62 protein-coding genes and 1 pseudogene (2 of these 63 only partly in view) are annotated in these 54300 nt (G+C 62.5%); 28 read left to right on the forward strand and 35 right to left on the reverse strand.

Translation table 11 applies throughout. The features are described from left to right. The 10 genes from AC07X9_RS18515 to AC07X9_RS18560 all read right to left on the reverse strand — a co-directional run. Positions 1 to 2736, reverse strand: the 5' portion of a protein-coding gene (locus AC07X9_RS18515; RefSeq protein WP_254908138.1) for a helicase-like domain-containing protein. The gene continues 2424 nt to the left of window position 1, outside the view; only the first 2736 of its 5160 coding nucleotides appear in the window; its start codon is at positions 2734 to 2736; its stop codon lies off the left edge, out of view. A 158-nt stretch (positions 2737 to 2894) separates the two neighbouring features. Then, complete coding sequence (locus AC07X9_RS18520; RefSeq protein ID WP_086486222.1) at positions 2895 to 3371, reverse strand: hypothetical protein; 477 nt, start codon at positions 3369 to 3371, stop codon at positions 2895 to 2897. 65 nt (positions 3372 to 3436) lie between these two features. Then, complete coding sequence (locus AC07X9_RS18525; RefSeq protein WP_086486221.1) at positions 3437 to 3718, reverse strand: hypothetical protein; 282 nt, start codon at positions 3716 to 3718, stop codon at positions 3437 to 3439. Further along, positions 3715 to 3933, reverse strand: coding sequence for a hypothetical protein (locus tag AC07X9_RS18530; protein ID WP_086486220.1), 219 nt, complete (start codon positions 3931 to 3933; stop codon positions 3715 to 3717). The genes AC07X9_RS18525 and AC07X9_RS18530 overlap by 4 nt, the downstream gene beginning before the upstream one ends. Further along, positions 3926 to 4285 carry a hypothetical protein gene (locus AC07X9_RS18535; RefSeq protein ID WP_086486219.1) on the reverse strand — a complete coding sequence of 120 codons (360 nt, stop codon included), beginning with the start codon at positions 4283 to 4285 and terminating at the stop codon, positions 3926 to 3928. Before AC07X9_RS18535 ends, AC07X9_RS18530 begins: the two co-directional genes overlap by 8 nt. Beyond that, on the reverse strand, positions 4285 to 4764 hold the full coding sequence (locus tag AC07X9_RS18540) for a hypothetical protein (RefSeq protein ID WP_086486218.1): 480 nt from the start codon (positions 4762 to 4764) through the stop codon (positions 4285 to 4287). The genes AC07X9_RS18535 and AC07X9_RS18540 overlap by 1 nt, the downstream gene beginning before the upstream one ends. Positions 4765 to 4849: 85 nt before the next feature. Further along, a complete protein-coding gene (locus tag AC07X9_RS18545; protein WP_086486217.1) occupies positions 4850 to 5095 on the reverse strand; it encodes a hypothetical protein in 246 nt (81 codons plus the stop codon). Between the two features lie 85 nt (positions 5096 to 5180). Then, a complete protein-coding gene (locus tag AC07X9_RS18550; protein ID WP_086486216.1) occupies positions 5181 to 6419 on the reverse strand; it encodes a hypothetical protein in 1239 nt (412 codons plus the stop codon). A 291-nt stretch (positions 6420 to 6710) separates the two neighbouring features. Continuing rightward, entirely contained in the window at positions 6711 to 7010 is a 300-nt protein-coding gene (locus AC07X9_RS18555; RefSeq protein ID WP_086486215.1) for a hypothetical protein, read from the reverse strand. Positions 7011 to 7116: 106 nt separating this feature from the next. Next, a complete protein-coding gene (locus AC07X9_RS18560; RefSeq protein ID WP_254908137.1) occupies positions 7117 to 8004 on the reverse strand; it encodes a Mom family adenine methylcarbamoylation protein in 888 nt (295 codons plus the stop codon). Between the two features lie 837 nt (positions 8005 to 8841). Between AC07X9_RS18560 and AC07X9_RS18565 the strand changes: the two genes are divergently transcribed. Then, positions 8842 to 9606, forward strand: a complete 765-nt coding sequence (locus AC07X9_RS18565) for an IS6 family transposase (protein WP_063142267.1) — start codon at positions 8842 to 8844, stop codon at positions 9604 to 9606. Positions 9607 to 9689: 83 nt separating this feature from the next. On the opposite strand, the gene AC07X9_RS18570 is transcribed toward AC07X9_RS18565, so the two are convergent. Continuing rightward, complete coding sequence (locus tag AC07X9_RS18570) at positions 9690 to 10046, reverse strand: hypothetical protein (protein WP_086486214.1); 357 nt, start codon at positions 10044 to 10046, stop codon at positions 9690 to 9692. Further along, positions 10043 to 11299 (reverse strand): aromatic ring-hydroxylating oxygenase subunit alpha, encoded by a 1257-nt coding sequence (locus AC07X9_RS18575; protein WP_086486213.1) that lies wholly within the window; start codon positions 11297 to 11299, stop codon positions 10043 to 10045. Before AC07X9_RS18575 ends, AC07X9_RS18570 begins: the two co-directional genes overlap by 4 nt. Positions 11300 to 11452: 153 nt before the next feature. Between AC07X9_RS18575 and istA the strand changes: the two genes are divergently transcribed. The 3 genes and pseudogenes from istA to AC07X9_RS18590 all read left to right on the forward strand — a co-directional run bounded on the left by istA (position 11453) and on the right by AC07X9_RS18590 (position 14176). Beyond that, positions 11453 to 12973: an IS21-like element ISRsp3 family transposase gene (gene istA, locus AC07X9_RS18580; protein ID WP_032490240.1), complete on the forward strand. Its 1521-nt coding sequence runs from the start codon at positions 11453 to 11455 to the stop codon at positions 12971 to 12973. Then, positions 12963 to 13346 (forward strand): annotated as a pseudogene (gene istB / locus AC07X9_RS18585) (IS21-like element ISRsp3 family helper ATPase IstB); the annotation flags it as partial. The gene istA and the pseudogene istB, both read left to right, overlap by 11 nt. A gap of 65 nt (positions 13347 to 13411) precedes the next feature. Beyond that, entirely contained in the window at positions 13412 to 14176 is a 765-nt protein-coding gene (locus AC07X9_RS18590) for an IS6 family transposase (protein ID WP_063142267.1), read from the forward strand. 122 nt (positions 14177 to 14298) lie between these two features. On the opposite strand, the gene AC07X9_RS18595 is transcribed toward AC07X9_RS18590, so the two are convergent. The 12 genes from AC07X9_RS18595 to AC07X9_RS18650 all read right to left on the reverse strand — a co-directional run bounded on the left by AC07X9_RS18595 (position 14299) and on the right by AC07X9_RS18650 (position 22145). Next, the gene (locus tag AC07X9_RS18595; RefSeq protein WP_086486212.1) at positions 14299 to 14706 is read right to left on the reverse strand and encodes a hypothetical protein; all 408 of its coding nucleotides are present in this window, start codon (positions 14704 to 14706) and stop codon (positions 14299 to 14301) included. 431 nt (positions 14707 to 15137) lie between these two features. After that, the gene (locus tag AC07X9_RS18600; protein ID WP_086486211.1) at positions 15138 to 15527 is read right to left on the reverse strand and encodes a type II toxin-antitoxin system VapC family toxin; all 390 of its coding nucleotides are present in this window, start codon (positions 15525 to 15527) and stop codon (positions 15138 to 15140) included. Between the two features lie 14 nt (positions 15528 to 15541). After that, entirely contained in the window at positions 15542 to 15808 is a 267-nt protein-coding gene (locus AC07X9_RS18605; RefSeq protein ID WP_086486431.1) for an antitoxin, read from the reverse strand. 98 nt (positions 15809 to 15906) lie between these two features. Next, complete coding sequence (locus tag AC07X9_RS18610) at positions 15907 to 16665, reverse strand: PRTRC system ThiF family protein (RefSeq protein WP_086486210.1); 759 nt, start codon at positions 16663 to 16665, stop codon at positions 15907 to 15909. Then, positions 16655 to 17314, reverse strand: a complete 660-nt coding sequence (locus AC07X9_RS18615) for a PRTRC system protein A (protein WP_086486209.1) — start codon at positions 17312 to 17314, stop codon at positions 16655 to 16657. The genes AC07X9_RS18610 and AC07X9_RS18615 overlap by 11 nt, the downstream gene beginning before the upstream one ends. After that, positions 17311 to 18129 (reverse strand): PRTRC system protein B, encoded by an 819-nt coding sequence (locus AC07X9_RS18620; protein ID WP_086486208.1) that lies wholly within the window; start codon positions 18127 to 18129, stop codon positions 17311 to 17313. The genes AC07X9_RS18615 and AC07X9_RS18620 overlap by 4 nt, the downstream gene beginning before the upstream one ends. 7 nt (positions 18130 to 18136) lie before the next feature. Then, positions 18137 to 19132: a hypothetical protein gene (locus AC07X9_RS18625; RefSeq protein WP_254908136.1), complete on the reverse strand. Its 996-nt coding sequence runs from the start codon at positions 19130 to 19132 to the stop codon at positions 18137 to 18139. Then, the gene (locus AC07X9_RS18630; RefSeq protein WP_086486207.1) at positions 19074 to 19298 is read right to left on the reverse strand and encodes a hypothetical protein; all 225 of its coding nucleotides are present in this window, start codon (positions 19296 to 19298) and stop codon (positions 19074 to 19076) included. The genes AC07X9_RS18625 and AC07X9_RS18630 overlap by 59 nt, the downstream gene beginning before the upstream one ends. A 2-nt stretch (positions 19299 to 19300) precedes the next feature. Beyond that, positions 19301 to 19507 (reverse strand): PRTRC system protein C, encoded by a 207-nt coding sequence (locus tag AC07X9_RS18635; protein WP_086485683.1) that lies wholly within the window; start codon positions 19505 to 19507, stop codon positions 19301 to 19303. A gap of 42 nt (positions 19508 to 19549) precedes the next feature. Then, positions 19550 to 19978 carry a PRTRC system protein E gene (locus AC07X9_RS18640; RefSeq protein WP_086486429.1) on the reverse strand — a complete coding sequence of 143 codons (429 nt, stop codon included), beginning with the start codon at positions 19976 to 19978 and terminating at the stop codon, positions 19550 to 19552. A 37-nt stretch (positions 19979 to 20015) separates the two neighbouring features. After that, positions 20016 to 21650, reverse strand: a complete 1635-nt coding sequence (locus AC07X9_RS18645; RefSeq protein ID WP_086486206.1) for a PRTRC system ParB family protein — start codon at positions 21648 to 21650, stop codon at positions 20016 to 20018. A gap of 288 nt (positions 21651 to 21938) precedes the next feature. Continuing rightward, positions 21939 to 22145: a hypothetical protein gene (locus AC07X9_RS18650; RefSeq protein ID WP_086486205.1), complete on the reverse strand. Its 207-nt coding sequence runs from the start codon at positions 22143 to 22145 to the stop codon at positions 21939 to 21941. Positions 22146 to 22502: 357 nt separating this feature from the next. On the opposite strand from AC07X9_RS18650, the gene AC07X9_RS18655 reads away from it, so the two are divergent. Next, positions 22503 to 23264, forward strand: a complete 762-nt coding sequence (locus AC07X9_RS18655; RefSeq protein WP_086486204.1) for a Ros/MucR family transcriptional regulator — start codon at positions 22503 to 22505, stop codon at positions 23262 to 23264. Positions 23265 to 23403: 139 nt separating this feature from the next. Here AC07X9_RS18655 and AC07X9_RS18660 read toward each other — a convergent pair whose 3' ends face one another. Next, entirely contained in the window at positions 23404 to 24327 is a 924-nt protein-coding gene (locus AC07X9_RS18660) for a DUF7146 domain-containing protein (RefSeq protein ID WP_086486203.1), read from the reverse strand. A gap of 479 nt (positions 24328 to 24806) precedes the next feature. Here AC07X9_RS18660 and AC07X9_RS18665 point away from each other — a divergent pair, with 479 nt between their 5' ends. The 6 genes from AC07X9_RS18665 to AC07X9_RS18690 all read left to right on the forward strand — a co-directional run bounded on the left by AC07X9_RS18665 (position 24807) and on the right by AC07X9_RS18690 (position 32577). Then, positions 24807 to 25247, forward strand: coding sequence for a hypothetical protein (locus AC07X9_RS18665; protein ID WP_176342155.1), 441 nt, complete (start codon positions 24807 to 24809; stop codon positions 25245 to 25247). A gap of 345 nt (positions 25248 to 25592) precedes the next feature. Next, entirely contained in the window at positions 25593 to 25943 is a 351-nt protein-coding gene (locus AC07X9_RS18670; RefSeq protein ID WP_254908135.1) for a winged helix DNA-binding protein, read from the forward strand. 277 nt (positions 25944 to 26220) lie between these two features. Then, positions 26221 to 26769 carry an RNA polymerase sigma factor gene (locus AC07X9_RS18675; protein ID WP_086486201.1) on the forward strand — a complete coding sequence of 183 codons (549 nt, stop codon included), beginning with the start codon at positions 26221 to 26223 and terminating at the stop codon, positions 26767 to 26769. Next, the gene (locus tag AC07X9_RS18680; protein WP_086486200.1) at positions 26762 to 27826 is read left to right on the forward strand and encodes a FecR family protein; all 1065 of its coding nucleotides are present in this window, start codon (positions 26762 to 26764) and stop codon (positions 27824 to 27826) included. The genes AC07X9_RS18675 and AC07X9_RS18680 overlap by 8 nt, the downstream gene beginning before the upstream one ends. Positions 27827 to 27934: 108 nt before the next feature. Next, a complete protein-coding gene (locus AC07X9_RS18685; protein ID WP_176342154.1) occupies positions 27935 to 30523 on the forward strand; it encodes a TonB-dependent receptor in 2589 nt (862 codons plus the stop codon). Continuing rightward, complete coding sequence (locus tag AC07X9_RS18690; RefSeq protein ID WP_086486198.1) at positions 30523 to 32577, forward strand: Atxe2 family lasso peptide isopeptidase; 2055 nt, start codon at positions 30523 to 30525, stop codon at positions 32575 to 32577. Before AC07X9_RS18685 ends, AC07X9_RS18690 begins: the two co-directional genes overlap by 1 nt. A gap of 8 nt (positions 32578 to 32585) precedes the next feature. Here AC07X9_RS18690 and AC07X9_RS18695 read toward each other — a convergent pair whose 3' ends face one another. The 6 genes from AC07X9_RS18695 to AC07X9_RS18720 all read right to left on the reverse strand — a co-directional run bounded on the left by AC07X9_RS18695 (position 32586) and on the right by AC07X9_RS18720 (position 37028). After that, entirely contained in the window at positions 32586 to 34355 is a 1770-nt protein-coding gene (locus AC07X9_RS18695) for an asparagine synthase-related protein (protein ID WP_176342153.1), read from the reverse strand. Between the two features lie 20 nt (positions 34356 to 34375). Continuing rightward, a complete protein-coding gene (locus AC07X9_RS18700) occupies positions 34376 to 35047 on the reverse strand; it encodes a lasso peptide biosynthesis B2 protein (RefSeq protein WP_176342152.1) in 672 nt (223 codons plus the stop codon). Between the two features lie 52 nt (positions 35048 to 35099). Next, on the reverse strand, positions 35100 to 35240 hold the full coding sequence (locus AC07X9_RS18705; protein ID WP_140159631.1) for a benenodin family lasso peptide: 141 nt from the start codon (positions 35238 to 35240) through the stop codon (positions 35100 to 35102). A gap of 181 nt (positions 35241 to 35421) precedes the next feature. Continuing rightward, on the reverse strand, positions 35422 to 36048 hold the full coding sequence (locus tag AC07X9_RS18710; protein WP_086486195.1) for a GntR family transcriptional regulator: 627 nt from the start codon (positions 36046 to 36048) through the stop codon (positions 35422 to 35424). After that, entirely contained in the window at positions 36048 to 36467 is a 420-nt protein-coding gene (locus AC07X9_RS18715) for a helix-turn-helix domain-containing protein (RefSeq protein ID WP_176342151.1), read from the reverse strand. Before AC07X9_RS18715 ends, AC07X9_RS18710 begins: the two co-directional genes overlap by 1 nt. A 111-nt stretch (positions 36468 to 36578) precedes the next feature. Beyond that, complete coding sequence (locus tag AC07X9_RS18720) at positions 36579 to 37028, reverse strand: hypothetical protein (RefSeq protein WP_086486194.1); 450 nt, start codon at positions 37026 to 37028, stop codon at positions 36579 to 36581. Positions 37029 to 37669: 641 nt separating this feature from the next. On the opposite strand from AC07X9_RS18720, the gene AC07X9_RS18725 reads away from it, so the two are divergent. The 11 genes from AC07X9_RS18725 (at position 37670) to AC07X9_RS18775 (ending at position 46457) form a co-directional block, all read left to right on the forward strand. Further along, positions 37670 to 38434: a DsbC family protein gene (locus tag AC07X9_RS18725; RefSeq protein WP_086486192.1), complete on the forward strand. Its 765-nt coding sequence runs from the start codon at positions 37670 to 37672 to the stop codon at positions 38432 to 38434. Between the two features lie 207 nt (positions 38435 to 38641). Then, on the forward strand, positions 38642 to 38959 hold the full coding sequence (locus AC07X9_RS18730) for a hypothetical protein (RefSeq protein ID WP_086486191.1): 318 nt from the start codon (positions 38642 to 38644) through the stop codon (positions 38957 to 38959). Positions 38960 to 39066: 107 nt separating this feature from the next. Beyond that, positions 39067 to 39333 (forward strand): type IV conjugative transfer system protein TraL, encoded by a 267-nt coding sequence (locus AC07X9_RS18735; protein WP_086486190.1) that lies wholly within the window; start codon positions 39067 to 39069, stop codon positions 39331 to 39333. A 41-nt stretch (positions 39334 to 39374) separates the two neighbouring features. Then, positions 39375 to 39974 (forward strand): TraE/TraK family type IV conjugative transfer system protein, encoded by a 600-nt coding sequence (locus AC07X9_RS18740; RefSeq protein WP_210417585.1) that lies wholly within the window; start codon positions 39375 to 39377, stop codon positions 39972 to 39974. Beyond that, a complete protein-coding gene (locus AC07X9_RS18745) occupies positions 39964 to 40731 on the forward strand; it encodes a type-F conjugative transfer system secretin TraK (RefSeq protein WP_086486188.1) in 768 nt (255 codons plus the stop codon). Before AC07X9_RS18740 ends, AC07X9_RS18745 begins: the two co-directional genes overlap by 11 nt. Beyond that, the gene (locus tag AC07X9_RS18750) at positions 40728 to 42035 is read left to right on the forward strand and encodes a TraB/VirB10 family protein (RefSeq protein ID WP_086486187.1); all 1308 of its coding nucleotides are present in this window, start codon (positions 40728 to 40730) and stop codon (positions 42033 to 42035) included. The genes AC07X9_RS18745 and AC07X9_RS18750 overlap by 4 nt, the downstream gene beginning before the upstream one ends. 35 nt (positions 42036 to 42070) lie before the next feature. Continuing rightward, positions 42071 to 42709: a TraV family lipoprotein gene (locus tag AC07X9_RS18755; protein ID WP_086486186.1), complete on the forward strand. Its 639-nt coding sequence runs from the start codon at positions 42071 to 42073 to the stop codon at positions 42707 to 42709. Beyond that, positions 42706 to 45222 carry a TraC family protein gene (locus AC07X9_RS18760; protein WP_086486185.1) on the forward strand — a complete coding sequence of 839 codons (2517 nt, stop codon included), beginning with the start codon at positions 42706 to 42708 and terminating at the stop codon, positions 45220 to 45222. Before AC07X9_RS18755 ends, AC07X9_RS18760 begins: the two co-directional genes overlap by 4 nt. 5 nt (positions 45223 to 45227) lie before the next feature. Further along, positions 45228 to 45554 (forward strand): hypothetical protein, encoded by a 327-nt coding sequence (locus AC07X9_RS18765; RefSeq protein ID WP_086486427.1) that lies wholly within the window; start codon positions 45228 to 45230, stop codon positions 45552 to 45554. Next, positions 45551 to 45784, forward strand: coding sequence for a hypothetical protein (locus tag AC07X9_RS18770; RefSeq protein ID WP_086486184.1), 234 nt, complete (start codon positions 45551 to 45553; stop codon positions 45782 to 45784). The genes AC07X9_RS18765 and AC07X9_RS18770 overlap by 4 nt, the downstream gene beginning before the upstream one ends. After that, positions 45774 to 46457, forward strand: a complete 684-nt coding sequence (locus AC07X9_RS18775) for a conjugal transfer protein TraW (protein WP_086486183.1) — start codon at positions 45774 to 45776, stop codon at positions 46455 to 46457. The genes AC07X9_RS18770 and AC07X9_RS18775 overlap by 11 nt, the downstream gene beginning before the upstream one ends. A gap of 26 nt (positions 46458 to 46483) precedes the next feature. Here the strand turns inward: AC07X9_RS18775 and AC07X9_RS18780 are convergent, their stop codons facing one another. Then, a complete protein-coding gene (locus tag AC07X9_RS18780; protein ID WP_086486182.1) occupies positions 46484 to 47020 on the reverse strand; it encodes a GNAT family N-acetyltransferase in 537 nt (178 codons plus the stop codon). A 12-nt stretch (positions 47021 to 47032) separates the two neighbouring features. Beyond that, complete coding sequence (locus tag AC07X9_RS18785) at positions 47033 to 47359, reverse strand: type II toxin-antitoxin system TacA family antitoxin (protein WP_086486181.1); 327 nt, start codon at positions 47357 to 47359, stop codon at positions 47033 to 47035. A gap of 191 nt (positions 47360 to 47550) precedes the next feature. Here AC07X9_RS18785 and AC07X9_RS18790 point away from each other — a divergent pair, with 191 nt between their 5' ends. The 5 genes from AC07X9_RS18790 (at position 47551) to AC07X9_RS18810 (ending at position 53223) form a co-directional block, all read left to right on the forward strand. Then, on the forward strand, positions 47551 to 48567 hold the full coding sequence (locus AC07X9_RS18790; RefSeq protein ID WP_086486426.1) for a TraU family protein: 1017 nt from the start codon (positions 47551 to 47553) through the stop codon (positions 48565 to 48567). A gap of 251 nt (positions 48568 to 48818) precedes the next feature. Beyond that, the gene (locus AC07X9_RS18795; protein ID WP_086486180.1) at positions 48819 to 50672 is read left to right on the forward strand and encodes a hypothetical protein; all 1854 of its coding nucleotides are present in this window, start codon (positions 48819 to 48821) and stop codon (positions 50670 to 50672) included. After that, entirely contained in the window at positions 50669 to 51793 is a 1125-nt protein-coding gene (gene traN / locus AC07X9_RS18800; RefSeq protein WP_086486179.1) for a conjugal transfer protein TraN, read from the forward strand. The genes AC07X9_RS18795 and traN overlap by 4 nt, the downstream gene beginning before the upstream one ends. Next, positions 51765 to 52646: a type-F conjugative transfer system pilin assembly protein TrbC gene (locus AC07X9_RS18805; RefSeq protein ID WP_086486178.1), complete on the forward strand. Its 882-nt coding sequence runs from the start codon at positions 51765 to 51767 to the stop codon at positions 52644 to 52646. Before traN ends, AC07X9_RS18805 begins: the two co-directional genes overlap by 29 nt. Then, positions 52618 to 53223 (forward strand): S26 family signal peptidase, encoded by a 606-nt coding sequence (locus tag AC07X9_RS18810; RefSeq protein ID WP_086486177.1) that lies wholly within the window; start codon positions 52618 to 52620, stop codon positions 53221 to 53223. The genes AC07X9_RS18805 and AC07X9_RS18810 overlap by 29 nt, the downstream gene beginning before the upstream one ends. Positions 53224 to 53324: 101 nt before the next feature. Here AC07X9_RS18810 and AC07X9_RS18815 read toward each other — a convergent pair whose 3' ends face one another. Beyond that, a complete protein-coding gene (locus AC07X9_RS18815; RefSeq protein WP_086486176.1) occupies positions 53325 to 53840 on the reverse strand; it encodes a GNAT family N-acetyltransferase in 516 nt (171 codons plus the stop codon). A gap of 21 nt (positions 53841 to 53861) precedes the next feature. Continuing rightward, positions 53862 to 54164 (reverse strand): type II toxin-antitoxin system TacA family antitoxin, encoded by a 303-nt coding sequence (locus tag AC07X9_RS18820; protein ID WP_086486175.1) that lies wholly within the window; start codon positions 54162 to 54164, stop codon positions 53862 to 53864. Positions 54165 to 54212: 48 nt separating this feature from the next. Between AC07X9_RS18820 and AC07X9_RS18825 the strand changes: the two genes are divergently transcribed. Continuing rightward, positions 54213 to 54300: the 5' end (the start) of a conjugal transfer protein TraF gene (locus tag AC07X9_RS18825; protein ID WP_136957264.1), read on the forward strand. 818 nt of this gene lie beyond the right edge of the window; 88 of the gene's 906 nt are visible here — the first part of the coding sequence; it begins with the start codon at positions 54213 to 54215; its stop codon lies off the right edge, out of view.

Below are 54300 nucleotides of genomic sequence, written 5' to 3' on the forward strand. Positions count from 1 at the left end.
CTTGTTGGCAAGGCCGAGACGGCGCTGCTCCATGACGGCAGCGCAGAGGCTGAACGTCTTTCCGGCGCCGACGCTGTGAGCGACGTAGGTCGAGCCCGCGGCGACGATCCGCCAGACGACACGCTTCTGGTGATCGCGCATGCGGATCGTTGTCGATGCGCCCGGCAGCTTCAGATGCTTGCCGTTGAACGTCCGCGGCACGAGGTTGTTGAAGGCGTCGTTGTAGATCCGGACCAGTCGATCGGCGCGCTCGCTTTCCTGCCAGACCCACGTCTCGAAGGTCGACTTGATCGCCGCGAGCTTCTCTTTGGCCGCCTCGGTGTCGGTCGTGTTGAGTTCGCGGCGCTCGGAACCGTCCGCATCCCGGTGGACATCGTAGATCTTGGGGATGTGCGAGTTGAGGGCGTCTTCCAGCAGGTCGGCTGCGCCGCGGCGCGCTGTGCCCCAGATCGAGGTCGAGCTGACATGTCCGAGGAACGGCGCCTTGTCGACCGTCCAACTCGCGACAGCTACCGTGTGATGAATGCGGGTGGTGACCTCCATGGTCTCCGCGACGAACGTCTCGATGACGTCCACGGGGATCCAGGGAGCGCCAAGACGCGCGGTGATCTCGCTCGGCTTGAGGTCGACCGGCTGGACCGCCTCGAGCGCGGTTGCGGTGGCCGCGAACCTCGGATCGGTTTCGGCCTTCTCGCGCGCGAGGGCGAGCTTGGTGCGAACCGGGCCTGACAGCGCTTCATCGGCCGGCACCCAGTGGTCGAAATGCGGCGTGCTGCGGAGCGGATCGAGATAGACGTCGTCTGCAAGATCCGCGAGCGCTTCGGCCTCGGTGACGCCGAGCAATCCGGCGATCAGGGGTATATCGACGCGGCCGCGGTCGTGGAGGGAAACGGCAAGGGCGTCCTGCGCCGAATGGATATCCTGGACCACCGGTGGCTTGACGACGCGTTCGGTAAAGATCGCACCGGGCACGCCGGTATCGCTGGCCTCGTCGTAATTCTCGATCGAGGCCACCAGCCAGACGTCGGGGTCATCGAGGAACGGCTGGAGGTTCGGGCGACGCTGATATTCCTTTTCGGCGCCGGTCTCCGGATCGGTGCGGATGCTGGTGATCGTCCGGTTGATCGGCCCGTGCTTCTTGATGAAGCGCCGGTAGTGGTCGAGCAGCGTTTCTTGCAGGCCGGCATAGGGTCGGTCATTGAGCTGCGCGCGCAGGATCGCCCGGACGGCATCCCGGATGGGGATCAGGCCCCTGATGATGTTGGCATGCTTCTGGAACAGGCCGCTGTCGCCGCGCCCGGTCTTGACGCTGACTTGCGCGGGAACCCCGTCGACGATCTGGTGCAGGATGCCGCTCGAAACGAGATAGCTGCCTTCCTTGAAGTCAGCTTCGTCGGCCGCGGTGCCGACTGCAACGTCCACGGCGACATCGAGCTTGTCGCGCAGCGATGTCGCACGGTCGATCGCGCTGTGGGTGCCCTCATGTTTCGATGCGATCGCCAATAAGGTGGACGCGAGCGCGGTTCCCAGTTCGATGTCTGGCTCGGCCGCGCAGGAATATTCCATGCCGAACTGGCCGCTTCGCCATTGATGGCGCCCGAGGACGTGATCGGGATGGTCGAGGAAATAGCTGTTGATCCGTAGCGGCCCGAAGCCTTCGTCACTGTCGGGAATCTCGGCGAGGTCGATCCAGTTTCGCACGGCGAACGGCGCATTGGGCGCGCGCTTCTTGAAGAGCAGGATGTCGACGACGACGTCGGTGCCGGCTTCTTCCTTCATGGCCTTGCTCGGAAGGCGCACCGCTCCCAGGAAGTCGGCGAGGGACTCCATGTGGAGGCGGGCTTTCGGGTCGCTCTTATCGAGCGTGTATCGCGAGGTCACGAACAGCGCGATGCCGCCCGGACGAAGTTGCTCGAGCGCCTTCGCGATGAAGAAGTCGTGGAGCGACAGGCCGAGGCGACCGAGCTGGGTCTTGTTGTGGATGGTGAGGTTCGAGAAAGGCGGATTGCCTATCGCGAGGTCGAAGTCGCAAGGCAGCGACGCCTTGTCGAAGTCGATGCAGCGGATGACCTGGTTTGGATAGAGCGCGCTCGTGACGCGGGCAGTGATGGGATCGTTCTCGATGCCGACGAAGACCGTGTCGCTGGAGAGATCGTCGGGCCGAAGCCCCATGAACAGGCCGCTGCCGCATCCCGGTTCGAGGATTTGCCCGCCATTGAAACCAAGGATGCGGGCGGCCTCCCACATTGCCCGGACGATGTATTCGGGCGTGTAATGGGCATATTGCGTGGCGCGCTTGAGCGACTGGAGTTCGCGGTCGGTCGTTTCGGCGATCAGGCGCTGGCCGAGGTCTTCCCAGTCCTCGCGGAAGCGGCCCGAACGATCGGCGAAGATATTGTTCGCAAGTTCGGAGGCGCCGAAGCCGACGAACCGCGCGATCACCGCCTGCTCGTCCGGCGTAGGCGGCCTATGCTCCCGGTCCAGAAGGTTCAGGAGCCTGATCGCTTCGATATTGTCCTGCGCACGGCCCTTCCAGGAAGGCGCCAGGGTCCGCCCGACGTCGAAGGAGAAGTCGAACGACGGTACAGGCAGCGTGGCTGCGGCGAGACTGCTCGCGGCCGGGGCCAGGAACGTCGGCTGCCCACCGTCGCGGGCGATGGCCTCGCTGGCGGAGGCAACGATTTGGTCGAAGTCGAGGCTGAGCTGGAGAGCCAGCGCGGATGCACTGTTTCGCATGGGGGTGCTTCCTTTTCTGGAGGTTCCGCGGGCACGGCGCGGCAGCCCGGATCCTGAAGGGGTCGGACCGCGGCAGGGCCGAGAGAACCGGGAGACGGAGACGCGCGCCTTGATGGCGCAGCGGTTTGGGAGGTCTCGCCCGCGAGAAGGGCTTGGGGTCAGTGCCCCGAGAGGAGCAGGTCGAGGGCGCGCGTGAGGACGTCCTCGCCAGCGTCGTTGACGATGACGGCCTCGGGGTTGGTGGCCCGCACGGCGCGTGCGACGATCGCCAGCGGCCGCTTGCGCAAGGGATATTGCAGGATCTGGCCGTTCTCGATCGTGATCAGGTTGGTGCGGAGCAGGCGCATCAGTCTGCGGCCCTCGACCCAGCGGGCGAGCAGATCGCTCACCTCGAGTTCGAGATCATGATCGCAGGTGAAGTCGTCCAGTGAGCGCGGCGGCCGGTTAGCGGCCAGCCAGGCGTCGACCTCGGATTGGGTCCACCGGCCGACCCGATGATAGAAGTCCGCGCCACCCGTGCCCTGATTGCGTGCATGGAAGGCCAGTTCGCCGTCGATCCAGAGGTCGGCGGTATAAGCGGCAGTCTCCTGCGACAGGGCGGTGCTATAGTGGACGTTTCGCAGTTCGATGTGCATGGGGAAGGCTCCTGACCGCTCCACCAAGCGGAGCCCCTTCCCCTCTCCCCCTTCCCTCCATGCGATCAGTGCTGGCCGTCCTGCGTCTCCTCAGGGCGGTAATCCGGGCCGTAAGAGCAGCTATTCTCGAACTCGGGATCGTCCGCTTCGTCGACCAGATAAGCGGTGATTTCCTCAGCCGGCTGGGCGTCGAGCACGGCCGCAGAATGGGGCAACAGGCGAACGGGGAAGACGCCCCTGCCCACGATTGCCTCGGCTTGCCGCATTGCGTCCGTGTGGTCGTCGGCAGTCACGGCGACCTTGACCCTGATCGTCGTGTAGACGTGGACATGATGGAGCTTGCTCATCCGCCGACCTCCTCGACGCAGCTCTCGCCATCGACGCTGAACGGGCCAGTGTCGGTGTCGATGGGTTCGTGATCGTCGCTGTAATCGTCGATCTGCTCGATTGTGGGAGAGAGCCACTCGACAAAGTGATCGGCGCGTTGGCGCGCCTCGCCGGGTGCCTCCGCATCGACGATGACGGTGATGAAGGCCTTCACCTCGACCTGATATCTAGCCATCGTTCGTCTCCCGTCCCTTGCCCCAGCGATGGACCGTGTCGGTCGCGACCTGCTCGACCACGACGATGCGGCCCCGGTTCATCGCCGCGTCGACGGGCGCGCAGAGCACGAAGTCGACTTCGAAGGCGTTTTCGGGTTCATACCAAGGGCCAAAGCCGGGTTGGGATTGTCCGGGCAGAGGCTCCTGACTCCGCAGGGCTTTGCGTGCCTGGCGTTCGATAGCCGGGAGATCGGCCTCGACCTTGGAGTTCATGGCGTCGCCGATGACGTTCACCTTGGCGGTGACCTCGACCAGCTCGGTGTGAAGGTGGCTGGATCGCATAACGACCAGCACCTTGCGTTGGATTGTCATCAAAGTGTCCTTTCGGGGAACGGGACGTCGACGGGATCGCCCTCGACGACCAGGGCAGGCACGCGAAAATCTCCGGCGTCGAACCAGGCGATGATCGCTTCGTGCGAGCCGAGCCGCTTGGCGGTGCCCCGGTTCATCACGACATGACCGGCTTCATCGGCCGGATAGGAGGCAGGCCCGCCTTCGCCGGTGAAGACGACCCGCTCGGGGCTCCACTCACCGGGATAGCCGTCGCATGAGCGGACAAAGGGCAGCTTGAGCTCGACGCACCTGTCCTCGAGTTCCTCGAACCTTCCACCGATCACCTCGTGGGCGTAAAGGTCGAGTGGCTTGCCCGGGGTGCGATGGGAGGGATCGAAGAGTTCTCCATCCCATTCGATCGACAGGCGCGCGGCGAGGATGATTTCTCCCAATTCCTCATAGGCGGCCGGGAGAAGCAACCCTCCCAGTCGGATGGATGCGGAAACACGATTAGCCATGAAAGCCTCCGTAGGTTGCGCCCCCGCCCGACAAGCGGCGGGCTGGAACAGACTGGTGTGGATGCGTTTGGGGAAAGGCCGCGCGTCAGCTTTCGCGGCCGCGCGTGATGGCGAGGTCGAGATCGGCTTGCGCCTGGGCGAGTGACCGGCGCGCGCGTTCAATGGCCGCGTGCGCACGGTTGATCGCGACAGCGCCGGTGCGGGTCGCGGATCGGCCGAGCCAATCGCCGCGGAAGCGGGCAATGAAACATCGCTCGGCCAGACCGCAATATTCGGGTGCGACGGTGTAGCGCCGATCGCGAAGCGAGCGGACGGATCGCTGGCTAGGCATGGAAGATTCCCTATCGATAGAGAAAGACGTGATGACGTTTCGAGCGGCAGGGGTCTCTGGCCGGCAATCTCGCGTGGGCTTGCGATCAACCGAGGCGGAGCGACGCGGCATATTGGCGCAGCAAGGCGGCCATCGCGCTGCGGGCATGGCCCTTGTTCCCGATCACGATCTCCGGGTGGAGTTCCTGGCCAAACGCCGTGCGGTAGCCGAATGCCGGACTACCGCTTGCATCTTCGACCACGATGCGGTGTCCGCGTGGTTCCACCTTCCCTGCATAACGCGCGGTGAAGTCCCCGAGCCGTCCCGACAGCCCGGCGGCCATCTTGCTCCAGCGAATATGTCCGGCGGCGAACTGGTCGCCGGAAGCGCGGCCGCGTGCGAGCCAGTGGCGAAACTGCGCGCGTTGCTGGAGCACGGAATTGCGCGTGCGTTCCATGGTTCGAGCGAGCGGCAGGATATCGGCATCGGCGTCGATGCGGGCGAGTTCCGTGTCGTCGGCAACGACCAGAATATCGGCATAGTCGCCGCGGCGCAGCTGCTGGCGGAGCGCTACGCCATCGATGGCCGCCGGGCCGGTCGGTATCGATAGCGATTGGAGTCCGGACTCCCTGCCGATTGCGAGCAGCGTCGTGCTCTCGTGTCCGGGCCGCTCGCGCAGCATCGTGAGAATGCCGATCGTTCCTTCGGCGAGTTCGGAAGCTCCGAGGAGGAGCAGGCGCCTATGCCAGGAAACCGGCGGCGGGACGTCGGTCGGGCTCGGCCATTGGCTAGGAAGCGGCCGTGCGAGTTGCGGGCTGTCCGTCTGCACGGGCTCGGGCCGCGTGACGGCAAAGGATCGTCGGGCGACGTCGAAGATATCGTCGGGCTGGCCGCCGCCATCCTGAAAACCCTGCTCGTAGGCGAGGCAGCGCTCGTCCGGCTGGCCCGATAGGAGCGACGATGGCGGCCGTGACACCCATCCGGCACGGGCTGCATAATGGCCATCGGCATAGGCACAGGCAGCGTCCCAATCATGGCCGTGAACGTCGCGGGCATGGAGGATTGCGGCGTAGCGGCTGTCGGTGCTGCCTTGTGCGATCTGGCGCTCGACAAAGGCGAAGTTCGCGGCCCTGCGCTGCAGCTCGGTTTCCAGGCTGATGGCCTCATGGAGCGGTCGAAGCATCTGCACGCGCTCGCGGGTCCGCGCCATGCGGGCGTCCAGCGGAGCGTCGTTCGGGAGATCGGGGAAGCATCGCCACGCCTCGGCAATCGCGTGGGCGTGGTGAGCCGGACGGCCGCGCGCCATCCAGCATCCCGCAACGGCGGGGTCGAAGATGTCGGTCATGTCGAGAATCCTTTGCGCGGCTTCTCAAGCTGCGAGGTGAAGCAACGGGAGGGCGGTCAAATCGCCTTGCGCCGTGGCCCGATCGAGGACCGGATAGGGCAGGCTCGAACCTTTCGGGCCGCGATCCGGACTGTCTTCGTGAGAAGAATTTGAAACCTGAGATTAGGTTCGTTCCGGAATCCGTCTTGTTGTGGCCGTGACCGGGCGGGAGCGTGCTGGAAGCGCACCTGGCTGTTCCGACGACATTATCGTCATCAGCGTCCGGAAATCACCGATGAAAGGGACGGTGGATCACTCGCGCCGAAGAATCCGGCCTTCCTCCAACACGACATCGTCGAGATGAATGGAAATCGGTTTATCCATGTTCGGGTGCACATCGCCTTGGTCGGTCGTGATGAAGGCGTCATGCGCGACCGCATCCGTCGGAATTGGGCCATAGTATGCCAGAAGCGCGTGATTGAATGCGCTGGACGGCAGCTCAAGGGCAATACCGAGAAGAGGCGTTCGGCGATCGTGAGTGATCTCGCCCAATTCCGCGATAAACCGCTCTGGATTCCTGAGTGGATAGATATGACCTTCGCGGAACGGCATCTTGCTCCTCCTTTGTCGGCACTTTATCATTTTGAGCGGTCGGAAGATCATAAAAGTCGCGCATTGCGCCACCAGATGGTGGCACACTTCCTTAGTATCACCGCGCTCAAGCGGCATGAGCCAACAACGGTAATGCGGTGACGTCACCTTCGGTCGCCGCGCGATCGAGCACCGGGTAAGGCAGGCTCGGAACCTTGCGGGCGGCGAGACGGGCCGCCTTGGTCAAAGGAAATAAATATGTGTGGCAGCCGGGGTGGCGCCGTCTGCGCAAGAACCCGGTGCGCTCAAGGTCTCTGAGCCAATCTGCCCGCTCTTCGCCGAAACGCGGCGGCCTCGCCCCGGCCTCGAGAAGTGCATCCATTGCGTAGCGCTGACCGCACTCCGCGTTGCGTATCTTGGATATGGCGCGCGAAGAGATTGGCTGTCCATCGGGCAAAATCAGGTCGGTGCGCGGGCTCGATCTCCCCGAATATTGGCTGCCCGCCGCGCAATATATGAGACCACAATGCCCCGGCAGAACAACTCGTCCGTCGGCGTCGACGCGTCTGACGGGGTCTGCATAGGAGATGACCGAAAGAATATCGGGCTTCTCGCGCCGCAGAAGCCGGAATGCTCTGGCAATCAGGAAAGTCTCGGCGTTGCCTCCCTGGGAATCGTCGATAACGAGACGCCCCAGGTCGCAAGCCGTGCGTGGATCAGGGAGGCCCGCGCTCTTGGGCACGCTGGCATTGTTGACCGGGTGTGAGAAGACGCAAACTCCGACCAGTTCGGGGCGACCGCCCTTGCCGTCGGCAAAGAGTCCCACCGAAAGCCGCGCGACGGGCATTGAGGCCGTATAGTGATGCGCCCGCACGAAGGGAGCCGCCTGACACTTCGTGCTGATGACATCGACGGCGAGGCGCTTGGGATCGATTTCCGCGGCGTTGGGAATCCAGCGGCAGCGGCGGTCGCGCCAGCGCTGGCTGCGGGTGGTGAGCATGGCGGCAATCTCCATTGGATCACCATCTCCCACCCTCTCCCCTCCCGCCGGTTTGACGCTCTGATGACGGCCAGGAAAATCGATCACGACGCCAAGCCGCACCAGGTCCGTCTTCGACCAGGCGATGTCCCACGCAGCTAAAGAGGATCGATGCACGGTAAATCGTTTGGACGCCGTTTCTCGCGCCTCTTATTCATTGCGTATGGAAGGAGGATTCGCACATGATGACGACACCCCCGGCATGGCTGGCGGAGTATGGCGGATCGTCCGAGGCGATCGACAGATTTCGGTCCTATGTGAGCATCGAGACGGTTTCGCGGGTCTATGATGCCTGGAAGAAAGTCAAAAGCGTGCCAGTCCCGTTCAGTCACTGGCGATGGCATAGCGTCGCTGCGCCCGGTTGCAGGCAGGGCAGCCGCGAGTGGCAGGACATCCACCGGCAGTTGCGCGGCTACATGGACGACGGCGGTGTTCTGGTCATCACCGGGAGCGCGCGGACCGGGAAGACGTCCCTGCTTGAACAACTGACGCCGGACAGCATCATCGACAACTCCCGGTCAGGATTGGAGCCTGGCGCAAGTGTTCCGTCCGAGCAGGTCCCATCGGGCTTGTTCTCGATCGACGAAACCCAAGCCCATGATAGGCGCGACATCGTGCGCATGATCGCCGAAATGATGACAGCGAAGCGGGGGTTCGCGCTAGTGTTTCAGCGCCCTGAGACTTTTCGGGATTATCAGATCGGGGAGTATCTCGCGGCGCATCCGGTGCAGTTTCTGAATCTCTCTGAGGCTCTGTTGCAAACTCTGATGCGGTTGCCAAGGTTGGGCCCTTGGATTGGTAAGGTCGGTTGTGATGGACGATTTCAAAGGGCGGCATTTTACCGGCGAGGTCATCCTATGGGCGGTCCGCTGGTACTGCCGGTACGGCATCAGCTACCGCGATCTCGAGGAAATGCTGGCGGAACGTGGCATCGATGTCGATCACACGACCATCTATCGCTGGGTGCAGCGCTATGCGCCGGAGATGGAGAAGCGGTTGCGCTGGTTCTGGCGGCGAGGCTTTGATCCGAGCTGGCGTCTGGATGAGACCTACGTCAAGGTTCGGGGCAAATGGACCTACCTGTACCGGGCGGTCGACAAAAGGGGCGACACGATCGACTTCTTCCTCTCGTCGACCCGCAGCGCCAAAGCCGCGAAGCGCTTTCTGGGAAAGGCCCTTCGCGGGCTGAAGGGCTGGGAGAAACCAACGAAACTCAACACCGACAAGGCCCCCAGCTACGGCGTCGCAATCGCCGAGTTGAAACGAGAAGGGAAGCTCGCCCTGGAAACCGAACACCGGCAGGTAAAATACCTGAACAACGTGCTCGAGGCCGACCATGGCAAGCTCAAATTGTTGATCAAGCCCGTGCGTGGTTTCAAATCGATGCCGACAGCCTACGCCACGATCAAGGGCTTCGAGGTCATGCGCGCCCTGCGCAAAGGGCAAGCCCGGGCATGGTGCCTGCAGCCAGGGATCAGGGGAGAGGTGCGTCTGATCGAAAGAGCATTTGGCATTGGCCCCTCGGTCATGACCGAGGCCATGGACGTGCTCAATCAGCATTTTGCCAATGCTGCCTGATCCCCAGACGGGGTGACGCTGCCCGGCCGTCACCAATGTTTGCAACAGAGCCCATCCGATTGCCTCCCGAAAAACTTTGTGCCTCAGCCGAACGGCGCGACGCCGCTCAGCACGCGGATGCCATGCGGGAATGGCGTGTTGGGAGCTTGCGGCTGCCCGTGAACCTCCACCGCCATCGACGCTTGTCCTAGCGATAGCAGCAGGCAGAAAAGCGTCGCGTTCTCGCCTTCGATCGCATCCAGCGGAAAAGGTTTGAGATAATCGAGTATCGCTGGCGCGCGCTCGACCATGACGTCGTAAAGGAGCATGATGTCTTCCATCGAAGCTTCGCAGCGCGCCTTGGTGCGCGCCTCGATGGTTCGCCCCGCCCAACGGTCCACCAGCGGCTCGAGATCCTTGAACCCGGCGGGCAGGGTGGTCGCGATCTTCGCGTCGGTCATGCCAGCGCCTCCCGCACGGTGCTCGCCTTCACCCATTTATCGAGGGTTGAATGGAGATGGCGAATGGCGACCTCATTTTCCTGCAGATACATGAAGCCCTTTGCGCGCGATTGCATGCCTTTCTGGGTACGGGCGACATTGGCCAGATCCTCGAGCAACACCTCGACGGCCCGGCTGATGAAAAGCTCCTGCCGGAAGCGTTCGGCAACGGTCGCCGCAGGCGGCACGTAGAAGCGCGATTCATACCGCGTGGTCTTGTGCGACGTCGGCCAGAAATTATGTGTCCAGAAACCGCCCGGCCCGAAGTCGATATGGACGTGCGGAAAGACATGGTAGACGTCCTGCGCCCAACTCGTCGATTTGGTGGGATTGACCGCCGGATGCTCGAGAAAGCTAACCAAGGCAGGATCGTTGCTGCACGAGGTCACGCTCGCGGTGCTATGCGTATCCTGCCCCAGCCGTTCGACCTTGTTCGATGGCTTGGCAGCATAATTTGCGTTGCCATAGGTCGATATCAGCCTGTGCGCGCCGAGCATCCGCGCATCGAGCAGGTGCGCGAACGGGTTTTCGGGAGAGGCGTAGGTCGTCCCGATCGTCTCGGCGTGGAGCACGGGGATGTGATAGGTCTCAAGGAAGGCATCGCAGATCGCCTTCCAGTTGGCATCGATATCGGCCTGGATGACGATCGGATGGCCTGCGGCGGGATATGGTATGCCCGCCATCAGGTCAGCGAGCGGACCCAGAAACTCTCGCAACGAAACCTGCGGCTCGGGCGACAGGTTGATGAAGACCCATCCTTCCCAGACCTCGGCTGCGATCGGGGTAAGTCCGCAGTTCTTCTTGTCGAAATTGAAGAAGGAGGACTCATCGGGCACGCCGACCAAGCTGCCGTCGTTCTTGTAGGTCCAATTGTGATAAGGACAGACGAACTTCCCGGCATTGCCTGATGGCTTGAGGACGACATGGCTGCCACGATGCGAGCAGACATTGTGGAAGGCCCGCACATGGCCTCCCTTGGAGCGCGTGATCAGGACATTCGCATCGCAGACATCGATGTCGCGGGTGACGAAGTCCCCCGCATTTGGGATTTCCTCCTCCCGGCCCAGCAGCAGCCAGGCGCGACGGAACACCTGCTCCTTTTCCCGCGCATAATGTTCGGGCGAGATATAGGATTCGACCGATACCGGGCCGGTCGACAAACCCGCTTCCACCGTCACGTTGGATGGCGATAACTTGAAAAGCTGCTCGTTCATGTCGACTTCCTCTCTGTCCGCTCTGCTCGCAATGGGTTATCAGTGTTGAGTTGCACTGAGAAGTGACCCGGGAGGGTTATAAGTTTTCACTGAGAATTGACCCATGTTTTCCTCGCCCCTGGCTGACAGTCAGGAGGCATCGGAGTGATCGACATGGACCTACTCAGTGTGATCCGCCGCTGGCATTTTCGGCAAGGCATCCCCATTCGCGAGATCCGGCGGCGGACTGGATTATCGCGCAACACGATCCGCAAATATCTGCGCGATGACGCGGTGGAGCCGACGTTCAAGGTTCCCAAACGGCCGAGCAAGCTTGATCAGTTTGCAGAAAAACTGACGACGTGGCTGCGGGTGGAATCTGGCAAGTCGCGCAAACAGAAGCGAACAGCCAAGCAGCTACATGCAGATCTGGTTAAGCTGGGCTACGAGGGATCATACAGCCGTGTTGCCGCCTTCGCCCGCTCGTGGAAGACCGAACGCCAATATGAAAAGCAAACCAGTGGGCGCGGCACATTCGTACCGCTGATCTTCCAGCCCGGTGAGGCCTTTCAGTTCGATTGGAGTGAAGATTACGCCCTTCTGAATGGCCGGCCTACCAAGCTGCAGGTGGCCCATACCAAGCTCTCCCACAGTCGGGCGTTCATCACGCGAGCCTATCTGCTGCAAACGCACGAGATGTTGTTCGACGCACTGACGCAGGCCTTCCGGGTGCTGGGCGGCGTGCCTCAGCGTGGAATATTCGACAATATGAAGACGGCTGTAGACCGGATCGGCCAGGGCAAAGTCCGACAGGTCAATGCGCGGTTCGCTGCCATGGCCAGCCACTACCTGTTCGAAACGGATTTTTGCAATCCGGCCTCAGGCTGGGAGAAAGGTCAGGTCGAGAAAAACGTTCAGGATGCGCGTCGACGGTTATGGCAGCCAATGCCCAACTTCCCAGATCTTGATGCCCTCAATGCCTGGTTGGAAGAGCGGTGCATCGCACAATGGGGAGAAATCCAGCATGGCGTCCTCCCCGGCACAGTTGCCGATGTGCACGCCGTTGAGATTATCAGCCTGATGCCGATGGGGCGGGCCTTCGATGGCTTTGTCGAACATACCAAGCGCGTGTCGCCGACCTGCCTGATCGCGTTCGAGCGCAATCGCTATAGCGTTCCTGCATCCTTTGCGAACCGGCCAGTGAGCCTGCGGGTCTATCCTGATCGGTTGGTCATCGCGGCCGAGGGGCAAATCTTGTGCGAGCACAACCGGATTATCGACCGTTCTCACCAGAAGCCGGGGCAGACGATCTATGACTGGCGGCACTATCTGGCAGTTGTTCAGCGCAAGCCTGGCGCTTTGCGCAATGGGGCGCCATTCCTCGAAATGCCCGAAGCCTTCCGGCAACTGCAGGGGCATCTGCTCAAGCGGCTCGGTGGTGACAGGGAGATGGTCGAAATCCTCGCCCTTGTTCTACAGCATAACGAACAGGCTGTGCTCAGCGCCGTCGAACTGGCCCTCGAAGCTGGGGTGCCGACCAAAACCCACATCCTCAATGTTCTGCACCGCCTGATCGATGGCAAGGCTCCACCGGCATCCCCAATCGATGCCCCGCAGGCCCTGCGCCTCGCCCAGGAGCCTGTTGCCGATGTCGAACGCTACGACACGCTGAGGGCGTTACGCCATGCGTCATGATCCGGCCAGCGCCGCTGTGGTTGTCATGCTACGTGGCCTCAAAATGTATGGCATGGCGCAAGCCGCTGGTGATCTGATCGAGCAGGGCGCGCCAGCCTTTGATGCTGCCGTTCCGATCCTCTCACAGCTTCTCAAGGCGGAGATGTCCGAGCGGGAGGTCAGGTCCATTGCTTACCAGATCAAGGCAGCCCGGTTCCCGGCCTACAAGGATCTGGCAGGCTTCGACTTTGCCGTCAGTGAGGTCAACGAGGCGCTCGTGCGTCAACTTCACCGTGGTGACTTTATGGATAGCGCCGACAACGTCGTACTGATCGGCGGACCAGGCACCGGCAAAAGCCACATCGCGACGGCTTTGGGCGTCCAGGCGGTTGAGGGCTCTGTTGCAAACTCTGATGCGGTTGCCAAGGTTGGGCCCTTGGATTGGTAAGGTCGGTTGTGATGGACGATTTCAAAGGGCGGCATTTTACCGGCGAGGTCATCCTATGGGCGGTCCGCTGGTACTGCCGGTACGGCATCAGCTACCGCGATCTCGAGGAAATGCTGGCGGAACGTGGCATCGATGTCGATCACACGACCATCTATCGCTGGGTGCAGCGCTATGCGCCGGAGATGGAGAAGCGGTTGCGCTGGTTCTGGCGGCGAGGCTTTGATCCGAGCTGGCGTCTGGATGAGACCTACGTCAAGGTTCGGGGCAAATGGACCTACCTGTACCGGGCGGTCGACAAAAGGGGCGACACGATCGACTTCTTCCTCTCGTCGACCCGCAGCGCCAAAGCCGCGAAGCGCTTTCTGGGAAAGGCCCTTCGCGGGCTGAAGGGCTGGGAGAAACCAACGAAACTCAACACCGACAAGGCCCCCAGCTACGGCGTCGCAATCGCCGAGTTGAAACGAGAAGGGAAGCTCGCCCTGGAAACCGAACACCGGCAGGTAAAATACCTGAACAACGTGCTCGAGGCCGACCATGGCAAGCTCAAATTGTTGATCAAGCCCGTGCGTGGTTTCAAATCGATGCCGACAGCCTACGCCACGATCAAGGGCTTCGAGGTCATGCGCGCCCTGCGCAAAGGGCAAGCCCGGGCATGGTGCCTGCAGCCAGGGATCAGGGGAGAGGTGCGTCTGATCGAAAGAGCATTTGGCATTGGCCCCTCGGTCATGACCGAGGCCATGGACGTGCTCAATCAGCATTTTGCCAATGCTGCCTGATCCCCAGACGGGGTGACGCTGCCCGGCCGTCACCAATGTTTGCAACAGAGCCCTCTCTGATCGTTAGGAACAACCAAGAAGAAGCATCGGCCGCTTCGGCATCGCGAGAGCGACACGATCGATCACCCGCCGCGGCCCTTTAGCAGTGCATGAATCAGCCGTTCTTCCTTCTTGCTGATCCGGTGGCGCCGGCGATCACGCTCGATTTGCTGTTGCACTGCCTCGGCGCAATAACGCGGCGGGGAGTGCCTTGTCGCGCGGGGAAGCTCCGACCAGCCACCGGAGGAGCTGACCCAGACCATACCCAAGGCAGACGGCCTTAGCTCGCGCTCGCCGGTGATCTCGCCGCGCTGATCATTGACGATCACGCCGCCGCAGTCGTTGACGCGCTGCGGTGCTCGCCCGCCGAGCACGATCAGCTTGTGGCGGCCACTTGGCAAAGGAATTGCGTCACCCGTTTCGACTGCCGATGCCAGTTCGCCACCGTCGGTGTAACGGAGCGTCCAGCCATTCTCGGTGATGTGCGTCATGCACATTCTCCTTCCGAAAAGTTGTTGAGGTAGGCGTTGCGTCGGGGCTTCAGACGGGGAGGCCCGCATCGAGCGCCAAGCAAATACGCGTCCCTCTGACTGCGCTCTATCAGGTGTACTGGCTCAGTCGCCTGGCGGTAGCGGGGCGGGACGGCTTGTCGACCGGGGAAGGGGCGAGGATTTGCCAGCGTGGATGATCGAGCCTCGCCGCCGCAGAAGCGAGAACCGCAGCGTCAGAGCGCAGCTCGCGTGCCAAGCGCGGAGTTCAGCCAGACGATAAAATAGCGGTCATTGCTCACGCGAGTGCCGAGGCCGAACCAGGAGGCCGATGGGCATCTTGCCCAATCGCCGGGGGCGGTGCGGAGCAGAACCGGGAATGAGTAGGTGATGCAGGAGAATCGCGCTCGACACCCCGTTTTTCGATCAGGCGTTCAGGCGAGCCAGTTCTCGACCGTGAGACCTCGCACCCGGCTGAACTCGGCGACGTTCGCTGTGACCAGGACGCTACCGAGCGCATATGCGTGCGCGGCGATCAGCAGGTCGTTGGGGCCAATCGGCTTACCGGCGGCTTCGAGTTCGGCGCGGATGCCACCATATTCGGCGTCGGCCGGCACATCGAGGGGGAGGATATCGAGGCCTTCCATGATTGCTTCGACTTGCTGGAGCAGTTTCGCGGAGCCGCGTTTGGCGCAGCCGTAGCGCAGTTCAGCGGCGGTGATGATGCTGACGCAAATAGCGTCGCTTCCGACTTCCGCGATCTTTTCGAAGACGACGCCGTGCGGATTGCGCACCAAATCGGAGACGATGTTGGTATCGAGCATGTATCGAACCGTGGTCACAGATCGATGTCCTTCGGTGGGAGCAAGCCCGCGTCGATATCGTCCGGAAAGGCATCTTCCGGCCCAAGAGGCTCCAGACCGCGAAGGATATCGAGTAGTTTCGCCTTGGGCACCGGTTCGATGACCAGTCGGGTGCCTTCGCGATGCATCAGCACCTTTTCCCCGGGAAGTTCAAACTCAACAGGGATGCGAACCGCTTGGCTGCGATTATTGCGGAAAAGCCGGGCCTCCTTGACGCCGGCTGGCAGGGCTGGTCGGGGCATCACGATCTCCTTGTATATGCCAATGTATATGGCAATCGTGCGTCGCAATCAACGAAGGACGCAGAATTTTTGCGCTGCCCGCCCCGGCAAGATGCGTATCAATGGTTCGATGGCAGCGGGATCGGGACGGCTTGTCCGCTGGAGAGGTTGAGGAAAGCGCCAGCGCGGCCAATCGAACCGCGGCCGAGAAGGTCGAAAAGCAGGGAGAGAGCGTGGCTCGCCAGCACGCGATTGACGAACAGGGACTGGCGCTCGAGCGCTTCGGCGACCGAGCAGGACGGTGCATCGTCATCAGCCACGCTGTCGTCGGCGAGTTCCGGAAAATATTCCAGCACCGTCGGAAGGCGCGGGCCGTGCTCGCTGCCGCCACGCCCCGGGCAGCCGATCAGATATTGTCCGTCAGTCGCGCGATTGCCGAGGTCCATCCAGTAGGATGGAGTTACCCTGCCCTTCGCGATCGCGGCGCCGAGCGCGCGCCGGGCCGACGCGCTGTCGACGCAGGTGATGAGGATGTCCGCCTCGTCGACGCCGATGGCCGCCGGCGCGCGACCGTGAATGGCATCCCAGAACAGGCCATGCGCAAGGTTGATCCGTTCCGTCAGCGTGCGCGCCTTCGAATGTCCGAGGTCGCACCGGTAGAAGGGCTGACGACCGAGATTGGCTTCGCTCACGTTATCATCATCGACTACGGTGACGTGCAGTGATCGGGAGGAGATCGCCCGCAGCGCTGTGTCGAGCGAGGCGAGCCCCATCAGCATCTGGGCGCCGTTCCCGCCGCAGCCGACAAGCAGGATCTTGATTGGGCGATTGTCGAAGGCGGCGGGAAGATAGTGGCGGTGGTTGGTGTCAGGCTGCATGGGATTCTCCAGAGAACGGGCTCCGTGGCAGCGGCAGGAACATGCCGTTCGCGCAAAGGCGCGATGCCATCTGCGGGCCATCCGGGCGGTCGAGCTGGCCGATGACGAGGGCGATCTTCGTCGCAAACGCGTCGTCGGCATTGTCGGTGGCGCTGAAATAGGCCGATCCGGCGCCGTGGCTGTGGATGTCACAGATCAAGTGCCAACCAGGCTGCAGGACCGGTGATCGATAGACAAGGCGCGAAGGTGTCGCCTCTTCAATGTCCGGGAAATGCAATGCGAACGCCCTGCTCGTCTCGTTCCAGAGCACGAAGGCGGCCGCTTCGTTGGGCAGGGCCGCACGGAAGTGTTCGAGAATCTGGTCGAGATGCTCGCGCGGGATCCGTCCGCACAGGAGGTCAGCCCTTGGTTCGCCCACGCTGCCATAGGGGACATAGGCAGAGATCGGCGGCGTGACGGGAATATCGAGCGCGAGCCATGGACGGCGCAGGATCAGCATCACGCCATCGTTCCCGATGGCGAGGCCGTGTCCCGCGCACGCAGCGCGAAGCGCATCAAGGGCGGGTGATCGCCCCTGGGACGGGACCGGGTGGCAGGGTACGGCGGCAAGTACCGCGGCCGCTGTCGGATCATCGGCGAACCTGGTCATCGCCGTGCGTTCGCCGCAATGAGCGTACCGACCGTCAGCGGGAGGGCTGTCGTGTCCTGAGAACTCTGCCGAACGCGGAAGGGCTTGAGACGCTTGACCGGAAAGCGAGCGGCCCGTCGGGCGGCGAGGTTATCCCAGAGCCTGACAAGGCCGCCTTTGCCGGTGACGGTCATTTCCTGGCCCGGATTGGGGTGCGTCGACCAGGAAGCGAACACCGCCTGCTCAAATTCCGGGATGGACGCGATCGCCAGTGACTTCGGCTTCGGGATGTTTCCCCAGCAAAGCCGTCCGTCAAGATAGACGTTGAGGACCGGTGAGTGCAGCAGTTCCGTGTTCGCGGTGGGACGCTCATCGGCCGGGAGGGCATAGACGCCGAGACCGGACCGGGTGGCAACAAGCAGGTGCGGGGGATACGGGACCGGCAGGACGGTCCGCTCGGAGAGGACCCGGAGACCGGCGGGAGGGCTCGACAGAGCGAAATAGGCGGAACGCACCTGTGCCGGGATCCACCATGCGAGCATGTCGGGATGGGCGACCAGGACGTTGGCCGGCAGCATCTCGGGCAGGAGAGTCCGGCCAAGTGCCTCGGTCCATTGCCGCAAGTGCGTGCGCGTCAGCGGCGTCCCTGCGGCGATCATCGGCTGCCCTTCGGCATCATGCTCGACCGCGTGGATGCTGGCGAAGGCCGGTGCGTCGCGTCGCATCGCGCCGTAGGAATTGACGTTGCGCGGTGCTTCGTTGCGGTAGAGCAGGATGGCGTTGGTCAGCACCATGCTGCCGCCGCTTGCTTCGAAATGGGTGCTATGGTCGGGCATTTCGGCCTCACAATTTGGTGGGATCGAGTGCGATGAGAGCCTGGGCGGCGAGAAGGAATCTCGCGCCCAACGCCAATGAGGCGAGCCAGTCGTCGATCCGGTCCGGATCCGGCAGCGGGCAGAGACCCGCAATGTCCATGAAGCCTACTTCCATGCCGTGGCGGCCGACGTCGTCGAGTTCGGCCGCAAACTCGTCCGAGGGTACCAGCGTCAGCGGCGGCAATGTCGAGACTTCCTCGAAGTAGGGAACGTACTGGTTGATGAGGTCGATGTCGAAGTGCCAGGCGTTGTATTCTGGAAGGCTCTTCAAAGCGCGGCGCGCATGGCGGAGGCTTCGCAGCGCCTGCCGCAGGCCGCTCGGGAGTTGCGCGGGTCGCGCCGCGTTCGCCGCGATTATCCAGTCAGGGCGGCGGGCATTCATCGTGGACGGCAGGGACTGTTCGTCGACGTCTGCCTCATCCAGGCCATGATATTCGATCATGCATCGGCGGGCGGCTTCGTCGTCGGTCTCGCCGTCCCAATAATACATGGAGATCGTGTCAAAGAGGTGCTCGTAGCTGAAGATCGGAAGGATGCAGGACAGGTTTTGCTCGAGCTCGCGATAGGCGGCGGCGCGCCAGGAGATCGGAGCATCGCTTGTCTCGATCCACCCGAGGTCGATCTGTCCCATGCTGTCGCAAACGATGGCGATCGCTGGCGGCTCGCCTTCCTCGCCCTTCAGGACGGTCATCCGAAAGTCGGCGAGATCGACCGGCGCGAGGATTTCGGATACCGCTGCCTGAAAGACCTGTTCGATGCGCCGGCGAGCCTGCGCGCGGGTATATTGCCTGGGCGAGGTTTCCCGTGCGGCCACCCAGGCGCCCACCAGCTTGTGATGCGGGGCCAGCGGGTGGTCGAACAGGGTGGGCACATCTTCGGAGATCGCGACCGATCGTCCCGCGAGATTAGCCGAGGGGCGGAAGACGAAGGGACGGCGGCGGCTCGAGCGGTTCGGGTCCTTCACCCGTGCGATTTTCCGGGTCGAGGAGCATTCGTGTATGGAGGGCCTGGATGCGCGCGTCGCAGGCGGGCGGGGTGAAGTCGATCGTATCGCCATCGTCGAACTCGATCCATTGGAGGAGCGTCTTGCGGGGTGCGGCCGGGATCGCCGCGCGCTTGTCGGGCGTCATGGTCAGCCCTTGGTGCCGACTGCGCGACGATATTCGGTGACATGGGCAGTGCCCGAGACGCCGGCGTCCACCATCTCGGCGTTGACGATCGCCGGAAAGAGCGTGGCATGGTAGGCGCGCAGGGCTGCCAGGTCATCGGCGAGATGCGGCGGGACCGGAAGGTCGATGCCGTCATATCTGTAGGTGCGGGTGAGACGATTGATCTGCATGGGGGCCTCCAGGCTGATGTAAGAATGTTCGAGCGCGGTCCGTCAGAAGAGGGTGGCGGGCTCGTCGGGCTTGGCGTCGGCTGGCGGACTGGTCCGCGCCGGCACTTTCGCGGCGTTGGTGGGCGAGGCTGTTTTGGACGCCGCTGCGGCTTTCGCCTTGGCCGCTTCGGCGGCGGCGGTTCTGGCAGCCTCGGCGGCCTGCCGTTGCTCGGCAATCTGGTCGGCGAGCGTCTTGCGCGTGGCAATAAGCTCCCCGAGCGCGCCGTGTGCCCCCTTGGCGAGTTCCGCATCGATCTCCGCGGCGCTGGCCGTGATCGAGATCGGCCGTGTCTCGCCGGCTTCGAGTTTGGCGCCCGCGCCTTCGGCCTTTCGGGGAATGACGGTGAGGGTGACGGTGTTGTCGGGGCCGGCAACGAGGTCGAAGCCGAGCGAATAGCGTGTGAGCAGCGGAAGCAGGCTTGCAATCAGCATGGCGATCAATCCTTGTGTGGGAGAGGGTGGAATCCGGTCAGGCGGCGAGATCCGCGATCGGAGGTTGGGCTTGCGGGGCGACATGCGTCGGGGGCGGCCCATAGGTGCCGTCGAGCGTCATGGCGCTCGGGAGCCGGCCGGACCAATCGAAGCCGATCGCATTGAGCATGTTGGTGATGAGGTCGGACTTCTTGCCGGCGAGGCGCTTTGCGAACGCCTTCTGGCCGATATGATCGACCAGACCGCATTCCCGGGCGATGAACTTCAGCTCTTCCTTGGTGTACCGGTCGAGGAACCCCTGATCGACCTTCCAGCTATCGCGCAGATCGACCTGGAAGGCTCTTGCGAGGTCGGCGACATGGTCGAACGTGAGTACGTCCTTCGCGTAGGCGGCGCCGATGACGGAGAGGACGATTTGTGCCTGCCGGTCGGGCAAGCCCCGGATCGCCGCGATCTTGGCGCCATAGTCGAGGTCCGGGAAGGCAGCGCCGACCAACAGGCCGGCACGCGACGTCAGGGTATCGGCCTTGATCTGCGACAATGTGCCCGACATGGCGGCGACGAGGATCGCGGTGTGCGCGTGGCCGGCATTGCTCGCGAGCGCACGGGCGAGCGCGGTGCGCCAGGTCGCCTCGCGAAGATCGGCGGTGCGGCGTGCGATCGATTCGGCGGTGACAGCCGGCTTGTGCGCCGATGCCTGCCTGGGCACCGCAATTGCCGCGATCGATGGCGCGGATGCGGACGATCCAGTCCCTTCGTCGTCCGGCGATGCGATATCGTCCACATCGCCTGCCTGGTCGAGGCTGGTCTCATCGACCAGGCCATTTTGCTCGTCATCCCCGGAAACATCGACAGCGGCGGGCGCCACGGGCCTTGCCGCTTTCGCGGCGCGTTCCTCTTCCTCGAAGCGGATCGTCTCGACGGCTTCGGTTTTGAGCTGGAAGCATCCCGGATTGGTGCAGTGCCCGTCGTCGACATGGGTCTCGAACAAGACCCGCTGCGTAGCTGAGTTGAACGGACAGGTCGTGCATTCTGTCTTGTCGAAACAAGCGCTCGCGAGGTTCTGCGTGACGCGCATCAGCAGATCGCGCGTCTTGCTTACGTCGAGGTCGGCCGTCAGGATCGTCTCAAGGGCCTTGTCCTGCTTGTCCTGGGGGACAGCCGCGAGCAACTCGGCGTGACCGATCTTGATCCGGCGTTCGTCCAACGCAAGCTTGACGGGGTCGGAGAGGTCAGCGAGCGCCAGGCGGCGAGCAAACTTGGCCTGGGACCAACCGAGCCGCCGGGCAGCTTCGGCGCGGTCGCCGTGATACGCGGCAAGGACACGGACGGCAGCGTCCGCTTGTTCAGTCTCCGAAGTGTCATCGCGGATCTCGTTTTCGTCGATCGCGGCCTCGAGCGCCTCCTGGTCGGTCATCTCGCGAATGGTGACGGGCATTTGGCCATCAGGACCATAGGCTTCCAAGGCCCCCCTCCACCGGCGTTCGCCGAGGACAATCTCGAAGTTGCTGCCCTTCGGACGGACAAGAATGGGCTGGAGCACGCCGCGCAAAAGGATCGAAGCGACCATTTCGGTGTGCTTCATCTTATCGAAATACCTGCGGGGATTTTGGCCCCTTACGATCTTGGAAAGCGGCAGTGTGTTGGGATAATTCGGTTCCAGCGTGTTCACGGCTGATCTCCTTATGGAATGTGGCTGGTCCGTCCGGCCGGGCCGTGTGGGGGTCTCGGTGGTCCGGGCTGTCGACGGGGAGGTCGCGCGGAGCGATGTTGGTCAGGTCATCAAGGGTGTGGGCATGACGGCAATCCCGAGCCGACCACCCAAAACCCCTCCCCCTTCCCTCCCTTGGCGTAGGAAGGTTCCGGAGACGGGAGTATTGCGTTCGGAAGGGTTGGATGCCGGCACCGCCGTGAGTGCGCCGGGGCCCTGCACGCTTCCGGGGGGCTCTGGCGTTGTGGATTATCGCGTGACCACGCGGCGGGTCAGGTCGGGGATGCGAACATTATCGTAAGGACTGCTGACCGACATTTCGATCGCGTCGCGCTGGGCACGATACCAGTCGGTGGCCTCGACCGTGTAGATCTCGGTCGCATAGGGCTCGCCGCCGCTGGCGAACTCGATTTCGATGGTGAAGCTCTGGAGGTCGATGTGCGAGGATGCCTGCATGGCGATTTCCTTTCCAAACGAAAAGGGCGGCTCCGACCAAGGTCGAAGCCGCCGAGCAGAAGTGAGTGGGAAACTGGAGAAGACGACGCCGTGATCCGCACCGGATCGGGTGCGGTCATGCGAGGGCGTTCAGATTTTCGTCCGCGCGGAGCTGCGTGTGCGGCCGTCGGCGCGGGGAGCGATCCGGCATGGGGCTTCGCCAGGAGACGACGGCGCGGCCCCAATCACCACGCCACTCCTAACCACCCTCCTCCCCTCCCTTTGACTTGTACGGTGAATATCGGCACTTGTTCGTTTACATTTGCGCAAGTGGGCCTGCTCCAAGGCCGCTAGTTCCAGCGAGAAAAGGGATATTGCATGGCCGAGACCGAAGAAGCGGGCGTCATGTCTTTGACGGTGACGTTGCTCAGCGCCTATTTTGCGAACAACACGGTTCCGAGCAGCGAACTGCCCGCGCTGGTCGAGGGCACAAGACGGGCTCTGTTGGGTGGCGCAACCGTTGCTGCCGCGGCGCCGGCAGTGGAGACCGAGGGAGAGACGGTCGACGCCGCTGCCCCCGCATCCGAGTTCAAGCCGGCGGTGACCGTCGAGGAAAGCCTTGCCTCGCCCGATCATATCCTGAGCCTGATCGACGGAAAGCCGTACAAGGCTCTCAAGCGTCATCTTTCGGCGCACAGGCTGACGATCGCGGAATATCGCGCGCGATTTGATCTACCCGCCGACTATCCGATGGTTGCGCCGGGCTATTCGGCCTCGCGGCGCGAGGTGGCTATACGGCTTGGACTGGGAGGAAAGCGCAAGAGCGCTCCGGTGCCGCCTGCAACGGCCTCCGACGCGGCGGCAGTCGCGGCAGAAGCATCAACTGGGCCGGCTAGCGTCGAAGAAGCTCTGGCCGAAGCCGCACCGGTTCGGCGCACGCGGGTAAAAGTTGCGCCTCCCGAAGAAGCGGCGACCGCGCCGAAGAAAGCGAAGCGCAAGACGGCAAGCGGGAAGGCCAAGCCCGTTGCTGCCAAAGCAGCACCGAAGCCCAGGCGTAGTCGGGTACCGAAGGATGGCGCTGTCGACAGCGTGGCAACCGTGCCGGACGTCGCGCCCGTCGAGGTCCCTGCGGCCGACTAGCGCTGAAGGTCCGGGCGTCCAGAGCCTGGCGCCCGGCCCCCGACGGGGCAAAGCCGACCGCGACAAGGAATCGGCTTGCGCATTCGCGTTTTCATTTGGGACGCAGCGCCGGCCTACGGCGGTCCGTTTTACGGCGTCCTCAGGCCGCCCTCTTTGCCTTGCCCCCCATCCGCAGCACGTCGTTCCAGTCCTTGAAGCCGAACGGCGGGTATTCTGTCTCAATGGCGCGGCCGGGCATCGCATAGACCTCGATGGCATTCGCCGCACCGATCTCGCCCGCGATGTCATTGTCGGGGAAGAGGACGAGGCGCGTCACGCGTTCGGGAATCGCGATCTGGTGCAGACGTTCGCTGCCCAGCGTCGCCCATACGGGCATGCCGAAGAGCATCATCGCCGAGAGCGCTGTTTCCACTCCTTCCGCAAGGCCGAGAATCGATGTCGCGGGGGCGAGCATCACGGCGGCACGATCCGGCCGCCCGAGTGTCATTCTCGGATCAGCGAGGTCGCGGGCGCGGCGCGCGTCATCGCGCTCGAAGAAGGTGCGTTGGATCGCCACAAAACGCCCGTCTCTGTGGAGGCCGCCATCGTGCAGTGCCGCGATCATCGCGGGCCGGAAATCCACCGCATCGCCTTGCCCGAGAGGGGTGCGGGGATGGAACCGGAGCGAGCGTGGCAGGATGGCGATCCGACGGCGACGCAAGTAGAGTTCGGCCGGCGTACCGCTGAGCGGCCGGGCTTCGTCCCAGATGCGTTGCGCGATCTGGCGTCGCCACAAATCAGTTCCCATGTCCGAGGGCGTATTTGCGGCCCTCTCGACATTGAGGAGGGCATTTTCCTCCAGGCGCAGAATCTCGTGGATGACGTCACGCGTGTTGCAGCCGGCGAAGCATTTGAAGAGGAGCGCGTTGTCCCCCACTCGCACAGACAGGCTGGGGCTGCGGTCCGCGTGCGCTGGGCACAGGCACATGGCGCCGCTCGGCTTCCATGTGCCGCCGAGGCGCCTGACGATTTCGGAACCGATCGCCTCCAATTCCGGGTTTCGGTTGTTGCTGGTGCGCGCCATGGGGAATATCCGAGCGATTGGCCCAACCCGCACTTGTCCCCTGATTGAGCGTTCAGTGCCGGTATGCGAGGACAGGCGGGTTCAGGGCATGGAATGGCGATTGCAGGGCCGGTGCGGCCTTGAAATCACCCGGCAACCCCGCTCTCCCTCCCCTCCCGGACCGCGCCAGCGGCGCTATTCGATAGGGAGCCTTTAACGAGCCTCGGTCCCCGAAGCCGAGACAGGTATCCACAGGTAGCGAAAGCGGCCGGCCGGGATGCCCAGATCGGAATAGTCGCGCCAGGCGAGCGGATAGCGGCCGCTCAGTTGCGAGGCACATCTCTGCGCCTGGTCGTTCCTGCGCTGGCCTTGTCGCCCCATTGGAGTGTACCGGCGAGTTCCTTCGCCTCGGCGATATCGAAGGCAGCATCGACCGTATCGCCACGCCGGCGGGGTTGCCAATAGGCAGGGTCGTTTGAAAGGACCAGGACGGCAGCGCCATGGTTCGTCCGGCGAACGAAGGCTTCCATTCGCGCCACGTCTTTGCAGACATCGTGGCCCCGAATGTCATGGGCACTTTGCTGCCGGAGTGTGAAGCGCTCCCCGCTGACCTCGGCAACGAGGCCCTTGCAGAGATATTTCAACTCCAGAGCAAAGGGTCGCTCCCCGAGAAGGAGGACGTCGATCGCGCCGCGCAGGTCTCCGCCGAGCGGATATTCCAGTCGGATCTGCTGGTCCGGCTGTCGCATGCGCAGTTCCATGGCCAGTTCGTGCTGGAAATCGGCTTCCGAACAGAAGACCGGACGCCGTCCGGCCATATCGGACATCACTCGATCAATTTCGACCAATTCAAGCTTCCCGCACAGGTTGCACGAGGCGGCTATAGCGGCCGGAGTTTAACCGAGCGTAGCACGTTGAAAACTCATCACCGCAACAGATAAACCAAATTAAATCGCAATATTGCACCGTCTTGAGCGACGGCCGCTTGCACGAAATTGAGCGAAGCAACGCATCGACTTAAGAACGGACCTTTCCATATCTCAACCTTGCTTATTGACCGCTCACAATCATCCAAAATGGAGCAATGCCTGCCGGGCGCAATTTACAGGCAAAAACCTACAATATGCCGCATGGAGACCTGAGCTTTTTTCTCCCATGAGAAAGGAGCGTGTCATGCCCATTCGGACCAATATGATTGCCGATTTCCAGCCGTCGGACAGGTCGCTCCGGGAGCAGCTGACATGATGGAGAGGGCACGGATCACAGCAACCGTGGACCGGTGCAGCATGGTCGACTTCGCGGACCAGGTTCAGCGCTTGCGCGCCAACGAACTGGGTCGCGATCTTTTTACCATCCCGGCTTTCGAGATGCTTCTGGATCTCTATATGTGCAGGGGGTGCCCATCGCGTTCGCTTACCGCGTTGACCGCAGCATCGAGTGCATCGGAGCGAAATTCGCAACGGATCATTCATCGCATGGCTAAACGGGGGCTGGTCAAGCTCCGACGCGATCCAGACGATGGTCGAAGGATCATTGTCGAGCTGGAACCGGAAACGCGGATGTTGCTCGACCGCTTCTTTGACCGGTTGGTGGAGCTCGTGACAATTGAGCCGGCGACCAAGCGGACCGGGTGCTAGGAATGCGATACGGAGCGAGGGATTGGAGGCCTCGCGCTCTTAGTATCTTGCACCCATCCGAAAATCGTTGCAGAGTTTCCGTGCAGTGCGGAAAGCGGCTGGGAACCGCCTGCAGGATTAACCTTCCAGGCATGGCAACGGGCCCATCCATGACGGTTGGGCGCACGCATTGGACGTTATTGCCCGCCACCTTTGGGTGGTTCTGTCATGCTGTCTTCGTTGTCTGCCTATCGTCGCCCTTTGGCGCGTTTCAACCTTTACACGTGCGCGTAGCCCCATGTTTCGCGCCAGTGAGGATAAAGGCACCTGCGTGCGTGCGGCCGCACGCTATGGCGACCGCCAGTTCGAAGCCGTCTATCGGAGGGAGGCTCCCAAGCTGCTTTCGTACCTCAAACCAAGGATCTGGCAGGAGGAGGACAGGCACGATCTGGTTCAGGAGGCCTTCACGAGGCTGGTCGCGTCGCGATCCAGCGCAGCCACGAGCAATCCCGGCGCCTATTTGCAAGGAATTGTTCGGCATCTCCTCGCCGATCGCGCGCGGGCCTGGGCCAAGGCAGCGGTCTTCGATCCGGTCATATATTCGGCTGGCAAGGACATCGCCGGGCCGGACACGATCGCGGAAATAAACGATATGCGGGATAGCTATCGACTGGCTGTCGAAAGCCTCCCGCCAAGGACGAAAGAGGTATATTTGTTACACCGTGCCGAAGAACTAGGATATAAGCAGATAGCTGAGCAGCTTGATATCAGCATCCGAACCGTGGAGTGGCATGTGGCTGAGGCCATTGTGCGCATCGGCAAGAGCATCGGAATTAGCCATGGCTGATGGCGAGATGCCGGAGCCCATGCCGAGGATGGACCAGCAGATGCGTGAAGCCTCCCTGTGGTTCGCCAGGATGAGGGGGCCTGATGCGGAAGAGTGGCGCCCTCAGTTCGAGGAGTGGCTGGCCCTTGGAGCATCGCATCGGGGGGCATACGACCGAGCCGGCGAGATATTTGCATTGGGTCGCTTCATGGCGGCCCAGGACGAAGAGCAGGTCGGCGGGGCCAATGACAATGACGCGAGCGGGCATCGTTGGAGATGGGCGGCGATCGCCGCCAGCCTCCTCCTGACCGTCGGGGTCGGAGGATGGCTCGTCAAGGTTGAGCGGCCGGGCACGCCAGGCGTCCCGGTCCAGGTGACGCAGCCAAGGGCGCATCAACCGGCCGAACGCCAGCATTACGCGACGTTGGACGGTTCGCGAAGGACGGTTCGGCTCTCCGATGGTTCCTCGGTCGAACTCGCCGCCAACAGTGAACTCTACACGAGCTTCACCCCGGACCGGCGCGAGTTGAAGCTCGAGCACGGCCGGGCCCGCTTCGAGGTCGCGCATGAAGGCCGCCCCTTTGTCGTCCTGGCCGGCGGAGGGAGCGTGACAGCGCGCGGGACGATCTTCGAGGTCAGTCTGGAGCGTGACGAACGCGTGACGGTGAAGCTGCTCCGTGGTGCCGTCGATGTCGAGCGTCCCAGCGCCATCAAGGGAACGACCGGCCCGGCGGCCGTCGCGCGGCTTGAACCGGGCGAGATTCTCAGCTTCGCGGTTGTCACGCCAGCCGTGCTCCGCCCCCTTGCCACGAAGGGCGAGCTACAGCCTGTCGTGCCGCCTGCGAACATCGTGCTGGTGCGCGAGTACGAGCGTGCGCCATTGGCAGCGGTGATTGCCGAAGCCAACAGGGATTCCGCAACTACCATCCAGCTTAGCGACCCGAGCATCGGGGCTTTGCGGGTGAGCGGCCGGTTCCGGGTGGATGATGCCGATCAAGTTGCCGATCGACTGGCTACGTTGTTCGACCTTGACGTCGAAAAGACTAAACCGGGCCAAATCACTCTCAAGCGGCGATAACCAGGAATTTTTTTGTGACCTACCCCGTAGGTTGCAGTTTTGTTGCGATGCTCCCTGAAAATCCCGCCAAATTGTCGGGAGTTTCAAACGGGGGCAAAGATGGTTCGAATGGGGTCTCGGTTTCGGTGTGTTCTCCTTGCAGCGGTGGCGGTCGGCTCGCTGGTGCCGGTCTCCCCTGCTCTCGCCGCGGAAGAGCGGCGCATCGAGTACCACATGGAAGCCGGGGACCTGGGCGAAGCCCTGAAGACGGTCAGCCGCCTGTCGGGGAAGGAGATCATCTTCTCCGAGGCAGTGCTCGGAAAGACCGCACCCCGACTCCAGGGATCGTTCAGTGCAGATGAAGCCGTCCGGCTGCTTCTGGAAGGGTCCGGCCTCGTCGCCCAATACCGAAAGGATGTCATTATCATCCGGGGGCGATCGGAGCCGTCGGGCGATCTGAGCGATCGCTCGGCGGTCCAGAACGAGATAGTGGTCACGGGATCGCGGATACGCGGAACTGAGCCAGCTTCTCCTGTGGTCGTCTCCACAAAGGCCGACATCGAGATGCGCGGCAACACTGACCTCGGCTCCTTTGCCCGTAGCCTAGTCCAGAACTATTCCGGAGGGCAGAACCCGGGCATTGCGGCGAGCGGCCAGGGTGGATCAGAGAACGTCACGTCGTCCTCCGCACTCAACCTGCGGGGCCTGGGCGCAGATGCGACCCTAACTCTATTTAATGGTCATCGCGTCGCATATGACGCGATTAGCCAAGGCGTCGACATCACGGCAGTCCCGCTCGCCGCTATCGACCGGGTCGAGGTGGTCACCGACGGATCGTCCGCGCTCTATGGCTCCGACGCAGTTGGCGGCGTCGCCAACGTGATCCTGCTGAGAGATTACGACGGGGCTTTGATTACTAGCCGCGTCGGTGGGGCGACAGATGGCGGTGATGTTGAAAAGCAGTTCAACATCGTCACCGGTGCGCGATGGGCCTCAGGTGGCTTGATGACAACCTTTGACTATCGGCACTCGACGCCCATCACCGCTGGGCAGCGTTCTTACACGCAAACCAATCATCCATCCGAAACACTTCTGAATGGGCACGAGCAGTATAGCGCCGTGGTTGCTGGACATCAGCGGCTATCCGATCGCGTTGAATTTGAGCTAGATGGTCAGTTTAGTGACCGTAGCAACGCGATCTGCATCAACTTCACAACGACCGACGGCTGCCGAGTGTCGGGCAGTGATGCTCGGGCATCGACAAGATCGTGGACTATCGCGCCGTCCCTGAAGGTCTCGGTAGCGAATTCGTGGCAATTGCGACTGGTCGGCATGATTGGAGAGAGCAATGTTCAAACGGTCGCGGACACATATTATGAGGACGTCTTCCTCGATCAAGCGAGGGGCCGGTACAATAATCAGGTCCGATCATTGGAGATGGCTGGTGAAGGCCCGCTCTTTCGTCTCCCTGGCGGTACAGCGCGCCTCGCGCTCGGCGGAGGGCTTCGGAACACAAAGTTAATTGTCAACTCAATCGACCTGACCGGCGGCACATCAACCACGATTGCCGACTTCAGCGTCGAGCGGGAGACGCGGTTTGCCTTTGCAGAAGTTTCCCTCCCGATCATAGGGGAGAGTAGCGGGGTTCCGCCGATTGAGCGGCTTATCTTGACGGGAGCCGTGCGGTATGAAGACATCCAAGGTGTCGGCGAGGTCGCCACGCCCAAACTCGGCGTCATTCTTGCGCCGGCCCGCGATCTGACAGTTAAGTTCAGTTGGGGGAAGTCGTTCAAAGCTCCAACCCTATATCAGTCTGGTCAGCCGCGAGTGGGCTACTCCCAAAACGGAACCACCGATTTCTTTCCGGGAAGCCCCACACCAGGATCAGTCCTCTACCTTGCAGGTGGCAATCCAAACCTCCGGCCGGAACGAGCAACGAACTGGACGGCGACCGTCTCGGTGACACCGTCGGTCGTTCCCCAGTTGCGCATAGACGCGAGCTATTTCCATATCAAATATCGCGACCGCGTCGTTACGCCAATTCCGTCGAGCTACTCCGTCGCCTTCGATCCCCGTTACAGTAACTACGTCTTAACAAACCCCACGAGACAGCAGGTTCTGGACGCTATATCTGGCGTTCCGATCGTCTATGATGTCGGAGGAGGCGATATCGAGAATGGCAATGCCGTCGCGATTATAACGAACTACCTTCAGAACGCAGCGAGGCAGACCATCGATGGGGTTGATATTGCTGCCAACTATACAATTTCGCTTGATACGGGAAATACCTTTCGAGTCACATCCTCGGCGAGCTATCTGCGCAGCGAGCAGCAACTGACGTCACAGCAGCCCGTCGTGGACCTCGCGGGAACCATATTTCGTCCACCGCACTGGCGGTCTATCTCGTCGATTGAGTGGGACCGGCCTGAGTTCTCGCTTTCTAGCACTTTTACCTATATCGGAGGATCAACCGATGGCCGAATACAGCCGACGACAAAAGTTGGCTCGTATAAATCGGTGGACGTCGTCGCGAAGGTTACATCGCTCGAGAACAGCGGTCCATTGAAGGGATTTTCAGCAACCCTCTCGCTTCTAAACATTTTCAACGAAAAGCCGCCCTATATTCGAACGACAAGTGCAATCGGCTATCACTACGACTCAACGAACTTCCCGACCGTTGGGCGCTTCATCAGTCTAGCGATCAGCAAGACATTTTAATGGCTCGGTCTGCAATTTCCCACTTTGCGGCGCTGTCGCTTTGCGCGTTCTTCGGAGCAGGTTCGTTGCCTGAGGTGGCCGCGCGAGCTAAGGCTCGCGCCGTCGCAGAGGGGACTGCTACGGCGGCTCTTACCTCGGCAGATCTCGTCGCATTGCGTGACATCGGACCGCCGTTCCCGGATCCACGCCGCCATTTCGTTGGAATCTCACCAGACCGCAAGAGGATCGCGTTTCAAGTTAGGCAGGCAAACCCGGCCTCGAACACATACCGGCTAAGCTTGGTCGTCATGGATCTTCGGAAAAGTGGGCAGCCGGTCGCGATCGATGAGGGCGGCGAATTGATCCTTCAAGTAGTTCCCGGAATGAGCGGTGCCCTCGGGGAGACGGGCCTGCCAGAAACGATCACGCCTCAGTGGTCTCCCGATGGTAACTTCATTTATTTTCTAAAGCGCTTGGAAGGGTCGACACAGGTCTGGCGGGCGTGCACAGACAAGCTGGATAGCAGGCCGATCTCAAACGAGGGAGGAGACGTCGGTGGGTTCGCTTTGTCCGCCGACGGGCAAAAGATAATATACTCAACTTGGCGCATCGAGGATGGAGAAAGAGAGGCTTTGCGCCTCGAGGGTCTGAGGGGATATCGGTACGATAAGCGCTTCAGACCCCTGACGGCCAGCGGCCCCGAGGCGCTGCCGATGGGCCGGAGGCATATTATGGCCATTGCTCTCGATTCGGGGCGAACTCAGCCAGCTTCAAAAGCGGAAACCGCCTATTTTGAGGGCGTCATAGGAGATGGCGCGACACCGGCTCCTGCGATCGCTGCCAACGGGCGACGTGCTTGGGTGGTGCGTAAGGGAGAAATCGGGGTTGGTCCTCCCCCGAAGCTATTTGCTGAGGACGCAAGGCGCACATCGCACCAATGCATCGCAGAAACGTGCGCAGAGATCAGCGCTCTCTGGTGGCGACCGGACGGCACACGGATTCGTTACATTCGCCGTGAGGGCTGGGCCGACAGCGAAAACGCGGTCTATGAGTGGGCTCCTGGCGAAAACGCGCCTCGCCGACTATTCTCCACCGCCGATCTTCTGTTGGATTGCCAACCGGTTGATGAGCGGATTCTATGTGCCCTGGAACAGTCCGCGGCGCCCCGCAAATTGGTCCTGCTTGACCCGCAATCGGGACGCTTCGACACTGTGTTCGATCCCAACCCGGGGTTTCGCCGTTATTCGCTCGGTCAGGTGGAGCGGCTACATTGGAGCAACGAGTTCGGAGCTGAGACGTTCGGCGACCTTATCTATCCCGTTGATTTTGATCCGCATCGAACCTATCCGCTCATCGTCGTTCAATATATCTCTCGGGGCTTCCTCCGCGGGGGTGTGGGTGACGAGGCTCCGATCCAGGTCTTCGCAAATCGTGGATACGCCGTCCTAAGCGTACAGCGGCCAAAGCTTACCTCTGTTGCGCAGGGTTCCACCACGGAAGCCGAACTCGAAAGGCGCCTTCTCAATGATTTTCGGGATCGGCGAAGCGTCCTCTCCTCGATCGAGATGGGTGTTCGATTGCTCATCGGACGGGGAATTGCGGATCGCGATCGAATTGGAATAACCGGCCTGAGCGACGGCTCCTCGACTGTTCAGTTTGCGGCCATCAATAGCCATATGTTCAAAGCTGGCTCCGCGAGCGGCTGCTGTTGGGATCCCTTCCAGGATGCATTTTTGGGCCCGGACACCGCCCGTGCCTTTCATAGCTTTGGTTGGCCGCAGCTGGTGGACTATAATTCCGGCGTCTGGAATCGAATGTCTCTTGTTCAGAATGCTCGAGCGGTTGAATTTCCGCTTCTAATACAGCAATCGGATGACGAGTTTCGCGGTGCCCTGGCCAGTTACACTGCGCTCCAACAAGCTGGCAATCCTGTCGCTCTATTTGTCTTTCCGGGAGAACACCACATAAAATGGCAGCCCGCGCATCGGCTGGCCGTGTATGAGCGCAATATTCGGTGGTTCGATTACTGGCTAAAGGGAATCGGAACGAAGGACGAGTGGAATGAGAACCAATGACCGGCTGCTCACGCCGTGCGAGCGCCGTTTAGACCCTCGCCTGCGTGAACATTGCGCAACCTCCAGTGCCGGATCCAAGCCTCGGTATCGACGAATAACATGAGCCGGAGAACCTCAGCATCGGTAAGTCGGTGGTCGGATCGAAGAGTCGCCTCCACTGCACGCCTATCGATCAAACCGGCGCCGCCTAGGAAGCCATCCATTATCCTCTCGCGAATTTCCGCCCTGTATCGATAGAAAATCTGGTAGATGAATCCCTGCGGACTCCCTTTTCCTCTGCGTTCGATGATTTTTGCTGGCAATTCTCGAGCATAGGCGCGGCGCGCGACAGAGCGGTCGCGGCCGCCTTCGCATTGATACCACGTCGGTATTCCAAGGCAGAATTCCAATATTGGTTGCGAAACAAGGGGGTGAATTACCTCGGTGCCACCGCGCTCGTAATACGCATCGAGTGAATGTTGCATTCTCACGATCATCGCTATGTGGGCGGCCTTGCCAGGTAGATTTCGACCGCATGGGGCCGAGAGCCAAGGATGGTTCACCGCGCAGAGGATTTTGTCTGTCGCAATCGACTGAGAAAGAAACGTCCTATCGATCTGCCAATCATATCCTGCCGAGGCGGCTCGCCAAGCCTGAACGGCATGCTTTGCGACCGAGAAAATGTTCGTGCCAGTTAGCCGGCAAATATCCTGAGCTGTTTCGAGCGCTCCTAGCGAAAGTCCCTCGGCCATGATGCGGTCGGCGAGAGCTCGTGCTGAGCGGCTCAGATAAAAGACATTATCTCCACCATTACCGGAGAATATCGCGTTTGCCTGAACCTGGCGTCCAATCTTTGTCAGAGCCGCATCATATGCCATTGAATCCATACGACCAAAAGGTGTTGGCAGGTGGGCCACCGATGACCTGTCTAGATCAATCTCCGCGAGATCATACTTTTCCGAAAAGATTGGCAAACCCAGGTGCTGGGTCACTATATCGCAATATCGACGCTCGTCCCCGAGCGGGTCGTCGGTAATGAGAGTCAGGCCGGAAAGATGGTTGCCGGCCTTGACCAGGCCTACGGCAACGATCGAGGAATCAAGGCCGCCAGATAGACCCAGAAGCCCGTGATCATACTTGTTGCTCCAGGCTGCGATACAATGCTGCGAAATGCGACGAAGCTTTTCGGCCTGTTCTTCCACGGAATCGACCGAGTCCTGGGACTCATAATTCCATGGGCTCCAGGTCGCGACGGTCGTGGTCAGTCGATCGTAGCGTTCCAGCCGCGTTCCCGGAAGAAGGCGTCGGATGCCACGAAGTGCGGTATTCTCCTCTGGCAGTCCGCAGAGCAAAAGAGACCGCGCGACGGCGAGCGTATCGACCTCAGGCTCGATCAGTCCCAGCGCTGCGATCAAGGACGGTTCGGATGCCAATGCGATCAAGCCTTCACCCTCGACGTAGACGCATGGAAACATTCCGGTCGGATCGCGGAAAGCAAGGAGGCCATCGCCTGATCGCAACACCGCGAGGTATCGCCCCCAATAGCGATCGAGCAAGAAGCGTCCCCGCGTTTTGGCGACTGCATCTGCGTCTGGGATTGGGAGGGTCTCAACCTCCCGCGAGGCTCCATAGCGGTGGAACAACGTTCCCAGCACCACGCCCGATTGATCGGCCAAGTGATGCAGCTTCAGATCGCTGTTTGTCACGACAAAGAGGTCAGGCGCAACCTCATGAAGGCTCATGCCGCGGATACCGGCCAGGTCGGCTCTGAGGGAGGCCAATCGCTCGGCGTCGCCCATCAAGGCCAGGAATCGAGAGCTCATTTGACAACCAGAATTGGGGTGAATCTGAGGACATTCTCGATGTCATCATTCAGCACGAGCGTATCGAATTCGACCCAAGAGTGAGCCTTGAAAGGCCTGGTTCGCACTCCGATCGCGAACCGACAAGGAACGCCGCGCCGTTTCAACATTGCGAACATCGCAAGCGACTGGACGAGGCACCTGTCGGTTGCCTCCAAGAAGATTGCAGCCTTCCGAAATGCTGCCGATACCCGAAGGGCATGGAGGCTCGTGTCGAATTTGGCCGGCAGGGGGATCAAGCGACGACTCGACAAACCGTCGAGCAACGTATCCAGCGAGGATGTCTGTAGCCGGACTTTGATGAGAAGCTGCCAAAGGACTGCAAGCAGCACGAGAGATATTGGTGTCGAAGGCAAGTGCCTCGTTCCGAGATCATCGGCGAGATCCTGGACGGGTGGGCTGTCAAAATCGACCGGCAGCGGGTTCTCGACGAGGTATCCGCGCGAAATGAGTGTAGACAGGTTGCGATCACCTTCCTCAGCTATCCTTCCGTTTTGGGATATCAGTCGACTGAAGGAAATTCGCGTCTGTCGGGAGGCTCCGAAATATCTTCCGGCCTTAGCGTCGAGAAAAATGACGGCGTCGCCAGCAAAGCAAAACGCGAGGCCTTGTCGGAGCCGATAATACATTGCCATCTCCGGAAAAGGCGCGCCCCCCCAACTGGAGGGCGCGCCGCGGGTATCAGTCGTCTTCCAGACCGAATCCGCCGGGCTGGCGTTGGTTGAACGTGTCGCTCCCGGACATCGCCGCACCCTTGGTTTCATCGAGGACAGAGCCGAGATCGATCAGATCCTCGATGTTGGCATCGTCATTGCGTTCCATGACACACTCCTCTTCATCTACCGCGACAATAGCGGCAGTCCCACGCTAGCCGTGTTGAAGCTTTTATGGCGGTGAATATATCTCGTCAGATTGTCGCAATATCCACTTGCTTAGAGGTTTTGGCTCACTTTGAACGAAAAGCTATCGCAGTGATAGCGGCCATCTATCTGAAAAACCTCTTTTATTTATACGCACCGGAATCTCGAATGATTTTCCGTTGGTGGGCAATTTTCCTTGTGTGATACGCTTCAATTCGCCGCCGAGTTGCTTTGTGGAAATTTCCGACCTCCATGCTGGCAAATATTGCCAACTCCTTTTCTGCATTGGCCGTAGTCTCAATGATCCGGCTATAGTGAAGGCGCTCGTTCAACCGGCGTATTTCATGAGTTGCTTGGCGGTTTCCCGTAGCCTCGGCCAGTGACGAGAACATTTCAGTCGCTCGGAGTGCGATGTTCACGGCTGATAGCCCGCCGGCAAGGATCGAATAGGGCTGCAGAGCTCGACGCACAGCAGATTCCTTTAGCGTCGTCAGGACCGTGATCAGCAGTTGCATGTGCCAGTCGAGAAGCTCGATGAGTTGCGCCGGCTCCAACTTTGGCACAAGGAAGCCTCCGTCGGCATGGTGCACGAAGAGGCCCTCGCCTACGAAGATGAAGGCGGCCTCACGAACGGGGGTCTTGCTTGAATGATGCCGGTTGGCGAGGTCCTGGAGGTCGATCCGTTTGCCCGGGACGAAGTGGCCGGCCAGGTAATCGGCCTTCAGTCCGTGATAGACACGCTCCTGTAGCGGAGGGTCCATCGCCGACATCACATCCCCGCTCCTGCCAGGACCGGGGGATTGATCCAAGCCGGTGTAAGGGCCTGGGTCAGATGATCCAGGTTTCGCCGGGCGATCATCTCGATGCAGAGCCGCTCGAGTTCGCTGAGGTCGCCCATTGCCAATTGCCGCGGAAAGCACATCTTCTGCCCCGCGAAGAGGAGTGGAATGAGGATATGGCCCGTCGACAGGTCCAGTCGATAAGCGCAGGCAAGATGATCATCCAGCCGAGAGCGTGGGTTGCCGGCCTCGATCTCGCGAAGCCAACGCACTCCCATGCCGAGTTCGCGCGCCAAGTCGCGCTGCGTCAGGCGCCGCTTCTTCCGTGCCTCTTCTATTTGCCGTCCCGACTGAACTTTCACATACAGGATCGGACTTTCAGCAACGGAAGTCGCTATAAGATGCGACATATCCGCGTCTCCTTACGGGAGATACCGCCCGCCAAGGCAATTCCATAGAGCAGACGCTAAGGTGTACTTACCACCACTGTCAATCCGGAACCTCGGCCAACTTGTCGGGATTTAGTCAACAAGATCATTGGCATCGCGCGAGGCTGGTGTTCTTGCTCCAGATTGCAAGGCCCGATCGAAAGCGCTCAGCAAGGCGCCGTGCTCTGCTTTTGTGATCTGCATGAGCGCAACGATGTAGATTGTGCCGAGCGGGGGTTGCCTGACCTCGGGTGAGTCCTCGTGGACCCTCTCGGTGATGCTGGTTGCAATATCCCGAAGCCGACAGGACGCACCGACGTGATGCTCTTCGGCACCACCGAGGCAACTCAGCTCCTGCCCTTTCAACTGATCGACTATTTTGTCCGTGGGCATGCTGTTCAGATATTCGATCGCGACATGGAGCGTTGTCCCCCAGGCGATGAGCGACCGGGTGACGCGAATCAGGTGGCAATGCGAATCGATCAGGATGTCCAATCCGGCCGGTGAAAGCCGGAGCTTGAAGCTGCGTCGTGCCCGGCTCATCGCCCTCTTCTCCTGCCAAAACTAGTGCTCAAGCACCCACGCTCGATCCCGAACGGGTGCATTTCCGCGACGAAGCGAGACAAAAGCGGCACTTTATTGCCGCTTTTGCCTGAACATGTTCTTTCCAGCACTGGTCGGCTCATTCGAGCAGATTTGCTTCTCCTATGCTTTGTTTCGCCGCTTCGGCACTTCAGTGCCCTGCCTATTGCGGCGGGCTTTTCTGATGGTCATTGCTTGGGGCGCACCGGATCGGCGGGGGTTTCGAACCTAAGTCTCAGCCCCGCCCCACCGGACTGCCCAAACCCCAGACCCGAGCGCCTTGCGGCGCCACGAGGAGACGTGTGCCATGGACTTTCCATGCTCCCCGACCATGCGTGCAGGAGCACTTCTACTCGCCATCGGCGCCACCCCTGCCATCGCCCAGACGTCTCGCGACGCCGAAGCCTATCCTTGCGCCCGCACTGTCGAGCTCGCGGTCGTCCAGAGCGATGCCGGCTTCTCGATTCGCCAAAAGGCAAACCCCGCCGCGCTTCCCCCCGCGGGGCCGCCCTCTCTCCCGGCGGTCATCAAGCTTGGAAACTCGCTCACGATCGACGGCCGTCTTCTCGCGCGCACCTCCCTCCTTCGCCCGGAGTCCTCCGATGTTCCGCAACGGTAAACTGATCCTGGCCGCGCTGCTTTGCGCATCGGCGCCTGCCCATGCGCAAGAGAACAGCGCCGAGCCGCTCACCGCGGCGGCTGCGGAAGCTCAGCGTCAATTGCGCCAGACCTTCACCAATCTGACCTTCGAGGAATTCGGTCCGGCGCCGGTCAAGGGCCCAATATATCAGGCTATTGCAGGTGGACGAGTCATCTATTTCGCGCCGGAAAGCGAGCATCTCCTGTTCGCCGCGATCTACGACAAGAACGGGGTCAACCTGACGGCGTTGGCGCAGGATACCAGCGCCAGGAAGCGGCTGGGCGCGATCAACCCCGCCGAGGCCCTTGTGATCGGCCCCGCAGGTGCGCCCAAGGTCATCGAGTTCACGGATCCCGATTGCCCTTATTGCCAGGCGCTCGAGCGCTTCTGGCTCGCCAAGGAAGCCGAGGGGAAGCCGGTTCAGCGCCTCATCTACTTCGTGAGCGGCATTCATCCGCAGGCCGCCGCAAAGGCCGAGCATATTCTTTGCTCGCCGGACCAACAGGCGACCTTCAAGTCCGTCTATGCCGGCGCTCAGCCCGCGACGCTGCACAAATGCCGTCCAGGCGCCGAGAAGGTCGCCCGCGATGCCGAGACAGTCCGCAAGATGGGTGTTTCGGGCACCCCGACACTCTTCGTCGACGGAAAGCGCATCTCCGGCTTCCAGCAGGCGGAACTCGAGGCCTTTCTCGATGCGGAAGCGCGGAAAGCCAAGGCCAGCCCCTGAAGGCGAACCCCTCGAACTTTGGCGGACCTCGCCGGAGCGCGCTCACCGTGGCGTCTGTGAGGACCGGAATGCCGGCGGGAGCGCACCTCCAGGAGCCGTCCAGCGCCGTCGCCGGCCGGACACGCCGAACCGAGCCACATGTCTCGGTCGGCATCGGTGCCGGCAAGCATGATCGGGACGGCTTCATTGAAGACAAGGAGACTGCACATGTTGACTCTGATCTGGGGAAGGACGTTCCGCACGATCGACGCGGCCGCCCTTTTCATCCTGGCCGCGTTCGCTGCCGCCGGTGTGGCCCATGCGTTCGCGGCGCCCGCCGCCGGCGACCTCGGCTACGACATCTACGACATCGTCGTGAACCAGGGGGTCAAGGGGCCTCTCGGCTTCGTGGGCGGCGTAGCCGCGTTCCTGTTCGGCGTCTCGCGGCTCTTCTCGAACATCATGATCGGCATTCCGACGATCGTGGCGGCGGTCTGCCTCATCAAGGCGGATTCGATCCTCCAGACCTTCGGCATGCTGATCTGAAGACAGGTCGGGCCGCCGGTTTGCCGGCACCCGTCCACCGGAACGGAGGGTGATGGTCACCTTCCGGAGACCACGCCCGGCGGCGTGGTGAAGCAAGGGAGAAGGGCGTGGACGAACGTCTGCCACAGTTCCTGCATCGGCCGGTCCAGATTCTCTGGTTCGACAGTCAGGAGTTCATCGTCGTCATGGCCACGATCTTCGTCGCGGTCGTCGTTGGCGGGATGATCGGCTGGGCGCTCATCGGCGCTCTTCTCCTCTTCATTCCCTGGAAGCGGACAAAGCCGAGAGGCTTCATCCCGCACCTGGCCTGGCGCTGGGGCCTCGCCCGCTTCCGCAACTATCCGGGTCCGACCCAGACCCGCTTCTTCGAGTGAGCGTGATGGCACACCCTTTCCGACGCAAGGCTCAGGCGGACATGATCGGCGACACGCGTCCGAGCTGGCATCTGCACCGTTACTTGCAGGGCTCCGCGAATTTGTTCGAGGAGAACCGGCTGCTCAAGATCGCGATCGCCGGCTTGTTCGGCATCACCGCCGTGCTCGGCACGCTCATCTACACCTCGAACCAGAACACGCGCACGGTAATCGTGCCGTTCGGTGCCGACGGCGACCTCTATGTGACGGGCAACAAGCCCTCGGAAAGCTACCTTCGCTCGATCACCTTCAACATCGTGGGCCTGGCCGGCACCTATTCCGCCTATTCGGCGGACCGTCAGTTCCAGGAGCTACTGCGGATCGCGCATCCCAGCGCATATAATGGCCTGCGCGACAGCCTGAACCGGCTGCTCGACGAACTCGGCAACAATCCGACCCTTTCGATCGCCACCTATATCCGCGGCGACCAGCCCGTCACCTGGACGGGTAGCGAGATCCTCGTCCCCGTCGAGAAGGTCCGCGTGATCGGCGGAGTGATCCGCAAGTTCCGGGGAAATCTGCGCATCCGCTACGCGCTCGAGAATGGCCGCTTCTGGCTGACCGCCCTCCAGGAGGAGAATTTCAGTGCCGATGCCCGGTAACCGCGCGAGGCTCGCCTGCCTCGCGGGGGCGCTTGTCGCGTCCCTTCCCGCCCCAGCCTTCGCGCAATCGATCGCAGCTCTGCCTGACCAGACGAGCCGGATCCGGCTCTCCAACCGCGACGTCAATCACGTTGTGTGCGTCGACGGCGACATCGACGACGTGAAATTCTCGGCCGAGAAGGGTCTTGCGGTCGAGCGTGGCGGCTCGGATGCCTGGATCAAGTTCCTCGTCCTCGAGACCGAGGACATGGGCACGAAAACGCGCACCTATGTGACGACGCCTTCGGAATTCTTCGTTTCCTGCAACGGCGCGATCTACCCGCTCTATGCCGAGCCGGCCGACATTCCGGCTCAAACCGTGACCTTGGTTCCGGGCGGCGCGCAGCGCGCGCGGGCCAATGACGCGCTCCTTGGCCCGCTCGTTGAAGAAGAGCGGGCGATAGGCATCGCGCTCGCGATCTTGCAGGATCGGGTGCCGGCGTCCTTTTCCGAAGTGGCACCCTCGAAGGATAGGCTGATTCTTGCGGGGTTGCCTAGTGCGTCGCTCGATGAGCGTCGTCGCCTCGAGGTTGAGGGCATGGGGCTTTCGGTGAGCGAGTATCTGGTGCGCGCGAGCGCGGCGATGACGCTCGACGAACGCGATTTTCTCGACGCGACGCTCGGCACCGACATTTTCGCCATCACGATCGACCGGCTGACGTTGCGGCCTAACGAGACCGCACGGTTGATCGTCGTCCGCCGGAGTGCCCAGCAATGAGTACGCCCGAAGAGAACCTCGAGGGGCTGTCCGCGACCGCCAGCTCCCACACCAGCCCGGAAGGCAGTGAAAATGGGCCGATCGCGCGGCCCGCGTTGCTCGACCTCCGCGCGCAATGGGCGAAGCTGACATCCGACCAGAAGCTGCGCGCCAAGCAGTTGGGCGTGGTGTTCTCGATCGCGCTGCTCGGTCTTGGCCTCTACACGGCAAGCCGAAGCGGTCATGAGGAAGCGCCCAAGGCACCGCAGGCGTCCAACCTCGATATGGGCGCCGGCCTTCGTGGCGACAGCCTGGAAGTCAAGCTGCGCGGCGATCTCCAGAAGATTCTCGACGGGCAGAGCCTGCTCGGAGACCGGGTGACCGCAATCGAGGAAGGGAAGGTGGTTCCTGGTGGGGCCGGCGGTGGGCATTCCCCGAGCGTCGGGGGAGACGGCGATCTGCCCCCCGCCCTTCCCGACAATGCACCGGCCTATCCGCCCGCGCCGCCCGAGGCCAGGGGATCTGCCGATGAAATCCCGGCTCCGCCGAGTGCGCCGACCGCGCCGTCGGCACCACCTGCGCCACCCACGGAAAGACAGGTCGGCGCTATCGGTGCGGCGACCGCCTCGCAAGCACCGGAGGGAGGCGCTGGCGGCGGGGCCGCGTCAAAAAAAGCCAAGCGGACGATCTATTTGCCACCTGGTTTTATGCGGGCACGGCTCTTGACCGGGATCGACGCTCTGGCGAGTCGGGACGCCACAAGTAACCCGGAACCGATCATTGCCCGCGTCCAGGCGCCTGCGATCCTCCCGAACGAGGTCAAGGCCAATCTCTCCGGCTGCTTCGTCATCGGCAACGCGACGGGAAGCCTCGCCAAGGAGCGGGTCGAGGTCCAGCTCGTCTCCATAAGCTGCGTCGACTTCGACGAACATGCGGTGGTCGACCAGTCGATCAAGGGCTTCTTCGTCGATGCCGACGGCAAGAAAGGTCTGTCCGGCAAGGTGGTGACGCGAGCTGGCGCGACGCTGGCGCGATCGTTCATTGCCGGCACGATCGCAGGCATCTCGCAGTCGGTCGAGGGGTCGTTCGGGAGCCTGTCGACCTCGGCGCTTGGCAGCGTGCGCAGTCTCGACGCGGGCGATGCCGCCAAGTCGGGCATTGCCGGCGGCCTCTCCAAATCATCGGACAAGCTCACCGATTTCTATCTCGACCTCGCCCGTCAGGCGGGCCCGGTCGTCGAAGTCGGCGCCGCCAAGGACGTCGTGGTCGTCATTCAGGAAGGTCTCGCGCTCGAGATCAAACCATCGGTTGGAAGCAAGTTCTGATGCGACGCCTTCCCCAATCTTCAGGAGGTTCCGCCATGCGCATGCTGGCCCTCAAATCTCTCGATCGAACCTTGCTCTCGTTCAGCCTGCTCGCAACCTTGAGCGGCTGCGCGACGGTCGGCGCGATGATGTCGCCCTATTCGGAGAAGTTCGACTGCAAGAACAGCGACCACGGCCAGTGCATTCATCCCGATCGGGCCTATGAGGACGCGGTCGCGGGCGTCGCGTCAAAGTCCGACCCGAAGGTGACCAACGACCGCGCCATGCTGCGCGGCCAGGACACTGCCCGCCCGAGTGCGCGGTCGCGGAACGAGCGCGCAGGCAATGCCTATGGCAGCTATCGCGACAGCGTCTATCGCGAATTGAAAGGCCTGGTCGAAGCGCCGGTCACGCCGATGCTCAAGCCGGCGCAGACCGTTCGCACGCTGATCCTGCCCTACGCCGATCGCCAGCGCCCGGACCGTCTCTATATGCCCCGGTACGTCTATTCGGTGGTCGACAAGCCCGTCTGGGTCGTGGGCGGCGCACTCGTCGGCGCGCCCGATCGCGCATCGCAAGCGCCTATCCTCGGGCAGGTCCGTGAACCTGCCGCGCCGGATGGCGAACCTGCGTCGAGCGAGACCACCACGCCCGCGCCCGCAATCGTCGCCCCGGCACCGGAGCCAAAGCCGTGAGCCCGCCCGCATCGAGCAGCGGCCTCTCCTATGCCCGCCTTCGCAATGCCGTCCGGCGTGACAGCTTCTCGGACTATCTGCCGCTCGTCGCCTGGGACGATGAGACCGAGGCCTTCCTCTGCATCGATGACACCTGGGGTCATGCCTGGGAGCTGGTTCCGACCGCCTACATGTTCGCCCATGTTCAGAGCGCTCTCCAGGGTCTCCTCAATATCCACTTCCCGGACGGGACGGTCCTCCAGCTCCACACCTTTGCCGATCCGTTGATCGACGACGCACTCGATGCCTTCCTAGACCTCAAGACCCGCGATGATCCGCTGATCCAGGCCTCGGCGCGGCGCACCCATGCCTATCTGAGCGAGGGTCGTCATGGCCTGAAGGCGCTGCACGGCATTCCGGTGCGCAACTTCCGCACTTTGCTCTCGATCAAGACCCGGCGGCCGCTCGGAGAGGATTTGCGGCGGCAGGTCGAGGAGCAGCTCTCGAAGCTCGGAATCCGCCGTCTGCCTCCGCAGGAAATGGTCGCCTTTTATCGGCGTATCTTCAACGGCGTCGCCGATCCGGCCCCGGGGGTCTTCGTTGACGGATCGACCATCGGCGCACCGCCGATCGCCAAGCAGATCATCGATGCGGGACCCGATCTCGTGTTCGAGGGCGCGGAGGTGTTCCTCGGTAACCAGGTCGCGCGCTGCCTGACGCCCAAGGCGCCGGCGCGCAGGATCACCGCCGAACGCGCCAATCGCCTGATGGGCGGCATGCGCGGCGCGTCCGAGGACAGCGATCAGATCGGGGGCCCGTTCCTCTACACGCTCAACATCCTGTTCGATCATTCGCAGTTCGAGATCCACAAGCGCGCGCAGATCCTCTCGGCGCAGAAGGCGGCCGGCAGCTTCGCGGTCGAAGTCGGCAAGCAGATCGAGGAGATCGGCTGGATCCTCGACGAGGCGGGCAACAGTAAGTTCGTCCGGGTGATCCCGACCATCTGGGTGTTCGGCCGCGACCGTGCCCATGCCCGCGATCTCGCAGCGCGCGCCAAGCGGCTGTGGGAGGGCGAGCCCCAACCCTTCTCGATGCAGGAGGAGAGCTATCTCAATCCGACGCTGCTGGTGATGAGCCTGCCGTTCGGGCTCTATCCCGACCGCACGACGTTGCGCCTGCTCGAGCGGGACTTCCGGATGCCGGTGAAGGCGGCGGTGCTGATGGCGCCGATCCAGACCGACTTTCGCGGCGGCGGGCGTCCGGCGTTGCTCTACACGGGCCGCAAGGGCCAGCTCGTCACGCTCGATCTGTTCGATCCGAGGATCAACAACTACAACTTCATCGTCTCGGCCGAGAGCGGGGCGGGCAAGAGCTTCCTGCTCAACAACCTCTGCCAGCAATATTTTGCCTGCGGCGCGCTCATTCGAATCATCGACATCGGCGGAAGCTACCGGAAGCTCTGCACGCTCTGCTCGGGCCGGTACATCGATATCGGTGAAGAGCATCTGGTTCTGAACCCCTTCGACATGGGGCTCGCGCTCGATGGCGACGACAAGCAGTCGGCGATCACCATGGCCGTGGCGATCGTCGCGGAAATGGCGAATGCGTCGACCCGCAAGGGCGTCACGACGTCGGAGTGGAACCTGCTCAAGTCCGCTGTCCAATGGACCATCGACACGGGGCGGGCCGATCATGGCATCGACGCCGTGCGCGAATGGCTCGGCACCTATCCCTCGCTGGTAGAGACCGATCTCGACCGCGTCGACCATCTCGTGCCGACCGCGCGTGAGCTCGCCTTCAACCTGCGCGATTTCGGGTCGGGCGGCGCCTATGGCCATTATTTCAACGGCCCTTCGACCCTCGACATCCGCAACGACGAATTCGTCGTGCTCGAGCTCGAGCGTCTCAAGGCGATGCCTGACCTGTTCAACGTCATCGTCATGGTCGTGGTCAACGCAGTCACCCAGGAACTCTATCTCTCCGCGCGCGATCGCCCGCGCTTTGTGCTGTGCGAGGAAGCCGCCCAGTTCATCACGCCGACTGAGGGGCAGGATCTCAGTCGTCTGGCCGAAGCGATCAGCCAGGGCTATCGACGCGCGCGCAAGTATCGCGGCAGTTTCGGCGTCGTCCTACAGAGCATGAACGACCTCATGCTGTTCGGCGGAACTGGCCAGGTCATCCTCGAAAATGCCGCGACCCGGTTCCTCCTGCAGGGATCAACCTACGATCGCGCGGTCGACAACAAGATTCTCGATTATTCGGGCTTCGTCCTCGACCTGCTGAAGTCGGTCCGCAATTCGAAGCCTCACTATTCCGAGGTGTTCATCGACTCTCCGCTCGGCCTCGGCATTGCGCGGCTGGTCGTCGATCCCTTCTCTTATTGGATCAATACCTCCGCCCCGGATGAGGTCGCCGCGTTCGAGGCGCTGATGCGCCAGGGCCTTTCGCCGCTCGAAGCAGTGTGCCGACTGGCAGGTGTCGAACCCTCGCAAATCCTTGGCGCGCGCCCCGCGCCAGCCTTCACGGGAGCATGACGGCCATGGCACGCTATCGTCCGCACCCCGATCAATTGCCGCTCAACTGGTCCGATAACGAGGCCATCGAAGTGATCGTCGAGCAGCGTCTTGCCGAGCGGTTCGAAGCGGAGTCCTTTCAGTGGCGCTTCCGGCTCGTCATGATCGAGACCCTGATGATGGGCCTGCTCGTGCTCGTCGCCGGGATCCTCCTCAAGCAGCCGACGATGATGGTGCTGCGCGCCTCACTCCTCGTTGCCGCCTCCTGCTTCGCGACCGGACTTCTGCTGCTCAGTCTCTCAGCAGGTACAGCAAAGCTGTTGAGCCGCCTGCGCCGGAGAAGAGGCAGATGAACGGCCTCATTTCTTCCGCGCCGTCGCAATCGGCGATCCGGCTTACGGTCAGCGGCTTCCTGCTCATGCTGGTCCAAAGCATGCTCTTGCTCATGTCGCCCTCGCTTGGCGCTGGGGCAGGCGTTCTCATCTGGACCCTGACCCCTCTCGCCTCCTGCGCGTTCGTTGCCGCCCTTATCGGCATTCCCGAGCCGCCCGAACAGCATTGGAGGCGTCGTCATGGCCGCTGATCTGCTGCGCCGGGTCCGCCGCGGGCCCATCGTCCTCGTGCTTCTGACGGGCAATGCGCTGGCTGTGGCTGCCGCGCTCGCCGCAGCTGGGCCTGTCGCCGGCAGCGCCCCATCGCGCAGCACGATCGGCCGGACGTGGCCGATCGCGGAGCCCGACGCGCTCGCCGAGATCGAGGCCAAGGTCGCGACGCTGCCCAGCGACATGAGCAAGGCGTTCGGCCCGCGCGACAAATGGAGCGCGCTCAAGGCCGCGCCGCTCGGGGTCGCTACCGCTGACCGTGTGCGCAGCGTCGTCCCCTTCTACACGCTCGACTTCGACATCACGCTGCCAGGGGGCAAGACGCTCTACCCCAAGGGCTTCACGTTCAACCCGTTGACCTATGTGAAGCTGCCACAGCGCCTCGTCGTCGTGCATCCACGCGATCTCGGCTGGGCGCTTCGTAATGCTCGCGCGAGCGATTTCATCCTGCTCTCTGCGTTCAAGGGACAGAATGGCGATGCCATCGAGATGAGCGAGAAGACCGGGCGGCCGATCTACATCCTCGAAGAACGCGTCAAGCAGCGGCTGGGGCTGACGGTCGCACCCGTCATCGTGGCCCAAGCTGGGCAGCGGCTCGTCCTCACCGAAGTCGGCCCCAGGAGCCGAGCGCTTTCTGCGGGAGACGCGAGATGACTCGACACATGGAAGCGGCAGCAATGTCAGCGATCGACGGGAAGTTGCCTCAGCATCGACACGGGAAGGAAGAGACGCCGCGCCTTGCCAGGCAGGGCCTGGAAGCCGAAGCGCTTGTAAACTGCCGCTCTCCGTTCGACGTTCGTAGGATTGCCGCAGTCGAGAACGTCGAGCAGGACAAGTGCCACACCGGCATCTTCAGAGATGCGACGGACGCGCTTGAGGGCGTCGGCGAGCAACAATCCGCCAAGGCCTTGGCCCTGCCAACGCGCATCGACGCCCATCATTGCGATGAACATGGCTGGGATGACGCCGTGGCCGGGACGATCCCGGGCGAAGGCCGACGGAAGCTCCGAATGCTCGACGCCATGCGCATTGAGGGCATAGTAGCCAACCAAATCGCCTTGAGGCGAGACGAGCACGAAGACCCGGACATTGTCGGCCTTCGCAAGCTTGTTAGCCGTCTTGTGCAGATAGTTGTCGACCTGCGCCACTCCGGACGCGAAGCTAGTCCGATCGTGCCGCTTCGTATCGAGCGGCTCGATTGTCCCCCCTTCGAACATGATACCCCGTCCCTACCGGCTTTCGACCATTCGTATATGGCGTTCGAACGCCTCGCGCAGCGCGTCCGTTGGAGGCGGCGGATTGTCGATCGCGTCCATTATTCTTTGAAAATCTGCCCGGCTGACGGTCGTTCGCTCATGGCTGTCGATCGTCTCGAGCGCCGCCCGATAGGCGGCGTTGATGACAAACACAGAGTCATCGACACCCGAATAGGCGGCAGCGCGTTGGATCGCCCGCTTGACGTGCGGCTTAGTGCGGAAGCCCATGCGCTCGGAAGCACGCTCCTCCGCTCTGGCGGTGCCATCACCATCCGGGGCGACATCTTGATGTGCGTTCATTGCAAGATCCATCAAACGCGTGGTTGCGCAGATATGTGCGTCACTAAGACGCACATTTCAAGGCGCCAGAAGGGCCTTCATGATCGGTGTGATGTCGCGAGAAACCGGTATCGGCGCTTTTCCCCGGCTAGCGTCCCCTGGTCCTGCTTTTCTCGTCGTTCGCAACGCGCGACCATCGAAGGATGCTCGGCATGATCCAGCGCTGGCGGATCTTCTTGATCGGCATCCTGCTCGGGCTCGCCGCGACACTGGCCTGGCCGAGCCAGGCCCTCGCCTCCAAGTGCGAGGCGGGCACCGCGTTCAACCCCATCACCAAGGTGCGCTGGACCTGCATCTTTCCGATCACGGTCGGCGGCATTCGGGTGGGGAGCTTCGACAAGCTCGACAAGGCGCTCGACGCGCAATCCGCGTCCAAGCCTCTGTGCGCCTGCCGCAAGGGCATCCAGTTCTGGTTCGGGGTGAAGGTCTCCTACTGGTCGCCCAACCGGATGGTCGACGTCGTGACTGAACCCGGCTGCATGATGGCGCTGGGCGCGGATCTGCTGCCGACCGGCGGCAAGCTGCAGGGCAGCCAATCGTCGATCTCCGACGGGACGAACACGCGCAAGATGTTCGCGCAGATGCACTATTACATCTCGCCGGTCTGGGCGATGCTCGACATGTTCACGGACCTGCCGTGCCTCGAGAATGACGGCTTCGATGTCGCCATGATAACCGAGGTTCTGCCGACCTGGCAGTCGGGCACGCTCGGCGCGATCATCCAGCCTGAGGGCATATTGTTCGGCAACCCCGCTGCCGGCCTCGCCTGCATGGGCGACAGCGCCGCGGCAGCGGCAGGCAAGGTGATCGATCCCCTGTTCTGGTGCATGGGGAGCTGGGGCGCGACTTATCCGATCGCTGGCGACATCCATTTCGATGACTCGGTCGAAGCCTGGGCAGGCCTCGCGGCCCGCGGCGTCTTCATGATGGGGCGGCTGGGCGCGCTTACCATCAGTTCGGCGGACGGCTGCTCGTTCGTGCCCCAGCCCGTCTGGACCAAGTCCCGATACAAGCTCCAGATCATGGAGCCGGTGAAGGGCGGCAAGTGCGTCAACATCGGCCGCCCCGGTGCGCTCTGGTCCTCGGCCAAGCATGCGCCGGGCAAGGACAATGCCCAGTTCATGCTCTTCGAAAAGGTGATCTGCTGCGCCGGGATACCGGTGCCGTGAGCGGGTCCCTTCCCCCCAGTTCCGCGCGAGAAAGCCGTCCACTCCGGAGGTCTGTTCGCCAAGGCCCCTACGGCCGATGGCTTCCGCGCGGGACCGGAGCGGCGCCGCCATGCCCCCCTGGCGGCGTCGCTCCACCCCCGGCCAGCGCGGCCGCGATACGCCCCCGATGGGATCGGCGCTTCCTCTCCGCCTGTTCCATCGTCGCGACCGCGCTGGCCCTTCCTCTTGCTTCGCCCGCATCGGCGCAGACGATGGAAGAGCGCGCCCGTGCCGCCGCGGAGGCGTCGCGTGCAAAGACCAGCGACAGCGACGCGCTCCAGCAGAATTATGTGACGCCAGGCCTCGCCGGTCAGCAGATTTCGACTGTCGACAACAGCCGGACCTTCGCGCCCAATATCGCCTGCCAGAAGACCGCGACGATGCTCGAAGTGCTCGTGCAGCCGTCAGGAACCGGCGATCTCGGCAGGGTCACGGTCGCCCGCGACACCGATCTCGACGGATCGGTCGACAGCACGGCGAACCTTCCAGTGCCGGTATCGGGTATTTGCGCGAACGGCGTTGTGTCATGCCAGCCCGGTAGCTGGAACGGTTGCAGCTTCTTCCGCTGGGATGTCGACGCGGGACAGGCGCTCAAGCTGACCTCGGTCGACATGCCCAAGCTCGCGGGATGCTATTGCCTCAACAATAGCTGCGGCACCAACCTTGCCTGGGGCAACATGGCCTCGGTGCTGCGCGACCTTGGCGGCGGGATGATCGGGGCGCTCACCACGGCCGACCCGCGCTATGGCGTTGCCGAGGCTGTCATCGACGGGCCCTCGATCCGCTATGTGGGCGCACAATCGACCGCCTGCTCCGCCAATCCCGACCTCGCGCAGACCGCCTATCGCGCCAATCCCGCAACCATCGCATCGGATGCCTATGCCGCATCGACGGGCAATGCGGTGTTCCAGGCGCTCAAAGGATCGGCGACCGGCACTGGCACGGCGCTCCAATATCGCCATTGCTCGATCGAGCGGCGGGTGACCGTGTTGAAGCCCGGCGCTGAGGATATCATCAGCCGAACGTCGGGCGGCTACTCGACGATCGAGAACGGCAACTCGTTCGACTTCCTGATGGGCTCGCCGGCGGACAACAGCCTCGGCGGAAGCTGCGCGCTCATCGATTTTCGCATGACCCTGCATGTGAGCGATCCCGACCGGATCGTCGACGCGCGGCTCACGCAGTTCTTCGCAGACGATTGGGCGCAGGTGCGGGTCGACGGTCTGCTGGTGGGTTCCGGCCCCTCGTCCTGGACCACGCTCGGGCTTCCACCGGGGAAATGCGAGCAGAAGAAGACCTTCTACTCCTACCCCCATCTCGATCTGCGTCCCTATCTCACGGCCGGCGACCACGAGATCTGGCTTCGCGTCGCGGTTGCGGAGGGGGGCGAAGCTTTTGCGCAGGTTCATGTCGATGTCGACAATAGCTGCAAGACGCTGGAGCAGGTCGTCGACGGTTGCGGAACGATCGCGTCCGATCCACAGTGCAAGCTCGACAGCGAGCTGGTCGATGGCGTCCAGACATGGATCAACGGCGTCGCGACCGGCCTGAGGCCCCTGCCCCAGACCCGCATATTGGGCGGGCCGAGCTGCCCAACACAACTCACCCGCGATTTCTTCCTGAAGGATCGCACCTATCGCTGCGCGGTCGACGATATTGCAAAGCCCGATACGAGCCGCGGCGCTTACATCATCGACCATTCGACCGAGACGATGCTCGCCGACCGGACGCTCCAGAGCGACGGCAGCTACGCGACGTCGACGCGCGCCTTCAATCTCCCCGACAGGGGCAGTGTGCCGGCCTGCGAGCCTGTCTGCAAAACGCGTGCGCCCAAGGCCAATAGCGAGGCCGCGCCCGATGGCGTGGTAGGCGCGAAACAGAATGTGCCGACAGGCTACGACAGCTTCTTCCACGCCTGCACGTCGGACAATCGATGCCCGGCAGGGCCCGGCGAGGAAGTCGTTTCCGCCTGCGGATGTCTCGACGATTTCCCCGAAGCGGTGGTGATGATGCAGACGGTGCGCCTCGCCGGGGCCGACATGGTCTGCACGGGGAACGTGCCATGACGGGTTTTGCGACAACGCGATACTGGTATCTCGATCCGCGCGGAGCGGCACTCGCGTTGGTGCTCGGAGCGGGCGTCGCGCTCGGCTGCCCGAGCGCCGCCCACGCGCAACATATCTGCGCGGCCGATCTCAACAACAATGGCGATGCGGCCGACGAAGGCGAGCAGGCAAGCTGCCTTTCCACGACCAGCGGGGCATGGCTCTGCCCGATCCAGGAGGTCGACTGCGTCGCGGACGCGATGGGGCAATATAGCTGCCCAGCCGGCCCGCAATATGCCTGCCTGGTGAAGAGCGAGGGCGGCCCACCGGCTTGCTCGCCCAACCAATGCGCCGATCTCGCGACCAATCCGATCGTGGATGAGCCGCCGATGGACGATCCCGGCACGGAGCCGGATGGCGGCATCGATGCCGACGGCAATTGCCTCGGGAATATCGAGATATTCTCAGGCCGCGGGGTGCGGTGCCGGCCCGCCGGGCTTTCGACTACCTTCGCGAATTGCTGCAAGGACAAGGGAAAGATCGTGAAGGACGGGATGGGCTCTTCCATCTCGTCGATCGGCACCAAGATCGCGGTGGCCAAGGGCGTATTCACCGGCATGAGCGCCGCCTACACGGCCTTCAAGGCCGGCGCGACCGCCAGTCAGGCCGCGAGTGCCGGCGCCAATGCGCTGATCGTGGGTCTTGACCCGACCTCGCTTGCGGTGAGCCTAGCGATCAATTTCATGATGGAATTCCTGTTCGCCGGCTGTGACCAGCAGGACATGGAGACGGCGATGCTGCGCTCGTCCGGCATGTGCCACGAGATCGGCAGCTACTGCACGTCGAGCTTTCTCGGCATCTGCCTGCAAAAGGCACGCGGGCACTGCTGCTTCAACACCAAGCTCGGCCGCATCATCCAGGAGCAGGGTCGCCCCCAACTCAAGGCCTTCAACGGCAACCTCTGGGGCACGGCCAAAAAGCCGATGTGCCGCGGGTTCACGCCCGAGGAGTTTCAGGCGCTCGATTTCAGCAAGATGGATCTCTCCGAATATTATGCGGACATCGAGGCCCGCGCCCAATCCGACATCCAGATAGACATGGGGGAGCGCATCGATGCGTATCTCAAAGCGGTCAATCCATAGCGCCGTCCTTCTCGCGGTGCTGGGCGCGGCAACCGCCGCACTCGCACAGGTCGCCGCAAGTGACGTCCCTCGCGGCGACGCGCGCCAGTCAGCCGCAGACCAGGGCCAAGACAGCATGAACCGGCTCGAGAGCGCGGTCTCGCGCGGCAAGGCCGATGCGGCCCAGCTTCCCGATCCCCAGCTTCCACGCACCGACAACCCAGCGGACCGACGGCACGCATTCGATGGCCTGCGCAAGCGACTTCCGGCGCCGGACATGGAAGCGCGCGCGCGTGCCGCGCAGGCTCGCGGCGAAACGAGCCTTGCAGCCGAGCGCGAGCGGCAGGCCAAGGCGCTGCGCCAGGCTCTCGGCCTTGAGCCTGCGGAAGAGCAGGCTCTCGCCAAGGCGATCCCCGTCACGACGGTCAAGGGTTGGGTCCCGGTCCTGTTCGTGTCCTCGTCGATGCCGATCTCGACCCTGCGCAACTATGCGGTCCAGCTCGAGAAGGTTCGCGGCGTCATGGCGTTTCGCGGCGTGCCAGGTGGACTCAGGAAAATGGGTCCTATGGCGAAGCTGACAGCCCAGATCCTCCGGCTCGATCCGGGCTGCGAAGGGCCGAACTGCGCGATGCGCGACGTCCAGCTCATCATCGATCCGATCGTCTTTCGCCAGCACGGAATATCCCAGGTTCCGGCGCTTGCCATGATCCCGGGCGATCCGACCCAGGCCTATTGCGAGCGCGACATTGAAAGCCCCCGCGCCGCCCACATCGTCTTCGGGGACAGCGCGCTTTCCGGGATGCTCGAGGAATATGCCCGCCTCGGCGGGAAGAAGGAGGTAAGCCATGCTCAGGCTCTTCTGGGCGCTCGCTAGGGCGATCGCCGGCCTGTGGCCGCGTCTGCGGCGATTGCCTCGCAAGGCGGCGATCGCGCTCGGCGCGCCGGGACCGGATCAGCCGGCACGGCCCGAGCGGCTCGCCCGCGCCATGCTCGTCGTGCTGCCGATCGCCGCGGGCGCGGCGCTCGTCGTCCCGCAGGTCGCGTTGGTCATGTCGCCGTCGATCGATGCCTTCGCGGTGCGCAAGAGCCCTGGGCCGATCGCACGCGGTGACTATGTGATGTTCACGCTTCGTCACCCCATCGCCGGGCCGGATCCGGTGTCCGTGACAAAGCGTGCGCTTTGCATGTCTGGCGATCGGCTGACGATGTTCGAGACCCCGTCGCCCCTCCTCCCGCGCAGTCGAGACGGGCACTATTATTGCAATGGCCTGTTCCTCGGCGTGAGCCTTCCGCGGGCCCATAACGGCATGAAGCTCGATCACATGCGGTGGAGCGGGGTCATTCCCGCCGGAATGGTCTATGTCGGTTCGACGCATCCGCGCGGGTTCGACAGCCGTTATTTCGGGCTCCTCCCGATTGCGCGTCTCACGCGCATGGAGCGAATCCTGTGAGCGCGCGCGATCAATCGACCTTCGCCAGATACATGGCCCAGTCGAGTGCTTTCGGCGATCCTCAGCCGGTTGCGATCGCTCCACGGCCACGCGGGGAGTCGTCAGTCAAGCAGGGCTCGAACTGCCTCGATGGGCATCAGGAGAACGCGCTCTCCCAGCGGCGAGGCGATGAAGCCATGCCGTTCGTAAAAGGCTATCGCTTCGTCGTCGATCGCATGCACGATGACGGCGCGGACACCGGCGATTTCCGAGGCGGCCGCGCAGCGGCGGAGAGCGTCGGCGAGCAGGTCGGCGCCCAGGCCGATCCCCTGGAATGTGGTATCGACGGCCAGCCTGGCGATGAGAAGCAGAGGCACCTTGTCGGGCATGCCCTTTCGCAGCTTCGCCGTGGGGAGCGCGGCCCGCTCCTCCATTGCGGTGGTGATGGTGTAGTATCCCACAACCCGACCGGGTCGGCCGGCGTCGCAGACGACATAGGTGCGAGCCGAGGCGCCTTCACTGGCGACGGCGCGCTCATCGAGCCAATGATCGAGCGAGGCGTGCCGTCCATTATGAAACGCCTTGACGTCATGGTCAGCGTTCAATCGTTCAGGCCGCGTAACCTGGCGCTTGGACATGGAAACGAACGACGCGTCCGATCATCGATTCCAGAGCGGTTCGCGCTTCATCAGCTTCTCGAGCTTCGGCGACGGCACGGGCGGCGCATCGAGAAGGCTCAGAAACTGCTCGTGCTGCTCGGCGTCCAGAAAGAAGGTCCGCTGATCGAGGATGGCGGCCTCGGCTTCCCGTCGCGCGCTCGCAAGCATGAACTCGGACAGCTTCTGCCCGCGCAGGGAAGCAGCACGGCTGAGCATCGCCTTGAGCTCAGCCGCGGCCCTGATCTGGATGACATCGTCCTTACGCGCCGAGGCGCTTCGGTCGGTACGGGCGTGCTGTGCCATGTCGCTAAACTCCTCGCAAACATCTGGCGATTTGCCACGACATTGTCAATACAAACCGGCCGGCCGCGGCGTCGGCTTACTGTCCTCTGCCTCGCAACGCTTTTCGCGTTTCCGCCATCGGTCAGTGCGCAAGGGG

It is taken from the genome of Sphingobium sp. GW456-12-10-14-TSB1, from assembly GCF_059424385.1.

Excerpts from the sequence above, each read along its gene's own strand:
- traN (WP_086486179.1), top strand. The coding sequence starts at position 50,669 with ATGACGGGTTTTGCGACAACGCGATACTGGTATCTCGATCCGCGCGGA.
- AC07X9_RS18745 (WP_086486188.1), top strand. The coding sequence starts at position 39,964 with ATGCCCGGTAACCGCGCGAGGCTCGCCTGCCTCGCGGGGGCGCTTGTC.
- AC07X9_RS18665 (WP_176342155.1), top strand. The coding sequence starts at position 24,807 with ATGGTTCGTCCGGCGAACGAAGGCTTCCATTCGCGCCACGTCTTTGCA.
- AC07X9_RS18770 (WP_086486184.1), top strand. The coding sequence starts at position 45,551 with ATGAACGGCCTCATTTCTTCCGCGCCGTCGCAATCGGCGATCCGGCTT.
- AC07X9_RS18695 (WP_176342153.1), bottom strand. The coding sequence starts at position 34,355 with ATGGGCGACGCCGAGCGATTGGCCTCCCTCAGAGCCGACCTGGCCGGT.
- AC07X9_RS18650 (WP_086486205.1), bottom strand. The coding sequence starts at position 22,145 with ATGCAGGCATCCTCGCACATCGACCTCCAGAGCTTCACCATCGAAATC.
- AC07X9_RS18805 (WP_086486178.1), top strand. The coding sequence starts at position 51,765 with ATGCGTATCTCAAAGCGGTCAATCCATAGCGCCGTCCTTCTCGCGGTG.
- AC07X9_RS18730 (WP_086486191.1), top strand. The coding sequence starts at position 38,642 with ATGTTGACTCTGATCTGGGGAAGGACGTTCCGCACGATCGACGCGGCC.
- AC07X9_RS18755 (WP_086486186.1), top strand. The coding sequence starts at position 42,071 with ATGCGCATGCTGGCCCTCAAATCTCTCGATCGAACCTTGCTCTCGTTC.
- AC07X9_RS18785 (WP_086486181.1), bottom strand. The coding sequence starts at position 47,359 with ATGAACGCACATCAAGATGTCGCCCCGGATGGTGATGGCACCGCCAGA.
- AC07X9_RS18810 (WP_086486177.1), top strand. The coding sequence starts at position 52,618 with ATGCTCAGGCTCTTCTGGGCGCTCGCTAGGGCGATCGCCGGCCTGTGG.
- AC07X9_RS18675 (WP_086486201.1), top strand. The coding sequence starts at position 26,221 with ATGTTTCGCGCCAGTGAGGATAAAGGCACCTGCGTGCGTGCGGCCGCA.
- AC07X9_RS18670 (WP_254908135.1), top strand. The coding sequence starts at position 25,593 with ATGGTCGACTTCGCGGACCAGGTTCAGCGCTTGCGCGCCAACGAACTG.
- AC07X9_RS18590 (WP_063142267.1), top strand. The coding sequence starts at position 13,412 with ATGGACGATTTCAAAGGGCGGCATTTTACCGGCGAGGTCATCCTATGG.
- AC07X9_RS18640 (WP_086486429.1), bottom strand. The coding sequence starts at position 19,978 with ATGCTGATTGCAAGCCTGCTTCCGCTGCTCACACGCTATTCGCTCGGC.
- AC07X9_RS18710 (WP_086486195.1), bottom strand. The coding sequence starts at position 36,048 with ATGTCGGCGATGGACCCTCCGCTACAGGAGCGTGTCTATCACGGACTG.
- AC07X9_RS18820 (WP_086486175.1), bottom strand. The coding sequence starts at position 54,164 with ATGGCACAGCACGCCCGTACCGACCGAAGCGCCTCGGCGCGTAAGGAC.
- AC07X9_RS18550 (WP_086486216.1), bottom strand. The coding sequence starts at position 6,419 with ATGACCGACATCTTCGACCCCGCCGTTGCGGGATGCTGGATGGCGCGC.
- AC07X9_RS18540 (WP_086486218.1), bottom strand. The coding sequence starts at position 4,764 with ATGGCTAATCGTGTTTCCGCATCCATCCGACTGGGAGGGTTGCTTCTC.
- AC07X9_RS18600 (WP_086486211.1), bottom strand. The coding sequence starts at position 15,527 with ATGCTCGATACCAACATCGTCTCCGATTTGGTGCGCAATCCGCACGGC.
- AC07X9_RS18775 (WP_086486183.1), top strand. The coding sequence starts at position 45,774 with ATGGCCGCTGATCTGCTGCGCCGGGTCCGCCGCGGGCCCATCGTCCTC.
- AC07X9_RS18725 (WP_086486192.1), top strand. The coding sequence starts at position 37,670 with ATGTTCCGCAACGGTAAACTGATCCTGGCCGCGCTGCTTTGCGCATCG.
- AC07X9_RS18780 (WP_086486182.1), bottom strand. The coding sequence starts at position 47,020 with ATGTTCGAAGGGGGGACAATCGAGCCGCTCGATACGAAGCGGCACGAT.
- AC07X9_RS18715 (WP_176342151.1), bottom strand. The coding sequence starts at position 36,467 with ATGTCGCATCTTATAGCGACTTCCGTTGCTGAAAGTCCGATCCTGTAT.
- AC07X9_RS18765 (WP_086486427.1), top strand. The coding sequence starts at position 45,228 with ATGGCACGCTATCGTCCGCACCCCGATCAATTGCCGCTCAACTGGTCC.
- AC07X9_RS18545 (WP_086486217.1), bottom strand. The coding sequence starts at position 5,095 with ATGCCTAGCCAGCGATCCGTCCGCTCGCTTCGCGATCGGCGCTACACC.
- AC07X9_RS18740 (WP_210417585.1), top strand. The coding sequence starts at position 39,375 with ATGATCGGCGACACGCGTCCGAGCTGGCATCTGCACCGTTACTTGCAG.
- AC07X9_RS18610 (WP_086486210.1), bottom strand. The coding sequence starts at position 16,665 with ATGCAGCCTGACACCAACCACCGCCACTATCTTCCCGCCGCCTTCGAC.
- AC07X9_RS18690 (WP_086486198.1), top strand. The coding sequence starts at position 30,523 with ATGGCTCGGTCTGCAATTTCCCACTTTGCGGCGCTGTCGCTTTGCGCG.
- AC07X9_RS18660 (WP_086486203.1), bottom strand. The coding sequence starts at position 24,327 with ATGGCGCGCACCAGCAACAACCGAAACCCGGAATTGGAGGCGATCGGT.
- AC07X9_RS18535 (WP_086486219.1), bottom strand. The coding sequence starts at position 4,285 with ATGACAATCCAACGCAAGGTGCTGGTCGTTATGCGATCCAGCCACCTT.
- AC07X9_RS18565 (WP_063142267.1), top strand. The coding sequence starts at position 8,842 with ATGGACGATTTCAAAGGGCGGCATTTTACCGGCGAGGTCATCCTATGG.
- AC07X9_RS18560 (WP_254908137.1), bottom strand. The coding sequence starts at position 8,004 with ATGGAGATTGCCGCCATGCTCACCACCCGCAGCCAGCGCTGGCGCGAC.
- AC07X9_RS18815 (WP_086486176.1), bottom strand. The coding sequence starts at position 53,840 with ATGTCCAAGCGCCAGGTTACGCGGCCTGAACGATTGAACGCTGACCAT.
- AC07X9_RS18700 (WP_176342152.1), bottom strand. The coding sequence starts at position 35,047 with ATGTATTATCGGCTCCGACAAGGCCTCGCGTTTTGCTTTGCTGGCGAC.
- AC07X9_RS18790 (WP_086486426.1), top strand. The coding sequence starts at position 47,551 with ATGATCCAGCGCTGGCGGATCTTCTTGATCGGCATCCTGCTCGGGCTC.
- AC07X9_RS18525 (WP_086486221.1), bottom strand. The coding sequence starts at position 3,718 with ATGAGCAAGCTCCATCATGTCCACGTCTACACGACGATCAGGGTCAAG.
- AC07X9_RS18575 (WP_086486213.1), bottom strand. The coding sequence starts at position 11,299 with ATGAACGAGCAGCTTTTCAAGTTATCGCCATCCAACGTGACGGTGGAA.
- AC07X9_RS18595 (WP_086486212.1), bottom strand. The coding sequence starts at position 14,706 with ATGACGCACATCACCGAGAATGGCTGGACGCTCCGTTACACCGACGGT.
- AC07X9_RS18530 (WP_086486220.1), bottom strand. The coding sequence starts at position 3,933 with ATGGCTAGATATCAGGTCGAGGTGAAGGCCTTCATCACCGTCATCGTC.
- istA (WP_032490240.1), top strand. The coding sequence starts at position 11,453 with ATGGACCTACTCAGTGTGATCCGCCGCTGGCATTTTCGGCAAGGCATC.
- AC07X9_RS18620 (WP_086486208.1), bottom strand. The coding sequence starts at position 18,129 with ATGCCCGACCATAGCACCCATTTCGAAGCAAGCGGCGGCAGCATGGTG.
- AC07X9_RS18570 (WP_086486214.1), bottom strand. The coding sequence starts at position 10,046 with ATGACCGACGCGAAGATCGCGACCACCCTGCCCGCCGGGTTCAAGGAT.
- AC07X9_RS18520 (WP_086486222.1), bottom strand. The coding sequence starts at position 3,371 with ATGCACATCGAACTGCGAAACGTCCACTATAGCACCGCCCTGTCGCAG.
- AC07X9_RS18795 (WP_086486180.1), top strand. The coding sequence starts at position 48,819 with ATGGAAGAGCGCGCCCGTGCCGCCGCGGAGGCGTCGCGTGCAAAGACC.
- AC07X9_RS18635 (WP_086485683.1), bottom strand. The coding sequence starts at position 19,507 with ATGCAGATCAATCGTCTCACCCGCACCTACAGATATGACGGCATCGAC.
- AC07X9_RS18750 (WP_086486187.1), top strand. The coding sequence starts at position 40,728 with ATGAGTACGCCCGAAGAGAACCTCGAGGGGCTGTCCGCGACCGCCAGC.
- AC07X9_RS18705 (WP_140159631.1), bottom strand. The coding sequence starts at position 35,240 with ATGGAACGCAATGACGATGCCAACATCGAGGATCTGATCGATCTCGGC.
- AC07X9_RS18685 (WP_176342154.1), top strand. The coding sequence starts at position 27,935 with ATGGGGTCTCGGTTTCGGTGTGTTCTCCTTGCAGCGGTGGCGGTCGGC.
- AC07X9_RS18655 (WP_086486204.1), top strand. The coding sequence starts at position 22,503 with ATGGCCGAGACCGAAGAAGCGGGCGTCATGTCTTTGACGGTGACGTTG.
- AC07X9_RS18615 (WP_086486209.1), bottom strand. The coding sequence starts at position 17,314 with ATGACCAGGTTCGCCGATGATCCGACAGCGGCCGCGGTACTTGCCGCC.
- AC07X9_RS18680 (WP_086486200.1), top strand. The coding sequence starts at position 26,762 with ATGGCTGATGGCGAGATGCCGGAGCCCATGCCGAGGATGGACCAGCAG.
- AC07X9_RS18630 (WP_086486207.1), bottom strand. The coding sequence starts at position 19,298 with ATGACGCCCGACAAGCGCGCGGCGATCCCGGCCGCACCCCGCAAGACG.
- AC07X9_RS18720 (WP_086486194.1), bottom strand. The coding sequence starts at position 37,028 with ATGAGCCGGGCACGACGCAGCTTCAAGCTCCGGCTTTCACCGGCCGGA.
- AC07X9_RS18605 (WP_086486431.1), bottom strand. The coding sequence starts at position 15,808 with ATGCCCCGACCAGCCCTGCCAGCCGGCGTCAAGGAGGCCCGGCTTTTC.
- AC07X9_RS18555 (WP_086486215.1), bottom strand. The coding sequence starts at position 7,010 with ATGCCGTTCCGCGAAGGTCATATCTATCCACTCAGGAATCCAGAGCGG.